Origin of the sequence: Rhodoferax lacus (assembly GCF_003415675.1) — a bacterium.
Lineage (GTDB): Bacteria > Pseudomonadota > Gammaproteobacteria > Burkholderiales > Burkholderiaceae_C > Allorhodoferax > Allorhodoferax lacus.
On record NZ_QFZK01000017.1, the window covers coordinates 1 to 57,074 of the forward strand.

Sequence of the window (57,074 nt, forward strand, 5' to 3'; positions counted from 1 at the left end):
CTGGAACCCATCGGCTACATTCCCCCTGCCGAGGCTGAAGAAAATTACTATCGGCAATTAGCCCGTCAGGCCGCAATACCGGCCTGACTTAACCCAACGGGCCTCCATGAAACCCGGGGCGATTCAGCGTGGGCGAAGCCATCGCCCAGACCAAGCAGGCCGATGAAGTGTGGAAGACCTTTTAGGCTACAGCAATGCAAGCACCCGTTCGGGCCTGATGTCAACCAGGCAACGGGTATGGCCCAGCGGGCATTCGCGCTGGAAGCAGGGGGCGCAGTCCAGCGGCGGCTGGTAGGCTGCATCGTTCTTGAGCCAGATCACCTGTGCCTTGGCACTCAGGGGCGGCGTGTGCAGCGGGCTCGACGAGCCAAACACTGCCACCTGCGGCGTGGCAAAAGCGGCGGCCACATGCATCAGACCTGAGTCGTTGCTGACCATGGCACGCGCCGCGGCAATCAGCGCCAGCGCCTGGTCCAGGCTGGTGCGCCCGGACAGGTCGATCACCCCACGGGCACCCTGGGCCTGCGCCTGCGCGGCAATCTCGCCGCACAGGGCAGACTCCTTGGCCGAGCCCAGCAAAACCACGGGCAGCGACAGCTGAGCCGCCAGGCTGGCGAAATGTCTGGCGGGCCAGCGTTTGGCCGGGCCAAATTCGGCACCGGGTGCAAACACGTAGTAGCCCTGCGCCTGCAGGCCCTGGGCCTGCAGAGCGGCCGCGCGCACAGCGGAGTCGAGCTGCAGCTGCGGGCGGTCCTCTGCCACACCGGCCTCGCCACTCAGGGCCGAATAAAACGCCACCATGGGCGGGCGTTCGCCCGCCGGCGGATTGGGCAGGCGCTGGTTGAGGACCATCAGGCGCGCCTCACCGCGGTAGCCCACCCGCTTAGGCGTGCCAGCCCACCAGGGGATGAGCGCGCTTTTGAGGGAGTTGGGGCAGACATAGGCCACGTCAAAGCGGCCACGCAGGCGCTCGGCCATGGCGCGCCGCGCAGTCCACTGCAGGCCGCCATGGGCAAACGGAAATTCAATGACCTCGGCCACCTGCGGCATGGCCCGGTACACCGGCGCCACCCAGGGCAAGGCGCCCACCGTGAGGCGCTCACCACGGGCCTGCAGGCGCCGCAACAGCGGCTCGGTCATCACCGCGTCCCCAATCCATTGGGGCGCCACCACCAGCGAAGCGCTCATGGACAGCGAAGCCAACCCGCCGCCGGGCCGCCCCAAGGCGGGTTAGCCCCCTGGGGGGGCAGCGACCCACATGCAGTGGGGGAGCGTGGGGGCACTATCAGTGCCCAGCGAAGTGCTCACCGGCCTTCAGTGCGTAGACGGTGCCGCAATACGGGCACTTGGCCGATCCGCTGTGGCCCACATCCAGGTACACCTTGGGGTGTGTGTTCCAGGTCTGCATATGGGCCTGGGGGCTGGGGCAATACACGCCGCCTTGGGCGTTGAGGTCTTTGGCCAGCAATTCGATGGCCGGGGTCTGGGGTTTTTGCTGCATGTTCTGTTCCTGCGGTTCTTGGGTGACTACGACCAGCTTAAACCTTGCTCAGCCAGTGGGCGTACTTGGGGTTGCGGCCGTTGACGATGTCGAAAAAGGCGCTCTGGATTTTTTCGGTGATGGGGCCGCGCGAGCCGCTGCCAATCTCGATGCGGTCGATCTCGCGGATGGGCGTCACTTCGGCGGCGGTGCCGGTGAAGAAAACTTCGTCGCTGATGTACACCTCGTCGCGCGTGATGCGCTTTTGCACCAGCTCCAGACCCAGGTCCCGGCAGATGTGCAGCACAGTGTTGCGGGTGATGCCGTTCAGGGCACCGGCCGACAGATCCGGTGTGTAGATCACGCCGTCTTTCACCACAAAAATGTTTTCACCGGCGCCTTCGGACACAAAGCCGCTGGCGTCCAGCAGCACCGCTTCGTCGTAGCCGTCATCGGTGGCTTCGCGGTTGGCCAGAATGGAGTTGGTGTAGTTGCTCACCGCCTTGGCCTGCGTCATGGTGATGTTGACGTGGTGGCGGGTGTAGCTGGAGATCTTCACGCGGATGCCGCGCTTCATGCCCTCTTCGCCCAGGTAGGCTCCCCAGGGCCAGGCGGCCACCATCAGGTGGATGTCGTTGCCCTTGGTGGAGACGCCCAGCTTCTTGTCGCCCACCCAGGTGAGGGGTCGCAGGTAGCCGGATTCGAGCTTGTTGGCGCGGATCACCTCGATTTGCGCCTGGTTGACCTCGTCCTGGGTGAAGGGGATGGTCATGCGCAAAATCTTGGCGCTGTTGAAGAGGCGCTTGGTGTGCTCTTCCAGGCGGAAGATGGCGGTGCTGCCGTCATCGCCCTTGTAGGCGCGCACGCCCTCGAAGGCGCCACAGCCGTAATGCAGGGTGTGGGAGAGCACGTGGATCTTGGCGTCGCGCCATTCCACCAACTGGCCGTCCATCCAGATTTTTCCGTCGCGGTCTGACATGGAGGGAGGGAGTGCGCTCATCGGGAGTCCTTTGTGGTTGCGTTGCAAATCGGTTGGAAGCCCTGATTTTACGGGGCTGCGTGGCCCCGCGGACGCGGGTCAGGGTTTGGGCGGAACAGCCGGCCAGCGCACGGTGACCGCCAGACCACCCAGGGCGGCCGAGCGGCCAATGGCCACTTGGGCCCCAAAGACGTCCAGCAGCCGCCGGACTATCGACCAGCCCAGGCCGCTACCCGGCTGCTCGGTGCCCAGCACCCTGAAAAAACGCTCCCCCAAATGGGCAATTTCGGCTTCGCTCATGCCCCGCCCGCTGTCCTGCACCGTCAGCACAGGCCCGGCATCATCCAGGTCCACCGTGACCTCCACCTGTGCCCCGGCCGGGCTGTAGCGCAGACCGTTGTCAACCAGGTTGCGCACCAGCACGCCCAGCAACAACTCATTGGCAGCCACCGGGCATGGGCCTTCGGCATGCACCACGATGTCCTGCTGGCGGGCCAGGGCCGCTGGCGCAAGTTCTGCGGCAACGCGACGCACCACCGCACGCAGGTCCACCGCATCGGCTTGCACCGCAGGGGCTGTTTCCAGCCGCGCCAGCGTGAGCAGCTGGTCCACCAGGCGGCTGGCGCGGTCACAACCGGCCAGCGTCGTCTGCAGCGCATGGGTGCGCTCGGCCACATCGTCGCCCGCGCCCATGGCGACCTGGGCCTGGGCACGGATGGCGGCAATGGGTGTGCGCAGTTCGTGCGCGGCATCGGCGGTAAAGCGGCGTTCGATCTGCACCATGCGGTCTATGCGCGCCAGCAAGTCGTTGAGTGTTTGCACCAGGGGCTGCAGCTCGCGTGGCATGCCCACCAGCTCAACCGGCTGCGCAGCCAGCGGTGCGCGCGTCTCCAGCGTCTCGCGCAGGGTTCGCAAGGGCGCCAGGCCCCTACGGATCGACCACCACAAGCCCATGCCAAACAAGGGCAAGGCGATCAGCAAAGGCCCCACCAGGCTGCGCATCAGGGCCCACATGATGGCCCGGCGCGACTCCAGTTTCTCGCCCACCAGCACCGTCAGATTCAACTTGGCGTTGTGGATGGTGACCACGCGCCACAGAACTCCGCCACGCTGCACGTTGGAAAACCCGTTCATCTGGCCGGACAGGGGTTCGACGCCGGCATTGTTGGAATGGGTCATGAGCTGGTTGCCCAGAAACACCTGGAATGCCACCTGGGGGGCATATTTGTGCAGAACCGGGGTATCGAAAATATCGTCCAGGTCGCCGTCGGCCTGCACCATGAGCAGGCTGGCGGCTTGCGCGAGGTGGCCGTCGAGCAGTTCGTCGAGTTCCCCTTGCGCATCGATCCAGGTGAACGCCGCAGCACACAGCCAGACCGTCGTGGCAAAGCCCAGCACCAGCAGCAGCAAGCGCGTCTGCAGCGAAAACCGGCGGGGCTGCGCGGTCATGCCACGGGCGGCTCGCGCTGCACGGTGTAGCCCACGCCCCGCACGGTTTGAATCAACTCAGGCCCGAGCTTGCGGCGCAAATGGTGGATGTGCACCTCAATGGTATTGCTCTCCACCTCATGGCCCCAGCTGTACATCTGCTGTTCGAGCTGCTCGCGCGACAGCACGCGCCCGGTGTTGCGCATCAGGGCGTGCAGCAGGTCAAACTCGCGGGTGGACAGTGCCACCGTCTCGCCACGGCAGGTCACGCGGCGGGCCACGGCATCCAGCTCCACTGCGCCACTGCACATGGTTTCCTGCAGCTGCCCCAGGGCGCGGCGCACCAGCGAGCGCAGACGCGCAGCCAACTCATGCAGGTCCACCGGCTTGACCACATAGTCGTCAGCACCGGTATCCAGGCCCAGCACGCGGTCAGGGATGGCGTCACGCGCTGTGAGCACCAGAATCGGCGTGTCAATCTTGCGCTCGCGCAGCGCCTTGAGCACATCCAGACCGTCCTTGAGCGGCAGGCCCAGGTCCAGCACACCGGCCGCGTAGACACCGCTGGCGAGCTCGCGCTCTGCGGCCACACCGTCACGCACCCAGTCGACCTGGAAACCGGCCTGGCGCATGCCTGCGCGCAGGCCGTCACCCAGCATGGCGTCATCTTCAGCAAGCAGTATGCGCATCGGATTACTTTGAAGTTTGGGTGCTGGCGGACTCGATGGCCTGCGCCTCAGGCTGCGGCGCACTCTTCCACTGCATCCACCAAAAGCCCAGCACCACCAGCACGATGGCCACGGCCACACTGCGCCAAATGCTGCGTATGCCCTGCTCCGGCTGCCCGGTCTTGAAGCCGGTGACCATGGAGCGCACCAGGTTCTCGCGGTGCTGCAGGCTGGCCGTGACTACGCCTACCAGATGCCCGGCAATCACCAGCAGCATGGCGTTGGCGGCCAGTTCATGCACCTCCACCAACCAGCCCGGCCCCAGCTCGTTGTAGGTGACGTAGCCGGTGGCCGCAATCAGCAGGCCCAAGGCCATCAACAGCACAATAGCCACGGCACCGGCCGGGTTGTGGCCCAGGTGGTGTTCGGGCCGGCCGCCCCTGAGCGACTGCAGGTAGCGCACCACCGCAGCGGGGCCGCGCACAAAATTGCCAAAGCGCGCATAGCGCGTACCCACCACACCCCAGACCAGGCGGAACACCAGCAGGCCGCCCAGGGTGTAGCCCAGGGTGACATGCACCAGGCGCCAGACTTCGCTCTCGGATGTGAGGTAGGCGCCCGCAAAACTCAGCACCAGCAGCCAGTGGAAAACCCGCACCGGGGCATCCCAGATGCGGATCTTTTGCTCGGTGGCTTCACTCATTTGGGTATGCGGACCTGGTGTTCATTGAAGTTGCCCCGGGCGGCTTCGGCATGGCAGGCCGAGCAGTTGGCGGGGCTGCCAATGCTCGCACGCTTCCAGGTGTTGGCAGACACTTCGTCGTGCTGGCGCACAAACCAGCCTGCCCGGCTGATGCGGTCCTGTTGCGGCTCTTGTGCCAGGCGCCCTTCCCTGGCCGCATGGGCCTGCAGCCAGGCGCCGATATCGGCTGTCGTAGCGGCGTCCAACGAGGCATCGGTACCGAAGTGCTTGTTCAGGTGGCCCACGATTCGCTCCCAGCTGGCCGCGGGCAGCAGGCCGGGCGGGTAGGCCACGTGGCACGAGGAGCACTCCTGCTGGTGCTTTGCATGCGGGGCCACAGCAAAGCTGCGCTCGGCATGGGCCACACCCACGCAGGACAGGGCCACAGCCAAAGCGATCAGGATTTTTTTCATTCTTGTACTTTCAGAGGACGTTCAGGCGCAGGGTCAGCGCAGGCATCAGGACTTGAGCGACAGCAGCCAGGTCAGCACATCGGCCTTCTCGGCCGCAGTGCACTCGCGCCCGACCACGTCGTTGCAATTGCGGCGGAACCATTTTTCGGTTTTGGCGGCATCGGTGAAGCGTTGCGGGTGGAAGGCCGGGGCCATGGGCGCAATGACCTTGCCCGTGGTGGCGTGCTTGCCGTCTACCGTGGGCTTGGCGGTGTGGCAGGTGGAGCAGCTCCACTCTTTGCCGTGCTTGCTGGTAAAAAATTCCTGGCCGCGGGCGGCCTGTGCGGGCTGCCCGGACTGCGCCACAAAGCCGGCGATCTGTTCGGCCGGTGTGGTCTGTGCGTATGCGTTGTTGAAAAGCAGCGCCAGGGTGAGGGGCACTGCAAGGGTAAGGGACTTCAGTTGAAACATGGGACCTCCATATGCTGCCCATGGTAGGGAGGGCAGATTAAAGCCGGCTTAAGATTCAGAGGACTCCACACCGCTGCGCGGCTTGTCGCTGTGGGAGAGTTCCATGGCATCGGCCACGTAGCCGGGACCCTTCATCAGCATGACCACCACGCAACCAATGGCCACCGTGAACACGGCCGTCCAGTGAAACACCACCACGCCCGCCACCACATAGTCCATGGTCTGCAGCCAGCGCGCATCCACCGCATTGGTCTGGTCGGTGAAGCCATGCAGGGCCAGCGCGGCGGCCAAAGGCAACGCAGTACCCACAACCAGGATCAGCGGCAACTTGCGCCACAGTTTCCACTCCAGGCCGCTGGCGCTGCGGATGGTGTTGGGGATTTTTTTCAGCCAGTCCATGCGGGCCAGTTTACGCCAGCGAGCGCACCACTTCCATGGCTTCTTCCACCCGCTCTACGGCGTGTATGGTTAATCCCTCAATTGGTTTTTTGGGTGCGTTGGCCCGGGGCACCACGGCCACGCTGAAGCCCAACTTGGCAGCCTCCTTCAGGCGCTCCTGCCCGCGCGGCGCGGGGCGCACCTCACCGGCCAGGCCGACTTCGCCAAAGGCCAAAAAGCCCTTGGGCAGGGCGCGTCCGCGCAAGGACGAGGTGATGGACAAGAGCACTGCCAAATCGGCAGCCGGCTCGCTGATGCGCACGCCGCCCACGGCATTCACAAACACGTCCTGGTCCATGCAGGCCACACCCGCGTGGCGGTGGAGGACTGCCAGCAGCATGGCCAGACGGTCCTTGTCCAGACCCACCGAGAGGCGCCGCGGCGAAGGCCCGCCACTGTCCACCAGCGCCTGGATTTCCACCAGCATGGGGCGCGTGCCTTCCAGTGTGACCATGACACAGCTGCCGGGCACCGGCTCGGCGTGCTGGCTCAGGAAGATGGCGCTGGGGTTGGAGACGCCTTTGAGGCCCTTTTCGGTCATGGCGAAGACGCCGATCTCGTTGACCGCGCCAAAGCGGTTTTTGATCGCACGCACCAGGCGGAACTGGCTGTGCGTGTCGCCCTCAAAGTACAGCACCGTGTCCACCATGTGCTCGAGCACGCGGGGCCCGGCGAGTGTGCCGTCCTTGGTGACGTGGCCCACCAGCACGATGGCGGTGCCGCTGGCCTTGGCCGCGCGCGTGAGGTGGGCGGCACATTCGCGCACCTGGGCCACCGAGCCGGGGGCGCTGGTGAGCTGTTCGGAGTACACCGTCTGGATGGAGTCGATCACCGCCACATCGGGGCGATGGGCGTCGAGCGTGGCGAGAATTTTTTCCAGCTGGATCTCGGCCAGCACTTTCACTTGGGAATGGTCCAGGCCCAGCCTGCGCGAGCGCAGCGCCACCTGCGCCCCACTCTCCTCACCGGTGACGTAGAGGGTGCTTTTGCCCTGGCGCTGCAGCGAGTCCAGCGCCTGCAGCAGCAGGGTCGACTTGCCGATGCCGGGGTCACCGCCGATCAGCACCACACCGCCTTCGACCATGCCGCCCCCCAGCACCCGGTCGAGTTCCTCGTGGCCGGTGGGTGTGCGGTCCACGTCGCTGGCTTCGATGTCAGAGAGCACCGCCACCTCGGCGGTCTTGGCCAGCGACGCAAAGCGGTTCTTGGCCGGTGCATCGCTGCTGGCCACCGATTCGATCAGGGTGTTCCAGGCCTGGCAGTGCGGACATTTGCCCAGCCATTTGGGGCTGGTGCCGCCGCAGGCGTTGCAGGTGAATACGGTTTTGTCTTTGGCCATGCCTCAGCTCTTGGGGATGCGCTCGCGCGCCTTGTTCACCTTCTCGGCGTTGACCACCACCTTGATGGTTTCGAAATTCACTGCCGCTGCAATCGCGTGGCGCGGCTCGGCCGTGTTCTTGCATTGGTACAGGGACAGCGGCATGGCGTCATTGCCGACGATGCTGATCACCCACGGGGTGTTGGCGCGCTCGCCACGCTGCACGGCCACGGCGACTTCACCGTTGACCAGCTTGACGTAGCTGCCCGGCGGATAAAAGCCTACCGCCTGCGCCATGGCCGAGCCCATGCCCAGATCGGCACTGCCGCCAAACACCATGCTCTTGACCGCAGTTACCGGCGACTGGGCCGAGCGCGTGCGGCGCGCGGCCGTACGGGCCACAAAAATATCGGCCAGGTGCAGCAGTGCGCGGCTGGTCTGGTTGGCGGGCAGGGCCTGTGGCGCATCCGGCAGGTGGTGCCAGCGCACCAGGTCGAGCTGGTGCGGGTCATCGACGCCGAAGCTGCGCAGCATCTCTTCACTGCGGGCCGCATGCTGGGCCACCAGGGTACGCTGCCAGTCGTTGATGGGCACGTCCTGGCGCGCCATGACATCCTGCTCACGCGCCATGCCCAGGTTCATGGTGAGGGCAGCGGCAATCAGGGGCTTGCGCTGCGGCCCGGGCAGGCCCAGCTTGGTGGCGGTCAGCTCACAGACCACGGCGCACAACAGCGCATGCGTGGCGCAATATCCCAGGCTGCTGTCGGCCAGTGCCTGGAACAGGGCAAACAGGCTGGCCTCCGTATCCTTTTGAAGCAAGCTCAGGACGCGTTCTTCGATGCCCTTGAGGCGCTCCATCGGGTTGAGCCCCAAACCGCCCTGGTACAGAATGCCGCGCAAGGCCTGCTGCAGGTCCAGCCAGCCGCCCCCATGGGGCTCGGTGGCCACGTAGTCGGATTCGAGAATTTCGGAGGGCATGGAGGCACGGGCCACATCGCGCAGGTCGGCGCCACTGAGCAGCATCGCATGCACCATGCGCTCGTAGGCATGCTGCCAGGCCCGGCCGTCGCCGAGGCTGGTGCAGGCCTTGAAGGCATACAGCTTGTCGCGGTGCTGCTCGGACACGATGGGCTGCCCCTTGCGCAGCAGCAGTTGCCCGGAGTCGCTGAGCACATCCACGGGCAGCGGCTTGCCCACTTCCAGCAGGGCAATGGGTATCGGCAGGTACTTCATGGCTCCACCACCACCGGCACGCGCTGGGCCAAGGCACACATCAACTCGTAGGCCAGGGTGCCCGCCTGGGCGGCCACTTCGTCAATGGGCTGCACCGCGCCGTTCGCGGCACGCCCCCACAGGGTCACCGTGCTGCCCTGCCCTGCCTCGGGCAAGGCGCTCAGGTCCACGCTGAGCATGTCCATGCTGACGCGGCCCAGGGTGCGGCTTTTGGCGCCGTCCACCAGCACCGGCGTGCCAGTGGGGCAGATGCGCGGATAGCCATCGGCATAACCGCAAGCCACCACGCCAATGCGCATGGAGCCGTCAGCGCGGTAACTGGAGCCATAGCCCACGGTGTCACCGGCCTGCAGGGTTTGCACGGCAATCACCTTGGCCTGCAGCGTCATGGTGGGCTGCAGACCCCAGTGCGCGGCCGTATTGGCAGGATGGTCGGGGGCACTGCCGTACACCGCAATGCCCGGGCGCACCCAGTCGCTGGAGAGGCTGTGGCGCAGGACGGCCGCACTGTTGCTCACCGTGCGCTCGCCCGGCAGGTCGGCCGTGTGGGCATCGAACACGGCCATCTGGCGCGCCACACCGGCCGGGCCATCGGCGTCGCTGAAGTGCGTCATGTGCGAAATTTCATCCACCTGGGGCAAGGCATTCAGGCGGGTCCAGGCCGAACGGTACTGGCCGGGCGCAAAGCCCAGGCGGTTCATGCCGGTGTTCATCTTGAGGAACACGCGCTGCGGCACGTTGGTCTTGTGGGTGGCGAGCATGTCGATCTGCTGATCGCAGTGCACCGTGTGCCACAGGTCCAGGCGCGAGCACAGCTCCAGATCACGCTGCTCGAACACGCCTTCGAGCAGCAGAATGGGCCCGCGCCAGCCCAGATCGCGCACACGCTGGGCCTCGGCCAGGTCCAGCAGGGCAAAGCCGTCGGCACCGCGAAGTCCGGCAAAGGCGCGCTCGATGCCGTGGCCGTAGGCGTTGGCCTTGACCACGGCCCAGACGCGTGCATCGGGTGCATGGTGACGCGCCTGGTTCAGGTTATGGGCGAGGGCCTGGGTGTGGATGGTGGCTTGTATGGGGCGTGGCATGGGGCGGGTGGCAGGGCTGGGTTGCCCCGATTCTGACATTGCGCGCCGTGCTATAACCCCAGCACGCTTGGAGCACCATAACTACAGACAGTGTCGGCATGACCGATGCAGCATTCCCGGACCCATGAAACGCGGCTTTTTCACCATCATGTCGGCGCAGTTCTTCAGCTCGCTGGCCGACAACGCCCTGTTTGTGGCCGCGGTGCAGTTGTTGCGCGGCCAGGGCGCACCCACTTGGCAACAGGCCGCGCTGGTGCCCATGTTTGCCCTGTTCTATGTGGTGCTGGCCCCCTTTGTAGGCGCCTTTGCCGACGCCCGGCCCAAGGGGCAGGTCATGCTGCTGAGCAATTCCATCAAGGTCGTGGGTTGCCTGCTCATGCTGTTTGGCACCCACCCGCTCATGGCCTATGCGGTAGTCGGCCTGGGCGCTGCGGCGTATTCGCCAGCCAAGTACGGCATCCTCACCGAACTGCTGCCAGCCTCGCAACTGGTCAAGGCCAATGGCTGGATTGAGGGACTGACCATCTCGTCCATCATCCTGGGCGTGCTGCTGGGCGGGCAACTGGTGGGGCCGCAGATATCCAGCCAGCTGCTGGGTTTTGACTTTCCCCTGATTGACACGGGCATCAACACGCCACCGGCAGCCGCCATCTGCGTGCTGATTTTTGTTTACCTGCTGGCGGCCTGGTTCAACACCCGCATCCCGCTCACCGATTTTCCGCTGCGGCCCATGCCCAAACAACTGCTCTCGCTGCTGCCCGACTTCTGGCATTGCAATGTGCGGCTGTGGCGCGACCGCCTGGGCCAGATCTCGCTGGCCACCACCACCCTGTTCTGGGGTGTGAGCGGCAACCTGCGCTACATCGTGCTGGCCTGGGCTGCGGCGGCCCTGGGCTATACCGTCACACAAGCCTCCGCGCTGGTGGGCGTGGTGGCCATTGGCACGGCGGTGGGTGCGGTGGCAGCGTCTTTGCGCATGCGGCTGGAGCACGCCACGCTGGTTCTGCCCCTGGGCATTGCCATGGGCATTCTGGTGATCCTGCTGAACTTCATCAGCAACGTCTGGGTGGCCGCTCCCTTCCTGGTGCTGCTGGGCGGGTTGGGCGGGTTTCTGGTGGTGCCCATGAATGCGCTGCTGCAGCACCGCGGCCACAACCTGATGGGCTCGGGGCGCTCCATTGCCGTGCAGAACTTCAACGAACAAGCCTGCATCCTGGGGCTGGGTGGCTTCTACAGCCTGTCCACCGGCATGGGCCTGTCCGCCTTTGGCGCCATCACCGTGTTTGGCGTGGTGGTGGCCGGCTTCATGTGGGTGATCAAGCGCTGGCACAGCCACAACTGTGTGGCGCATGCGGCCGATGTGGAATACCTCCTGGACATCGCGCGCAACGACAACATGCACGGCTAAGGACGTGGCCCCCACGTTCGCTCGCTGCGCGTAGCTCTCTGCCCCCCGAGGGGGTGCGTTCCGCCTTGGGGCGGCCCGGCGGCGGAACCCGGCCCCCACGCTCCCGGCGGGCAAACTAAAACGCTTCGGTATCCACCTCGGACGTGGCTTGCGCGTCGTAGCGCTCGCCAATGACCGTGTGCTGGTTGATCAGCGCCTCCAGCGCGTCCATCACATCGACCCCCAGCACCACGCTATCGGCCCCGGCGTTGTCCAGGATGTGCGCCACGCTCTGGCTGCCGGGTATCGGGATGATGTGGGGCGCCTTGTGCAACAGCCAGGCCAGCGCCAGTTGGGCCGGGGTGCAGTCGGCCTGTTCGGCCAATTTCCGGTAGGGCGCCAGCAGGGCCAGGTTGCGGGCATAGGTGCCGGGCTCAAAACGCGGCATGGTGCGGCGAATGTCTTTGGCGTCCAGCGTGCCCACATCACGCAACACGTCGCACAAAAAGCCGCGCGCCACGGGGCTGAAGGCCACAAAGGCAACGCCCAATTCCTGGCAGGCCTGCAGCACGGCGATTTCGGGGTTGCGGCTCCACAGCGAGTATTCGGTTTGCAGGGCCGTGATGGGGTGCACGGCGTGCGCACGGCGCAAAGTGGCGGCGGACACTTCGCTCAGGCCAATGGCGCGGATCTGGCCTTTTTCTACCAGGCGGCTCAGGGCGCCCACGCTGTCTTCAATGGGCACCGTCTTGTCCCAGCGGTGCAGGTAGTACAGGTCGATCACATCGGTATTCAGGCGGCGCAGACTGTCTTCGCACTGGCGCATCAGGGTGGCGGGACGCCCGTCAATCACACGCAGCGGCTTGCCCTCGACCCGGGTGATTTCCATGCCGCATTTGCTGGACAGCACGATGTCTTTGCGCCGGTGCTGCAGCACGCGGCCCACGCGCGCTTCGTTCTGGCCACCACCGTACAGTGTGGCTGTGTCCATCAGGGTGTAGCCTGCATCCAGGGCAGCCAGCAGTGCGCGTTCGCCGTCGGCCTCGTTCACCGCCGGGCCATAGCCGTGGTCCAGGTTCATGCACCCCAGTCCGATGCTTCCCACCCTCCATTCACCCAATGCGCGCTGTTGCATAGTTGCCTTTGTGTCAAAGGCCACAACGATACCGCATGCCTTGGCCTGGTCAGGAAGCGGCGGGCTTGTGCACCGGGGTACGAGAGCGGCTCGACACCCAGCGCATGCCACTGGCAATGGCCAGCAGGACCGCGATGTACACCAGCACCTGCATGCCCGCAGGCTGGGTGTCATAGCCGATCAGGCCGTGCAGGATGGTGCCCAGCGCGGTGGTCTGGGCCAGCACGCCCGAGGTGTCCCACAGCGGCGCGCCCAGGCTGGGCAGCACGTCTGCCTGCACCAGCAGGCGCGCAGCCTGCGAGGCCATGCTGGCGGCCAGCAGCAGCACCAGCACGCCGGTCACTGCAAAGAAGCGGCTCACCGGAATGCGCAGCAGGCCCCAGTACATCAGGCCGGCAATCACAGCCGCAGAGCCCAGCCCCAGGGAGCCGCCGGCCAGGGTGTCGCGCAAGCCGTTTTCGCTGCCCGTGGCCACGCCATACAGGAACAAAACAGTCTCGGAGCCTTCGCGTAGCACGGCCAACGCGATCACCACCAGAATCACTGAGCGCTCACTGCCGCCTTCGGCCACGGAGCGTGCCGTGCTTTTCATTTGCAGGGCGAGTTCGCGGCCATGCGCGGCCATCCAGATGTTGTGCCAGGCCAGCATGCACACAGCCACCAGCAGGATGCCCACGTTGAACAACTCCTGCCCCATGCCATCGGCCAGGCTGGAAATGCGCTCCATGCCCATGGCCACCGCTGCCGACCCGAGCAGGCCGATCAGCACACCGCCGGCAATCCAGTTGCCGCGCTGGCTGATGCCACGCGTGGCGGCCACCATGATGCTGATGATGAGAAAGGCTTCCAGCGATTCGCGAAAGACAATGAGGGCTGCGGAGAACATGCTGCGGGGCTCCTGTGCTTATTCGACGACGATGGTGCCCTGGGCGCCGGCTTCGGTCTCGTGGTACTCCTCGACGAACGCATAGCGGCCGGGCTGGAGCGGACCCACATTGATGATGCCGGTGGATTTGCCGGGTATGACCTTTTCGCGGCTCAGGGGTTTGCTCTCAAACTCGGCCGGTGTGGCGTCCTGGTTGACCACCAGCACCTTGACCTTTTTGCCTGCGGGCAGCTTGAGTTCCTTGGGCTCGAAGGTGTGGTTCTTGATGGTCAGCGTGAACTCGTCGGCAGCGGCAAAGGCGTGCACGGCCGCCAGGGACAAGAGTGCGGCAACAATCCGGGCTTTCATGGGAGCTCCATTAATCAATTGAGAATGATTCTCATTGTAGCAGCAGCGCAACCCGGTCGCAACAAGGGGCTGCGGCCTTTGCGGGGGCGTTGGTACTGCGCTGACAGCTTGTGCGAACGGGGCCTAGGCGGTGCCGAATTTGGTTTCGAATTGGATGCCGATTTTTTGCAGCAGGGGCGTAGGCAACAGGCCACCGGCGCACACGATGACGACGTCGTTCTTGTAGCTCTGCTGTTGGCCGTCGGCCTCGATGACAACATCCTTGTCCCTGATTTCCTTCACCGCGGAATTCAGCATGACCTGGATCCTGCCGGCCTTCTGGCCCTGCTCGAGCAGCGTGCGGTTCTTTTGCTTGACGCGCGAAAACGCAGCGCTGCGGTAAGACAGGATGACGCTGCTGCCTGGTTGTTCGGAAATCGCAATGGCGGCCTCCAGGGCACTGTCGCCACCGCCCACCACCAGCACCGCCTGCCCCTTGTACTGCTCGGGGTCTATCAGGCGGTACACCACCTTGTGGGTTTCTTCGCCAGGCACGTCGAGCTTGCGCGGAGTGCCCCGGCGGCCCATGGTGAGCAGCACGCTCTTGGTGACATAGCCACCCTTGTTGGTCTTGACCACAAAACCGTCGTCGGTCTTCTCGATGGACTCCATGCGTTCGCGAAAGCCGATTTCCAGGCCGGTCTTTTGCACCACCCCGTTCCAAAATTCCAGCAGCTTTTCTTTCTGCACCTCGCCAAACTTGACCGTGCCCACGATGTCCAGCACCACCGGTGCCGTCATGGCAATCTTCTGACGGGGGTAGTGGTACACCGCACCGCCCAGCGAGTCTTCCTGTTCGATCAGCTTGTACTTGAGCTTGTGGTGTATGGATGACAGCCCGGCCGACAACCCGGCGGGGCCACAGCCCACAATCACCACGTCGTATTCGGCCGCGCCACTGCCACGCTTGCGCACGGCGTTGATGGCCTGACGCCCCTGCTCAGCGGCCTTGCGGATCAGCCCCATGCCACCGAGCTCACCAGCAATGAAGACACCCGGCACATTGGTCTCGAACTCATGGCTGATGTGCGGAATGTCGACACCCCGCTTTTCCGTGCCAAAGACCAGCTTGATGGCATCAAACGGGCAAGCCGCCAGACAGGCGCCGTGGCCAATGCAGTGCGCCGCGTTGATGAGCACGCCCTTGCCGTTGACGATACCGATGGCACCTTCCGGACAGACATTGGCGCAGGAGCCTGATCCGATGCAGCGCACCGGATCAAAGATCGGATGCAGCGAGGGCGGCTCTGCCAGTCCGCTTTGGATCGACTCCTTGAGCTGCGTGTTGTCGATGGCCTCCTTCTTCACGTGCCGACGCGAATACAGCACGATGACGACGAGAATGATCGCAGCGTAAAGGTAGAGATAGTTCATCGCGTTGGCAGGCCTTCCTCAGGGATCAGCTCAGGGCTTGACCGCTTCCTTGATTTCAATCTGCAGGGCCGTAGTGCCCACAGCCACCGGGGCCGACTGCCCGCTCAGGTCGCCTGGCTGCGGCATGGCGTTGCCGCTTTTGCTGACACGCGCGCCCACGATGATCTTGCCGCTGGCTGCCGACAAGGCGCTGGCCGGGGACATGGCCATGCTGTCGTTCAGGCTGAAGCTCAGGGGCAGGTCCTTGACCTGTTTGCGCAGAATGGCCAGCGGCATGCGTGAGCCTTCGGCGGCGCGCGCAAACACAAACAGCGTGTCCTCCGGTTGGGCGTTCTTGGCCATGGCCGCAGAGATGGTGACCGTGCCGCTCACGGTGCCGGTGCCGCTGGCGGCGCCGGTCTTGCCGGAGGCATCGGCCTTGGGAGCCGCATCCAGCGGCTTGGCTGCAGCCGGCAGACCCGCAAGGTTGCGGGCCTCGGCAATGGCGGGCTCCACTTCGCGCACGAAGACGTTGCCGGGTGGGCCCACTTCGGCCAGCTTCTCCCAGGTCTTCACGGCGTTGGCATAGTCCTTCTTGTTGAAGGCATGGGTGCCAGACAGGTACAGCGCCTTGAGGTTCTTGGGGTCGAGCTTGAGGGCGCGGTCCACCAGCTTCATGGGCTCGCCTTCGAGGCTGTTGTTGCTGTTGACAGCCAGCGAGTCGGCATAGTCGGCCAGCAGGGTGGGGTCATCCTTGCGCAGGTTGGAGGCCTTCTCATAGGCCTTGAGCGCCTCGGCATGGCGGCCCAGCACGCTGTAGGAGCGCGCCAGCATGGACCAGCCCTCCACATCGTCCGGCTTGTCCTTCAGGCGCTCGGCCAGCTTCTCGGTCATGGCGGCGATCTGGTCGGAGTTGGTGGCATGCGGTGCGGGCTGGCCATCGGCCGACACGGCCTGCGCCCCTTCGGCACCGCCCGACATAGTGGATGGCATGCCCTTCCACAAATAGCCACCTGCGGCCACAGCCACGACGGCCACCACCAGACCCACCAGCAACAGACCGGAGGGCTTGGCGACGGGCTCTGCCGGGGTCTGCTTGGGGGCGGCCGCAGCAGCCGCAGCAGCCAGAGGTGCTGTGGCAGTGGCAGCGGCAGTTCCAGCAGCAGGCGCGGCAGCGGAAACGGGGGGGCCCGCGAGCACCAGATCCAGGATGCGGCGCTCCAGCGTGGCCTTGCCTTCTACAAATTCGGCCTCGGGCAGCACCCCACTGGCATGCAGCTCCTTGAGTTGGGCCAGCTGCTGCTTGATGCCTTCAATCGTGTCGTTCATGGTCTCGTTCTCAAGTCAGTTCAGGAAACAGGGGGTTCGTCCGCATCGAAGCGGTCTTCCGGCATGCGGCTGCGTTTGCGCAGCACCAGCACCAGCACCAGCAAGCCGCCCACCAGCATGACACCGGGGCCGGCCCACAGCAACACCGTGGTGGCCTTGAAGGGGGGGCGGTACAGCACAAAGTCGCCATAGCGGTCGGTCATGTAGGCGGTGATCTGCTGGTCTGTCATGCCTTTTTGCAGCAGCTCACGCACCTGCTGGCGCAAGTCGATGGCCAGGTCGGCATGGGAGTCGGCAATGGTCTGGTTCTGGCACACCAGGCAACGCAGCTCGGCGGCGATCTTGAGCATGCGCGCTTCAAGCACCGGGTCGGCGGCGGCGGGTACCGCCTCGGCAGCCGATGCGGCGGACATGCACAGGGATACACACAGGAGAAGGACAACTTCCCGCAGGGCCGCCCCAAGGGAAGTTAGCCCCCCCGGGGGGCAGCGACCCGCGAAGCGGCGGAGCATGGGGGCCAGAACCTCCCGCAGGGCCGCCCCAAGGGAAGTTAGCCCCCGTGGGGGGCAGCGACCCGCGAAGCGGCGGAGCGTGGGGGCCAACAGATCAGCCATTTCCAGCCTCCTTTTGGAGTTGCTTCACCAGCGGAATCAGCTTGGTCTCAATCGCCTCGGGCGTGAAGGGGCCGATCTGCTTGTAGCGGATCACGCCCTTGGCGTCGATCAGAAACGATTCAGGCACGCCGTACACGCCGAAGTCAATGCCGACGCGTCCGTCACGGTCATACAGCGAGGCTTCATACGGATTGCCAAAGGTGGACAGCCATTTCATGCCGGCCATGCGCTCGTCCTTGTAGTTGAGGCCGTAAATCGGCAGCAGTTTCATGCGCGAAAACTCCACCAGCAGCGGGTGCTCCTCGCGGCAGGCCACACACCAGGAGGCAAACACATTGAGCAGCCAGACCTTGCCCAGCATGTCATCGCGCTTGATGACGGCACCCGGCTTGTCCAACTGGTCCAGCGCAAAGGCCGGCGCCGGTTTGTTGATCAGTGGCGAAGGCACCTCACGCGGGTCCAGGCTCAGGCCCTTCATCAGAAAGCCCACCAGGCCCAGAAAGATGGCCAGCGGCAGCAGAAACTTCAGGTATTTCATGCTGGCTCTCCGCAGTTGGCGAACTTGGGGGACTCAACCCGGCGTCGGGCCGCCCCAAGCCGGGTTAGCCCCCTTGGGGGGCAGAGAGCCACACGCAGTGGGCGAACGTGGGGGCTCATGCTGTCCCTCCCGCCTTGCGGCGGTAGCGCCGGTCGCTCACGGCCAGCAGCCCGCCAAAGGCCATCAACAGGCAGCCACCCCAGATCCAGTCGATAAAGGGCTTCACGTAGACGCGGATGATCCAGGCGCCGCCCTCCACTTCCTCACCCAGGGACACATAGAGGTCCCCGGTCAAACCAGGGTAGATGGCGGCCTCGGTCATGGGATTTTGCTGCACGCGGTACACGCGCTTTTCAGGGCTGAGTTCGGTGATCCTGCTGCCGTTGCGCGAGATTTCCATGGTCGCACGGGTGGCATCGTAATTGGGGCCCGCCACGTCCCTCACCCCCTTGAAGGTGAAGGCGTAGCCGCGCAAGGTGGTGGTGTCACCCACACTCATCTTGACGTCACTCTCCACCTCGTAGGTCCTGACCATGGTGACGCCAATGCAGAAGGCCGCCACACCCAGGTGGGCCACCATCATGCCGGCCAGGGCGCGGGGAATCTGGCCGGTCTTGCGGCGAATTTCTGCGAAGCCTTTTCCCTCAGGACGCACGCGCTCCCAGAAATCGGTGGCGACCGAGCTGATGATCCAGAAGGCCATGAGCAGGCCCAGGCTGGCCAGCAAATGGATGGAGCCCGCCAGCCAGCCAGAGACCAATGCGGCCACCACAGCCACGCCCGCGGCCCACTTCAGGCGGCTGGCCAGATCGGGCACCGAGGTTTCTTTCCAGCGCGCCATCGGGCCCACACCCATCAGGAAGATGGTGGGCACCATCAGCGGCAGGAACACCGAGTCGAAATACGGTGGCCCGACGGAAATCTTGCCCATGCCCAGGGCGTCCAGGATCAGCGGGTACAGGGTGCCCAGCAGCACCGCGCCCGCAGCCACCATGAACAGCACGTTGTTGGCCAGCAGCGCCGTTTCCTTGGAGAACAGCGCAAAGCGCGCGCCCAGGCCCACCGTGGGTGCGCGCCAGGCAAAGAGGGTGAAAGAAGAGCCGATCACCACCGTCAGGAAGGCCAGGATAAACAGGCCGCGGCGCGGGTCGGTGGCAAAGGCATGCACCGAGGACAGCACGCCGGAGCGGACCAGGAACGTGCCCAGGAGCGAAAACGAAAACGCCAGAATCGCCAGCATCACGGTCCAGTTCTTGAAGCTGCCGCGCTTCTCGGTCACCGCCAGTGAGTGAATCAGCGCCGTGCCCAGCAGCCAGGGCATGAGCGAGGCGTTTTCCACCGGATCCCAGAACCACCAGCCGCCCCAGCCCAGTTCGTAATAGGCCCAGGAGCTGCCCATGGCAATGCCCACGGTGAGAAACATCCAGGCTACCGTGGTCCAGGGACGGGTCCAGCGCGCCCAGGTGGCATCCAGGTTGCCGCCAATCAGCGCGGCAATGGCAAAGGCAAACGCCACGCAAAAGCCCACATAGCCCATGTACAGCGTGGGCGGGTGGAACACCATGCCCGGATCCTGCAGCAGCGGGTTCAGGTCGCGTCCGTCGGCAGGCACCGGGAACAGGCGGTCAAACGGGTTGGAGGTGAGCAGCATGAAGAGCAAGAAGCCCACCGTGACCAGGCCCATGACGGACAGAATGCGCGAGAGCACGGGACGCGGCAGGTGGCGGCTGAACAGGGCCACGGCCATCATCCATACCACCAGCATCTGCACCCACAGCAGCAAGGAGCCTTCATGGCCGCCCCAGAAACCGGCGATCTGGTAGGGCAGCGGCAGCTGGGTGTTGGAGTTGGATGCCACGTACAGCACCGAGAAGTCGCTGCGCACAAACGACACCATCAGGCAGACCGAGGCCAGGCTGACCAGCACGAACAGCGCATAGGCCGAGGGGCGCGCCAGCGCCATCCAGTCTTCGCGTCCGCGCCCCGCCCCCCACATCGGGACCACGCCAAGTACCAGCGCTGCGCCCAATGCCAGCCAGAGAAGAAAGTGACCGATTTCAGGAATCATGTTTATTTGCTCACAACCAGGGATGCTGAGGTTTTCTCGTTGCTCTTTGCAGCGTTCTTCAGAGCTTCGGCCGCCTCGGGCGGCATGTAGTTTTCATCGTGCTTGGCCAGGACTTCCTTGGCCACGAAGACGCCGTCCTGCAGCTTGCCCTGCGCCACCACGCCTTTGCCTTCCTTGAACAGGTCGGGCAGGATGCCCTCGAAGTGCACCGGCACGCTTTGCGCCGTGTCGGTCACCTGGAAGTCCACCGCCACGCCGGTGCGCTTGACGCTGCCGGCCACCACCAGGCCGCCCAGGCGGAAGGTGCGGTTCACGGGGGCTTCCTTGGTGGTGATTTGCGTGGGTGAAAAGAAGAACACCAGGTTGCTCTGGAATGCATTGAGGATCAGCGTGGCCGCAGCCGCAATCACCAGAACCACACCGGCCGCAATGGCCAGACGTTTATGCCGTGTTTTCATACCTGTTCACCTTCTTCGTTCAGTTCAGCAGCAGCCCGCAGCGCGGCCCGGTGCCGTTGGGCCGCCAGCGCGGGCTCCAGCAGCATCCAGGCGGCCGTCACCGCATACGAGCCCCATACATACAAGCCATAGCCTCCCATGGCAAAAAAATCTGATGCACTATTCCAGATCATGTCTTTACCCTTGTTTCTTTAAGGCCAAGGCCTGCACCCAGTCGGTTCCGGCTTCGCGCTCGAGCACGATGGCCCGCGCCCTGACAAACACCACCGCAAAGGCATAGGCCCAGAAGGCAAAGGTCATCAGCAGCATGGAAGTCAGCATGGTGCTGGCCATCTTGGGCGCGGCCGTCATGCTGATAGTCGCCCCCTGGTGCAGGGTGTTCCACCAGCGCACCGAGAAGTAAATGATGGGCACATTCACCGCACCGATGATGGCCAGCAGGGCACCGGCATGGTCGGCACGGCGCACATCGTCAATGGCCTCGACCAGGGCCATGAAGCCCAGGTACAGAAACAGCAGGATGAGCTCGGAGGTCAGGCGCGCATCCCACACCCACCAGGCGCCCCAGGTGGGCTTGCCCCAGAAGGCACCGGTCCACAGGGCCAGAAAGGTGAAGGCCGCACCGGTGGGCGCAATCGCCCGGGCCATCATGGAGGCCAGGCGCGCATTGGCAGCCCAGCCAAACGCGGCCCATCCTGCCATGGCCAGGTACAGCACCATGGACATCCAGGCGGCGGGCACATGGATGAAGATGATGCGGTAGGCGTCGCCCTGGGTGGCGTCGGTGGGCGCCACAAAGAAGCCCACGTACAGACTCCACACGGCCAGCACGGCGGCGGTGGCGTACAGCCAGGGCACGCACCAGCCGGCCAGTGCGTAAAAGCGCTTGGGAGCGGCAAAGGTAAAAAGTCTTGGCAGTTTGTTCATACGGATATTCGCAAGGCGGCCGCCGTGGCCACAGGGGCTCCCAGAGAGGTCAACAACAGCATGGCCCCCAGCAGGTAGAAGTGGGCATGGGGTGCCAGACCGGCTTCGGCTGCGGACACCGCACCGGCACCAAAAATCAGCACGGGTATGCACAGGGGCAGCACGATCAGCAGGATCAGCACCGCCGAATTGCGCAGCCCCAGGGTCAGGGCCGCACCCATGCCGCCCATGAGGCTGAGAATGGGCGTTCCCAGCAAAAGCCCCAGCGCCATCAGGCCAATCGCCTCCCAGGACAGACCAAACAGCAAGCCCAGCAGGGGAGACACTAACAGAAGCGGAACACCCGTCATCAGCCAGTGGGCAATGCACTTGGCCGCGGCCAGTTCGATGGCCGAGAGCTGCGAAATCAGCATCTGCTCCAGCGAACCGTCGGCATGGTCACTGGTGTACATGGTGCCCAGCGACAGCATGGTGGACAACAGGGCACAGACCCAGACGATGCCGGGCGCAATCTGCCTGAGCGTGGCCGCCTCCGGCCCCACGCCCAGCGGAAACAGGCTGGCCGCCACCACAAAGAAGACCACGGGCAGCAAGGCCTCGGCCGGGCGCCGGCTGGCCAGCTTCAGGTCGCGCGCCAGGATGGCCATCATGGGGCTCACTTGCGCGTGCCCTCCAGGCGCAGTTCCTGCAAAGCAACCCCATCGGGGCGGACCGGAATGTGGCTGGTAAACAGCACCGTGCCGCCGCGCTGCACGTTCTCCACAAACAGCTGCTGCACCAGGGCCAGGCCGGCGTCATCCAGTGCGTCAAAGGGTTCATCGAGCACCCAGAAGCCGGGGCGCTCTTCCAGCGCCAGACGGGCCAGGGCCACGCGCCTGCGCTGGCCTTGCGAGAGCATGCGCACCGGCAGCTTGCGGCGGTGGTGCACACCCATGCGGCGCAGGGCCGCTTCCATGCGTTCGGCGGAGCAGCTGCGGCCATGCACGGTGGTCATGAAATGCAGGGCTTCGAGAGCCGTGAGGTCGTCCTTGAGGGCGTTGGCGTGGCCCATGTAGACCAGGCGCGCCTTGTAGTCTTCAGACTGTGCCAGGGGCTGCCCGCCCCAGCTGAGCTGGCCGCCGTCGGGGCGTGAGAGCCCGGCAATCACCCGCAGCAGGCTGGTCTTGCCGCTGCCGTTGGAGCCGCGCAGCCATACCAGTTGCCCGGCCTGCAGCTCGAAATTCAAGGCCTTGAAGAGAACCTCGTTGCCCCGGCGAACGGTCAGGTCCTGGGCCCGCACGCCCGCGCCCTGTTCGTTGTGAAGAGTCAAATCTGTTGCCAAGGTAAATGTGGATCAAGCCAGCGGGGCCAAACGCTGCCCAAGCGCTGCGCGCTGCAGACGGCCCGGGTGCCAAGTCATTATCGCCTACGCCCACTGCCAGACCATGACGCAAGTCAAGCTAGTTCGCCCGGCTTGTAAGCACCGGTAAAGCGCCCTGCATCATCTGGAAGATTCGTTAGGGTTTTCTTAAAGTGGGGCTGCGGTCCAGGCGTACCAGGGAGCAACGATGGGGCCTGTGATGTCCCAAATCGACATATAGACTTTTTTGCCATAGAAGAAGGGCATGCCCCAGGCAAAGGTGGTGGTGTCCGGCGCACCTGATGTCATGGGCACATAACCCGCAGCATTGCCAAAGGCGGTGTTGCGGGTCGAACTCAGCGCCTCAAAATTGCCAATTTGAAAGGGCACGGCCACCGTATCGGCCAGCGGGGGCGGCACCGGGCCGTCACCATCCGAGAGCAGCGCTTCGACGTTCATCTTGCCCGGTGGACAGTACCAGGTCGAACCCCTGCAGGTGGCAATGGACGGGTCGTAGAAAAACAGGGCATTGGTGCCGGTATCGAGGTAACTGTTGGCGAAGGTCATCCCGTTGAACTGGGTGGTGATGCTGAGATACGAGTCCGGGTTGAGCGCCATACCCACGCCCAGCTTGACCTTGCGGACACCTGTGGGCACCGTGTTGTTGGCCCGCGTGTCCACACCCAGGATCAACTCGCCGCTGGCAGTGGCAGCGCCCGGTTGACCGTCCGGAATGGCAGGCATGACCAGCGCGACCCCGCCACTGAAAGCCGTAGCCAGTGCCGACACCGGATTGGAAACCTGAAAGGGTACGTCCATGGGGGCCAGGCTGCAGGCTGTGGGGTCACTCGTGCCCTGCGGGCACATGTAATAGAGCACCGAAGACCCCGTGAAAATGTTGTTCGGGCGGTCCTGGTATTGGCCGAACTTGCAGTCCGAGCCGCAATCCAGGTTGGTACTGCCTATGCCCAGAATGCCGTTGGCCCCCAGGCTGCCAGCCGAGCTCAGGATGTTGGAGTTTTGCGCCGTGGAGTTGGTCACATCGAGGCAGTTGGCCGTGGGCGCAAGTGCTCCCTGGTCATCGATGAGCTGGATGGCAACCGGCGGGAAGGTGGTCTTCTGCGTGCCCAGGATGATGTCGGCTTTTACGTTGGCGCCCCACAGACCGCCGATCACAAACGGAAAACATTGCCAGGCGTTTTGCACTGGGGCCAGGTTCGCGGACAGCTGGATGGGCGGCAGCACCGCGTGGACAACCTTGCTGGCCAGCACGCGCAGGCCCACCGAGCCGGTGTCCACGATCACATGGTCGATGGTGTCACACTGCGTGGCATCGCCCGGCGTGCAAACCTTGACCGTGGCGTAAAGCAAATTGGTGTTGATGCCGAAGGACTGTGGACCTTCCTCCACCTTGATTTGCAGGTTGTTCTCGGTCTGCACAAAGTTGGTGGCCACGGCCGGGCTCAAACCCAGGCTGTTGAGCCCGCTTCCGCTGATCGTGGTGGTGGTGGAACTGCCGCCTCCGCACCCTGCCAGAAAGGCGGGCACAGCAAGGGCCAAGGCAAGCCAGGAGATCCGTTTCACGCGGCGGTCAACCTTGTCCGAGGGTCTGGAAACGCATGCCGGCAGGCAGCATGGAGGGCCTGTAGGCAAAGCCCCGGTACACATTCAGGTGGGCCGAAGACTGCACCACCAGGTCCGCGCCATCGTGGCGAAACTGCCGCTGGATGCCGCCCCGCTGCGCAGCCGCCTGCACGGCGTCGTTGTACTTGCCGTACGAGCTGCCCAAGAGGCTGAAGAGGTCGGGCTTGTACAGGGTGGTCCAGTTCACCGCAAACACCTGCCCGTTGCCCGCGACGAACTGGCGCACACGCGAACCATCGGCCATCTTGAGTTCATGCACGGTGTACTGCGCAGCGCGCACCTGGGAATGCTGTGCGCGCATGCGCACCCGTGCGCTGTCGATGGAGCTCTCTGCCTCACCCAGGCCGGCCCAGGCCGGTGATGCAGCCAGCAGGCCCAGCAGCAGCCAGCGCGCCGGGCTACTGGAAGTCATAGCGGTAGCCCAGGTAGAAGAACACGGATTCGCCGGTTTCGTGGTTGGTCAGGCCGTCGGTCTGCGAGGTCTCGTAAATGCCCTCGGCCATCAGGTTGGCACGCTCCGAGAGTTTGTAGGAAACCCGCAGGCCAGGGGAGATGCGGCTGATCTTGGTCTGCGCGTTGTCGGTCTGGGTGTAGTAGCGGATGGACGGCTCCAGGCTGATCTTGTTGTCCATGAAGCCGGTCAGGTTGTTGTAGGCCAGCTGGGTGCCGTTCATGGTGCTGCTGGTGATGAAGCTCACGTTGAAGCCGTTGATGTCCCGGCTGGAATACAGGTTGGAGCCTGTGAGCTGGAACGACACGTTGTACTGGGCGCCCGTGGCCGGTTGCGCCTGGAAGTTGCCCACCGCCGGCAGCGCACCCACCTCGCTGTACCGCAGGTCCATGGAGCCCTGCCATTTGCTGGACAGCGCGCGCGACAGGCTCACCATGGCCTGCCTGGCTTCGGCTGCGGTGGCCAGGGCAAAGCCCTGCACGGCAGCCATGCTGTTGGCTTGCAGCAGGCTGGACAGCGACGCGCCGCCCTGGCTGATCAGCGCGTCGCTGAGTTGCAGGCTGGGCGCCTTGCGGTCATCGAGCAGCATGGTCACGGTGGTGTCGTAAGGCCCCTGGAACGAGCCCTGCACCGTGAAGGCATTGATGGCATTGAAATTGATGTCGTAGTCCAGCTGCGCGTACATGGAGAGCGATTCGCCAAAGTAACGCAGCTCGGTGCCTATGGCGCGGCGGTCGGAGATGCCCTCGGTGGTCTGCTCCACCAGCGACACATTGCCGCCCCAGTGCTCGAACAGGTTGTCGGCCTCCAGCATCACACCGGCCAGCGCCTGCTGGGGTGCCGACACCAGGGTATTGGCAGGCACGCCCAGCATGGCGTCGACCTTGTAGTTTTCAGCCACCGGCAGGGCCATGGACACCCCGTCAAACAGGCCGAACAGCGAGCCGCCAATGGCCGACTGGCGGCCCACGCGCACATCCAGGCGGCTGGGCAAATGGCGGTAGTCCACGTAGGCCGCACTGACCAGGCCCTGGGTGGTGGAGCTGATCGCGCTTTCGCTGGCCAGGTTGTCCGAGCGCGAGCCCCGCATCACCAGCTTGGTGACGGAGTCATCGGTTTCGTAGCGGCCGGTGGCATCCCAGCTCGACACCAGCACCGACTGGTTGGTGCGGGTCAGGGTGCTTTGGTCAATGCCGGTGGCGATGTTGACCAGCGAGTCGGTCTTGGTCTGGCCGCCGTAGTAATACTGCGACACGCTGCCGGTGGCGCTGAGCCGCTTCTTGTCGGCCTTCAGGCCCGCACCGTCGGCCTTGGCTGTGGCGGCGGTGGCCACACCCAGACTGGCCAGGCGCTGCGTGATGCGGCCGGTGGCTTCCCCCTGCGGGTAGAGCTTCAGGTACAGCTGGTATTCGGCCCGCGCCTTGTCGGGCTGGCTCATGGCCTCCCAGGTCTGGCCAATGAGTTCCTGTGCGGCGGGGCTGGACGGATTGGGCGGCAGCATCAGGGCCTGGTTGGTGGCATCAATGGCGTCCTGGAAACGCCGCTCGGCAAAGGCGCTGCGGCCCTTGGCCAACAGCGCTTCACCCTGGCCGTCCACATCGCTCACGGCGGTTTCGATCTGCGGCTGAACGCTTGGGGCTGCGGCCACGCTGGCAGCAGCGACTGGCGCTGCGGCAGCCGGAGCAGCTTTTGCCGCAGCCTCCGCCAGACTCAGCACGGCGGCCTGCGGAAAGCGCTCCAGCGCGCGCTGGCGCACGGCCTGCGCGTCCTGCTGGGTCTTGAAGAAGCCCAGCACCAGGTCCACACGCTTCACGCCCGCACGCTCGCTGGGCTGGGTGTAGACATCGTAGTTCTGGAACTCGGCGGGAATGCGCGGCATTTGCGCGCCCTGGTCGGCCAGTGTGGACTGCAGCACCACGGCAAAGCGGCGGTCCTGCGGGGCTTCGGCGGGTTCGGGCAGGGCGCCTTCGGCAGACAGGTCACCGGCCATGCGGCTCTTGAACACCAGGTCAATCGTGCGGGCACCCGGGCCCTGGCGCACCTGCAGCAAAACCTTTTCACTAAAGCGCAGGGTCAGCAGCTTGGTGGCCACCTTGGGCACCGGCACGTAGACCAGATCGATGCGCGGCCGGCCTGCTGCGGCACCCAGGCGCTTGCCTTCTTCCACGGTCTGGCCCGTCACCTGCTCGTCGGCGGCCACAATCTGGAAGCTCAGCTGCGCCAGGTCGGTGGCCGTAGCCGGGCTGGGTGCCTGGCGCAGAAAGCGCACGCTGGCGGAAAAGGTCAGGCGCGCCACGCTGGTGCCAGAGGCCTCCACCCAGTCCAGGCTCTCAATGGTTTGTGCGGCAGCCGCCTGCGCCAGCAGCGCCAAGGCTGCGCCTACGATCCAGACAATGCGTTTTGACATCTTTATTTACGGCGCTACCGGTATGGGCTTGGTGCGGGTGAGTCCGCGCATCTGGCGCGGAATCATTTCACCATTGGTCACGTGACAGCTGACACAGGTAAGCATATCCGGACTGGGCTTGTAGTTGGGTGAGAGATGCTGGTAGTTCACCGGCTTCCAGCCCATGTTCATGGTCTTGTGGCAGCTGTCGCAGGAGCGTGCACTCATGAAGTGACCGGCCGGCTTGCCCGATGCGCCCATGCCGTTGTGGCAGGCCTGGCAGGTGTTGGGTGACACGCCGCTGTGGTTGAACTGGGCCGGGGTCCAGGTGGTGGTGCGGTGACAGGTGTCGCAGGAACTGCTCACCATCAGGTGGCGCGCAGGCATGCCGGAGGCGGACTTGCCGTCGTGGCAGGTCTTGCACTGGCCCACGGCCACACCCTTGTGGTCAAAGCTGTTGCCCAGGGACCCGCGGCTGGGCCTGCTGGTCAAGATACCGGGGCGCAGACGGTCGGCTCCGGGGCTGACCAGGGCTTCGCGCATGACCGGGCGCTGCAGGGCGCGGAAGCCGCCCAGGTCATGGCAGTTGCTGCAGTCATTGGGTGCTTTGCGGTTGGCTGTCGTGTGCTTGCTGGCGACGCGCACCTTCAGGTCGAGCACACCGAACCAGGACATGCCCAACTCGTGGCATTGCTGGCATTGCACGCCGCCCAGCTTGACGTTGTTGTGAGGCGTGGTGCTGCCCGGCTTCATGAGCATGCCGGAGAAGGACGTGAAGTTGGCGTGGCAGCCATTGCAGTCGGTATTGCCAATCGGCACGTGGGGGCCCTTGGCGTCCTTGAGCATGGGCTGGTAGGCGTTCTGCGGTGGCGGCGTGGCACAGGTGGCCTGTGTGGCGCAACCGGTAAACGGCGCCGTGCCGCTGATGCCACCGGTACCCACGGTGTGGCAGGTCACGCAGGTCTTGGTGCCGATGGTGGCGGCCGTGAAGGTCTGCAGGCCCGGCGTGATGCCGGTATGGATGCCGGTTTTGATCAGCGTGGCCACCGAGTAATCGGCACCGTGGCAGGTGGAGCAGGCCGAACCCTTGGTGGGCATGTGGCCTGCGGGCAGGCCGGCGGCCGTGAAGGCGGTGGTGCCGCTGTGGCACTGCGAGCAGTCACCCGTGGCCAGGCCGCCCACGGCGTGCGCCGCATCGGCCACGCTGTACTGGGTGGCCGCGGCAATCGGGCGGGTCTGGAAGCCGGTGTACGAGGCGCCGGTGGTAACCACCGTGGGGCTGATGGGGTACAGGTCCACACCCATCCAGCGGTAGTTGGCTTCATGGCAGGCCTTGCAGGCAAAGCCGGTGCTGTTGGCGTGGATCATCACGCCGGTGGGCTTGGGCAGCCTGAAGCCGCTGCCCGGCACGGGCTTGCTGCCGGTCACGGTGGACAGGCCGCTTGGCGTGGAGCCCATGTGGCAGGTCTCGCAGGCTGCGGTGTAGGGGATATGCGAAGTCAGGCCCTGCGGTGCGGTCTTGGGCGCCACCACGATGGAGCTCACACCGGTGAAGCTGGTCGATGTGATGCTGGGGCCGTGGCAGGTGGCGCAACCGGTGGTCACGCCGCTGTGGCTGTAGAGCGAGCCCGAGAACTTGTTGCCATCCACCACGGTGGTACTGGTCATGCTGCTGCCGCTGCCAATGTGGCAGGTCTCGCAGGCCGTGGTGCCAAACGGGATGTGCTTGGCATCGGGCGCCTTGATGGAAAAACCATTGGCCGGGATGGCGTACTTGGCCGCGTTGGTCACGCTGTGGCAGGTGGCGCAGGTGCTGCCCGACAAGGCGTTGGCGTGGACATTCGTCACCGTGACGGGGGCCCCGAAGTTCAGCGGATTGGTGGCGGTGTGGCAGGCCGTGCAGGCCACGGGGTTCACCGGAATGTGGTTGGCCGGTTTGGCGTCCACCCGGAAGTTGACCGTGCTGCCGTGGCATTGCGAGCAGTCTGCCGTGCCCGTGGGGTGCGAGGCGTCATTGATCGAGTAGCCGGTGCCACCGCCGAAGGGACGCGCCTGGAAGCCGGTGTAGGTGCCGCCCGTGGTGAAGACGCTGGTGCGCGGGTACAGGGCCACGCCCAGCCAGGAGTAGCCCTTCTCGTGGCAGCTGTTGCAATTGGCATTGACGCCGGTGTGCACCATGTCGCCGCTCGGGATGGGGGTCTTGAACAGGGTGGACCCCAGCGCCGGCACCGTGGTCACGCCCACCAGGGTGGTGGGTGTGCTGCCCAGGTGGCAGGCCTCGCACTGGGCATTGACCGGGGACGGAATGTGCGCGTTGGTGCCAGGCGGTGTGGTGGCGGGCAGGACCACCAGGGCCTTGACACCATAGAAGCTGCTGGCCGAGACGCCTGCGCCGTGGCAGGTGTCACAACCGCTGGTGATGCCGCTGTGGCTGAACCTGCCGCCCACAAAGGTGTTGGGAGCCACGCCGCCGCTCAGCGCAATCAGGCCGCTGGGCACGCTGGTGTGGCAGACCTCGCAGGCCAGGCTGGTGGGAATGTGCGCCGGCGCCAGGCCCGACATGGCCTTGGGTGTCACGCCGTCAAAAGGAATGGCAGCGGTGCTGCCGTGGCAGTTGGCACAACCCGCCGTGACGCCGGTATGGCTGTAGGCCGAGTTGCTGAACTTGGCACTGTTGCCCACCGGCAGGCTCATGCTGGAGGTCACGCCACCGGTGGTGATGTGGCAGGACTCGCAGCCCAGGCCGGCCATGTCCACGTGGGTGCCCGACACCGTCTTGATGGGCGGGTTCATGCTGGCCATGGTGTTGTAGTAGGCGGCGTTGGTGGCGCTGTGGCACTGGGCGCAGTTGGTGCTGCTCGACGGTGCATACAAGTGGATGTTGGCAATCGTGGGCATGACCGCGAAGTCCACATTGGTGTGGCAGGACGTGCAGGTGGCCCCGGTCTTGATGGGGATGTGGTTGCCCGGCACGGCGCTGGCCGTGAAGTCGGCCATGCTGGCGTGGCAGTTGGAGCAGTTGCCGGTGGCCGGGTGCGTGGTGTCCTTGACGAAGAAGGTGCCTGCGGAGGCTTGTGGCCGGGTCTGGAAGCCCTTGAACGGTGCCACGGTGGTGATGGGGTACTGGCCCATGCTCATCCACACCATATTGGTTTCGTGGCAGGTCAGGCAGTTACCGGTGGTGCCGGCGTGGATCATGCTGGCCGTGGGTGTGGGCGCCAGGAAGCCGCTGCCGGGTGCTGCCTTGACCGCAACGCCGGGCACCAGGGTGGAGGGCGTGCTGCCCAGGTGGCAGTTTTCGCACACCGTGGTGGTGGGCAGGTGCGAGCCGGCGCCGGGCGTCGAGGACGGCGGCATCACCACGATCTTGGAGATGCCGTAGAAGGTGCTGGATGTCACGCCCTGCCCGTGGCAGGCCGCGCAACCGGTGGTGATGCCGCTGTGGCTGAACTGCGCACCGGCAAAGGTGGTCATGCCGCCGCTGGCACCGGCCAGGGGTATCAGCATGGAAGGGATGTTGTTGGTGTGGCAGACCTCGCAGGCCATGCTGCTTTTCACTGGCACGTGGGCCGGTGTCAGGCTGGAAATGGTCTTGGGAGTGACGCCATAGAAGGTGGTGCTGTTGACCGTGCTGCCGTGGCAGGTGGCGCAGCCACTGGTGACACCGGCATGGCTGTAGGCCGAGTTGCTGAACTTGGCGCCGTTCTTCACCGGCAGGGTCAGGCTGGAGTTGCTGCCCACGTGGCAGGTTTCGCAGGCTTGGCCCGCCATGTCAATGTGCTTCTGGGGCACGCCCACCAGCGCCGGGCTCATGCTCGGCATGGCGTAGGTCACAGCTGCGGCTGCGCTGTGGCATTGGTCACAGCCGCTGTTGGTGCTGGGTGCGTTGGCGTGGATGTCTGCCAGCGTGGGCATGACCGAGAAGTCCGGGTTGGTGTGGCAGCTCGCGCAGCCCGACGTGGGGGCCGTGGGTATGTGGTTGTTCGGCTTGGACGGCGAGGTGAAGGCGCTGCCGGTGTTGCCGTGGCAGTTGGAGCAGTCGCCCGTGGCGGGGTGCAGCGGATCCTTGACGAAATAGGTGCCGAAGCTGGTTTTTTGCGGGCGGGTCTGGAAGCCCGAATACGGCGCCACCTGGCTGGCAGGGTAGACATCCATGCTCATCCAGACATTGGGCGTCTCATGGCAGGTGGAGCAGTTGCTGGTGATGCCGTTGTGGATCATGGCGGAGGTGGGCGCTGGCTGTTTGAAGCCACTGCCCGGCAGGCTCGCAGTCGCCACACCGGGCACCAGGCCCGCGGGCGTGCTGCCCAGGTGGCAGCTTTCGCAGGTGGTGGAAGACGGTATGTGCGAGTTGGCGCCCGGCACGCTGGAGGGCGGCATCACGATGATCTTGCTGACTCCAAAGAAGCTGGAGCCGGTGATGGTGGGGCCGTGGCAGGTGGCGCAATCGCTGGTGATACCGGCGTGGCTGAACTGGGCGCCGGCAAAGGTCTTCATGCCGGCGGCTGGCACCAGGCCGGTGGGCACGCTGTTGGTGTGGCAGACATCGCAGCCGGTGGAGTTGGCCACGGGCAGGTGGGCCGGACTCAGGCTGCCCATGCTCTTGGGCGTGACGCCAAAGAAGGTGCCTGCGCCGACCAGCATGCCGTGGCAGGTGGAGCAGGTTGCGGTGGCGCCCAGGTGGTTGAACAGGGAGCCGGAGAACTTGGCGCCGTTGGGCACGGGTGTGGCCGCAATGCTGGAGCCTGCACCCACGTGGCAGCCTTCGCAGCCCAGGCTGCCCATGTCAATGTGGTCACCGGGCGGGGACACGATTTTGGGCACCATGCTGGCCATGGTGTTGTAGAAGGCGGCGTTGGCGTCGCTGTGGCAGGTGTCGCAACCCGTGGCCGTGCTCACCGTGTTGGCATGGATGTCGGCCATGGACGGCATGACCGAATAGTCCCCCGTGGGGCTGGTGTGGCAGGCCGCGCAGGCGGCGTTGGTCGGGATGTGGTTGGCCGGCTTGGTGGGTGCCGCAAACGCCGTGAAATTGCTGTGGCAGTTGGAGCAGTCGCCCGTGGGGGGATGCGATCCGTAAACCACATTGAAGCCCGAATTGACCAGGCTGGGCCGGGTCTGGAAACCGGTGTAGCTGGCGCCTGGCGTCGCAACGGACGAGTTGATGGGGTACTGGCCCATGCTCATCCAGACCATGCCGGTGTCGTGGCAGGTGTTGCAGCTGCCACTCACACCCGCATGGATCTGGCTGGCCAATGGCACGGGCGTCATGAACTTGCTGTTCGGCGGGGCATTCGGCGCCGTGGCCGGTATCAGGCCCGCCACCGGGCTGGTGCTGTGGCAACTCTCGCAGTTGGTGGAGGTGGGCAGGTGCGAGGAGGCGCCAGGCGGGCTGGTGGGCGGCATCACGATCTGGCTCACGCCATAGAAGGCGCTGGTGGACACGCCGGGGCCGTGGCAGGTGTCGCAACCCGCGTTGATGCCGTTGTGGCTGAACTGGCCACCCGCAAAGGTGGTCATGCCCGGGGCGGGCACCAGCATGGCCGGCACGCTGCCCACGTGGCAGGTTTCGCAGGCCGAACCGGCCTGCACCGGCACGTGGCTGGGCGACAGGCTGGAGATGGTTTTGGGCAGGATGTTGTAGAAGGTGGTGGCGTTGACGTTGGCGCCATGGCAGGCATCGCAGCCGGTGCTGATGCCGCTGTGGCTGAACAGCGAGCCGGAGAATTTGGCGCCGTCCTGCACCGGCAGTGCCGTGATGCTGGAGCCCACACCCACGTGGCAGCTCTCGCAGCTGTTGGCCAGCGTGCCCATGCCAATGTGCTTGGCCGGTGGCGACACGATGGCCGGCTTCATGGAGGCCATCAGGTTGTATTGGGCGGCTTTGGCCTGGCTGTGGCAACCCGCACACGCGGTAGCGGTTGGTGCAGCGTGGATATCCGTGACGCTGGGCATCTGCGAATAGTCCACACTCTTGTGGCAGGCGGCACAGGCCGCAGAACCTACGGGTATGTGGTTGAGCGGCACCACGCTGACGTTGAAATCAATCTGGCTGCCGTGGCAGTTGGAGCACTCACCGGTGACCGGGTGCGGCGTGTCGTCCCGGACAAAGTAGGTACCCCCCGCGCCCGGCTGCGGCCGCGTCTGGAAACCGGTGTAGGGCGCCACCGTGCTGATGGGGTACTTGTCCATGCCCACCCACACATAGTTGGTGTCATGGCAGGAGGCGCAGCCGCCCTTGGCACCGGCGTGGATCTGCGCCGCTGTGGGGGTGTAGAGGGTGTAGAAACCGGTGCTGCCGGGCGCCGTGCTGGGGGCCACTGCCGGCACCAGGCCTGGCGGCACGGCGTTGTGGCAGCTCTCGCAGGTGGTGACGGTGGGCAGGTGCGAATTGGGACCCGGTGCGCCCGAGGGCGGCATCACCACGATGCGGCTGACGCCATAGAAACTGCTGCCGGTGACGTTGGGGCCGTGGCAGCTGGCACAGCCTGAACTGATGCCGCTGTGGCTGAAGGCCGAGTTGGCAAACTTGGCGCCGTTCTGCACTGGCAGGGTCAGGCTGGAGTTGGCGCCCACGTGGCAGCCTTCGCAGCCCACGTTGGCCACGTCGGCAATGTGGCCGTTGGGTGGCGAGACGATGGTCATGGTGGCCATGGCGTACTGGGCCGCCTTGCCCTTGCTGTGGCAATCCGCGCAGAGGCTGCCGGCTGGCGTATTGGCGTGGATGTCGACCAGTGCGGGCACCGTGGAGAAGTTGCCCGCCTTGTGGCAGTTCGAGCAGGCCGCTCCGGTGGCCACCGGAATGTGGTTGCCAGGCATGGCAGACGCCAGGAAGGCCGAGCCCACGCTGTGGCAGTTGGAGCAGTCGCCTGACAGGGGGTGCGTTGCGTCGGGTATGGAGTAGATGCCGCCACCGATCATGGGACGGGTCTGGAAGCCCGTATAGGGTGCGCTGGTGGTGCGGGCGTACTCGCCCATGCCCAGCCAGGCGTAGGGGGACTCGTGGCAGCTGGCGCAGTTGCCGCTGACGCCGGCGTGGATCATGGCCGGTGTGGGCGCTGGCGACCTGAAGCCGCTGCCCGGAATGGCGTGTACGGCGTTGACCGACAACTGACCGGTGGGCGTGTTGGCGCTGTGGCAGGTTTCGCAGGTGGTGAAACCGGGTATGTGGCCGGTGCCCGCACCGCTGGCGGGCATCAGCACGATGCTGCCTATGCCAAAGAAGTTGCCCGCACCGAGGTTGACGTCGGGCCCGTGGCAGGCGGCGCAGCCGCTGCTGATGCCGGTGTGGCTGAACATGGAGCCGCTGAAATGGTTGCCGTCCTGCACGGGCAACTGCAGGCTGCTGCCCGCACCGACGTGGCAGACCTCGCAGCTTTGTCCGTTCATGGCGATGTGGTTGCCCGGTGCCCGCACGATCGTCATGTTGGGCCTGGAGTAATAGGCGGCGGCTTCGGTGCTATGGCAGAGCTGGCAATTGGCGTTGGCCGAGGGCGCAAAGGCGTGAATGGCCCGCATGCTGGGAACCACCGCGTAATCGGTGCTGGTGTGGCAGGCCGAACACGACACCTTGGCCGTGGGGATGTGGTTGGTGGGGATCTTGGGGCCGGTGAACTGCAGTGTGGTGTGGCACTGGTCGCACGACGTGTTCTGGTTCAGGATGGCCAGGTGGGTGGCAATCCTTCGGGTTGGTTTTGACGTTCGGGTGCGGATGGTTGGAGGCGTGGCAGCTCTGGCAGCTCAGCGACTGCACCAGGGTATGGCTGAAGGTGTTGGTGGCGTCCACGAACTGCGACAGGCTGGCCATGTGGCAGGTCTCACAGCTGATGTTGGCCGTCGGGATGTGGTTGGTCGGCATGACCGTGGCAGCGCGCGGGTTGTTCCAACCGTGGCAAGAGGCACAGTCCTTGGGCGTGCCCTTGAATACACCCTTGACGTGACAGGTCTCGCAACGGGCGCTCTGGTGCAGGCCGTTGAGCACAAAGCCGGTGCTGGCATGGTCAAAGTCAGAGCTCTGGGTCTGGGCCTGGGCCAGGGGGGCAGAGCCCAGTTGAAAAAGCACGAAAGCCAGCAACGCCATCAGGCCACGCAGGCCCTGCAGCCCCAGGAGCCTGTGCATGGGCGCTAACAAGTTCTTCAGGTTGCCCATGGGGTACTCCCTCTTTCGTCACTGTATTTTGTTGTCATTTGTCGGCTCCCTGCCCCACGCGGCTCTTCACTTTTTTCCAGCTCTCCACCTGGTGGCACTGGTCGCAGCGCGGGCCGAAGCCGCCGCTGTGCACATCGTCCGATCGGTGACAGGCCACACACGAGGTGCCCAACGGCGCGGCATCCTTGCCCGCAGGCGCTGCCTGCTTGTGGCAGGCGGCGCAGGCCACCTTGGCATGCGAGCTCTCCAGCCGGTACTTGGTGCGGGTGTCATGGTCGAACGTCCAGGTCGTCCAGGCACGCGTGCTGTGGCACGACTCGCAGTTCACACCAAAAACCAGTTTGTGTTTATCTTCCTTTTTATGGCACGAATAACAATCCCGCGCCGCATCTTTGTAACGAAGTGTCAGGTGGCAGGTCTTGCATTCGGCCACGATGTGGCGCCCGGTGAGCGGGAAGCGGGATTTGCCGTGGTTGAAGCTGGTGCCCTTCCAGGCCTTGTCGTTGTGGCAGGTCTCGCACTTGTCGCCCAGCTGGGTTTCGTGCTTGTCATCCTTCTTGTGGCAGGCCAGGCAGGGCAAGGGCGTGTTGCGGAAGCTGGTCAGGTCCTTGTGGCAGGCGCTGCATTTCACACTGGGTGCGGCATGGGCGTTGCGCAGCTGGAACTTGGTGCGGTCGTGCTTGAAGCGGCCTTCGGTGTTCTTCCAGTCCTGGGCGTTATGGCAGTCGCCGCACTCCTTGCCCAGGTTGGCCTTGTGCTTGTCGTCCTTCAGGTGGCAGCCTATGCATTCCTTGGGCGCTTCCTTGTACATGACGCTCTTGTGGCATTCCTTGCATTCCACCTTGGCGTGCTTGCCGGCCAGGGGGAACTGGGTTTTTTCGTGGTCAAACTTGGCCACTTCTTTCCAGTTTTTCTCGGTGTGGCAGGCCGCGCAATTGGTGCCCAGGGACTCCTTGTGCTTGTCGTCCTTCTTGTGACAGGCGTAGCACTCCTGCTTGGGCTTTTCCTTGTACAGGTTGCCGCTGTGGCAGTCCTTGCAGGCAGTGGTGCGGTGCTTGCCGCGCAGGTCAAACTTGGTGTCGTTGTCGTGGTTGAAGCTCGACGGCTTCCAGGCCTTGGTGCCGTGGCAGGTTTCGCACTTCTCGCCGTACAGGCCCTTGTGGCCCTTCTGGTCATCGATCTTGCGGTGGCAGGCGTAGCAGTTCTTGGGCGTGTCCTTGTAGACGTTGTCCTTGTGGCAGTCGGTGCACTTGGCATCCACGTGCTTGCCGGTCAGGGGAAACTTGGTGGTCTCGTGGTCAAACTTGGCCTCTTTCCAGTCGCTCTCGGTGTGGCACTCGGCGCACTTGGGGCCCAGGGCGCCCTTGTGCTTGTCGTCTTTCTTGTGGCAGCTGTTGCAGTCCTGGGCCGCTTCACGGTATTTCTTGCCCGCCACATGGCATTTGTCGCAGGCCGCTTTTTCATGCTTGCCCTTCAGGGCGTAGTCGGTCTTGCTGTGGTCGAATTTCTTCTGGTCGAACTCGGCAGACTTCAAGTCGCGTCCCTTGTGCTCGGTGTGGCAGCTTTTGCAGGTCAGGGGCTGCTCCAGATGGCCGTGAAAGCCGGTCTTGCCGCGCATGTCGGCGCCCACCGGCTTGTGGCAGTCCATGCACAGGCCGTCCTGGGCCTTGCGGTCCAGCTTGACATGGCACTGCTTGCAGTCGTCTTCGTATTTGGCATGGCTTTGCGACAGCTTGCCCGGTGCCATGATGGACTCGATGCCTTGCGCCTGTGCGCCCGTTGCCAGCGCCAGGCCCAGCCACAGGAGCAGGCACAGCCCGCACCGCATCACCTGTTGGAGCAAAGTGGGGCGCGCCATGGTAGCCATTGCCTGCCTAGTACACGTGAACCGCGTAGACGTGGACCAGTGCGGTCAGGATCAGCACGTACACAAACGGGATATGCGCCACATGCCAGAGTGACAGCAGGAAGGAATACGACGAGAACTGGGCCACGCGCACAACAGACTCCAGATACCTTCCGACCATTTTCCTGGCCCCCTTGCGTCTGCGCCTGAGGTCTTCCGGCGTCCACTTCTGGCTCACCGCCATTCTGGCCAGCAAGGTTTCCAGCTCCTTGACGCACTGGCGGTAGGTGCTGAGTTGCAGCAGCGGAAGCCACACCACCGCACGGACCAGATGCAACAGGCCCGCGTGGGGTGCGAGTTCCCTTTGCTCAAAGTCCTTGAGGCGCTGTTCGACGGCAGGCGCAAAGGCCAGGCGCGACCTGGCATCTTCCCGGTCCAGGCCAGCCCGGCTCAGGAGGTCCTGCAGACTGCTCTGCTCCCCGTGCAAGCCGCGGTTCACGCGCTGGAAAATAAATCGTCCGGCAACCCCGCTTCCCGCCACCAGCAGCATGCTGTAGAGCGCCACGGCCGCGTTCAGGGAGTTGGTCTGGAAGTTGGAATGCAGCAGGATGGCCAGCGGACCCAGAATGCCCAGCACAATGTGCATCCAGAACCAGCCGCGGATGTTGCCCCATCCATACGCAAACCGGATATGTTTGCGCAGCGGGTAGGCCAGCACCACCAGCATCATCACGGAGCCGGCAACGCCTATCCAGTAGCCCGTGTCGTCCCCCGGCTCGAAGAGGCCCAGCAAGCTGATGCGCCAGGTACCCCAGATCAGAAGGGCCAACACCAGATAAACAAGCGTGTCAGCCGTCAGCATCTCAAGGGATGATTTTTGTTCGGCTTGGCTGACCGGCGTTGTTTTATCTGCAGCTGTATTCATCGTCTGTTCCGGGCAAAAATTGCCATGCATCCACTCCCTGACTCCTCAGGATAGCAAATGCCAAGTGCGACGATACGAAAAAGCTGTTACAAAGTTCTTAAGAGAACACACACCACACGCATATGTGTGATTCAAGCTACATGTCCAGGCGTTTATTTTCTGCTGGCGCCTGAACGACAGGCCTGCAAACGCCGATCCCTGATGCCCTAGGCCTTGGCCAGCGCCGCATCCAGCACTTCCACCCAGTGGCGCACCGGGTTGGCCGTGCCGCTTTGCAGGTGGGTAATGCAGCCAATGTTGGCGCTGATGATGGTCTCTTTTTCCGCCGGCTGCAGGTTCTGCAGCTTGCGGTCACGCAGCTGGTAAGACAGTTCCGGGTTCAGCACCGAGTAGGTTCCTGCCGAGCCGCAGCACAGATGCGCCTCGTTGCCGGCCAGGCGCACCGCAAAGCCCAGCTCGGCCATGTGCTGCTCCACTCCACCGCGCAGCTTCTGACCGTGCTGCAATGTGCATGGCGGGTGAAACACCAGGCCGGGCTTGGGGCCATCCCGGAGCTTGTCCTTGAGTGCGGGCACGAGCTCGGGCAGCAGTTCGCTCAGGTCGCGCGTGAGCTCGCTTAAACGGGCGGCCTTGGCTGCATAGGCCGTGTCGTCCCGCAGGATATGTCCGTACTCCTTGACCGTGACGCCGCAGCCCGAAGCATTCATGACCAGGGCTTCCACGCCGCTGCCGGAGCCGGGCGCTATCAGCGGCCACCAGGCGTCAATGTTGGCGCGCATTTGGGCGCGGCCGCCGTCCTGGTCGTTCAGATGGAATTTGACGGCGCCGCAGCAGCCCGACTTGGGCGCCACCACGCTCTGGATGCCCGCAGCATCGAGCACGCGGGCGGTGGCGGTATCGATGTTGGGGGCCATGCTGGGCTGGGCACAACCGGCCAGCAACAGCACCTTGCGTGCATGGCTGCGGGTGGGCCATTGGCCCGCGTTCTGTTTGGCCGGCACCTTGTTTTGCAGGCTGGCGGGCAGCAGGGGGCGCAGCAGCTGGCCGATTTGCATGGCCGGGGCAAACAGGGGCGAGGGCAGGCCTTCCTTCAGGGCCCAGCGCACCGCCTTTTCGGCCGCGGGGCGGGGCACCTTGGCATCCACCAGCTTGCGGCCAATGTCCACCAAGTGGCCATAGTCCACGCCGCTGGGGCAGGTGGTTTCGCAGTTGCGGCAGGTCAGGCAGCGGTCCAGGTGCAGCTGCGTGGCGCGTGTGGGGGTCTGCCCCTCCAGCACCTGCTTCATCAGATAGATGCGGCCGCGCGGTCCGTCGAGCTCGTCGCCCAGCAGCTGGTAGGTGGGGCAGGTGGCCGTGCAAAAGCCGCAGTGCACGCATTTGCGCAGAATGGCCTCGGCGGCCAGCCCGTCTGGCGTGCCCTGGTATTCAGGCGCGAGATTGGTTTGCATCGGGTGAGAGTCCGGGGTTGAAGAGGCCCTTTGGGTCAAAACTGGCCTTGAGGCGCTGGCTGACCCGTGCCAGGGCCGCGTCGGCGGGCGTCAAGGCATGTGCCTGAGCGGCCACGGGTTCTGTGCCCGGCACAAAGATGGCGGCACTTCCGCCGGCCTCCCGTGCGGCGGTCTGCACTTCTTGCGCCGCACCCGGCAAAGCCCAGAGCCAGCGCAAGCCGCCATGCCACTCGACAAAGGGCGCTGAGGGCAGGCGCACAACCGGTGCGGTTTGCGGCAGGCTCAGTCGCCAGAGCTGCGCGTCCGGCGCGGGAGGGCGGGTGAAGAAGGGCAATTGCTGGTTGCGGCAGAGCTCCCAGTCGGCGCTGGCTTGCGCCGGGTCCAGGCGCTGGCCCGGCACTTCTGCCAGCATCTTCTGGCAGGCGGCCTCCACGGCAGCCACGGCGCCGCGCAGGCGCACAAACAAGCAGGGCTTGGCGTCAACACCAGCCACCGAATCATCCAGCACCCAGCAACTGGCATTGAGCGGCAGGGGCTGGCCGCCCCAGCGGTGCAGGTGCTCCAGGGCCTGGGCCTGCTCCAGCACAAAGCACAGCGTGGCTTCGGCCGGCGCGCGCGGCAGCACCTTGAGCGAGACCTCGGTGAGCAAACCCAGCGTGCCCCGGGCGCCCACCATCAGGCGCGACACGTCATAGCCGGCCACGTTTTTCATGACCTGACCGCCAAAACTGAGGTGCTGGCCCAGGCCGTTGACCAGCTTGAGGCCCAGCACATAGTCGCGCACGCCGCCCACGCTGGCGCGCGCTGGCCCTGCCAGGCCCGCAGCCAGCATGCCGCCCACGGTGGCTGTCGACGCCTGCTCGGTGCTGGGCAGGGACCAGCGCAAGTGCGGCGGCTCAAAGGGCAGGCACTGGCCTTGCTCGGCCAACACGGCTTCGAGTTCAGCCAGCGGTGTGCCGCAGCCAACGGTGACCACCAGTTCGGTGGGCTCGTAGCTGAGGATGCCGCACAGGGTACGCGTGTCCAGCAGCGCTCCGTGGGAGCGGCCCAAAAAATCCTTGCTTCCACCGCCGCGCAGGCACAGGGCCTGGCCGTCGGCCCGGGCCGACTGCACCTGGTCGATTGCGGTTTGCAGTGCGTGATCCATGTTTGCCATGGCGCCGATGGTACGGGGTGCCTACAGCCTGGGTCGTGAATTATTTGAACGCCGGGGGTTCAAAAAATTAGTCTGCAAAGTAGTTCACGGGTAATCCCGGGGTCTGCACACGGGTAAAGAACACGGCGCCAGAGTCGGGAAAACACGCCAGTTCAGCCGGGCTGCGCCCATGGCGGGCGCTTGTGATGTACAGGGTTTTGAGGTCTGCGCCGCCAAAGCAAGGCATGGTGGGGCATTGGGCCGGGGTTTCGAGCTGCTGCAGCAAGCGGCCGTCGGGCGCGAACTGGCAGACGCGCCGGCCCTCGAACATGGCGACCCAGTAGTTGCCCAGCGCATCCACCGCAGCACCATCGGGGCGGCCTTGGTAGCTGCGGTCTTCAAAGGTCCATCCTGCAGGTTTGGGCGGGAACTGCAGGTGCAGGCGGTGCCTGCTCAGGGTGTTGGCTTGCAGCTCATAGTCCCAGGCGTGCACCACGTGGGCCGGGGTATCGGCCCAGTACAGGGTACGGGTATCCGGGCTCCAGGCCAGGCCGTTGGCAGTGAGCGCATCACCGGCCTGGCGTTGCACTTGCGCACTGCCCGTGCGTGCGTCAATGGAGAACAGTTCGGCGGCGTGGCGGGCCTTGGGCTCGTCAATGGTGCCCACCCAGAAGCGGCCCAGGGTATCGCACTTGCCGTCGTTGGCACGCACGGTTGAGGTGTCGTAGGGCAGCGTGGCGATCGGTTGCAGTGCCCCACCCCAGACAGGTGCACGGAATATTCCCTGGCGCAACGCAATCACCAGCCCGCCTTGGGTGGCCGGGGCGATGCAACCGGGCTCACTGGGCATGTCCCAAGACTCGACCTGGCCATGGGATGGGTGGGCGCGCAGGATTTTTTTGCCGGGGATGTCCACCCAGTACAGCATCTGCTCAACAGGCTGCCAGAAGGGAGATTCACCCAGTTCGTAATGGTTGGTGCCCAGCACCTGCCAGTCTGTGGGTGTGTATGGGAGGGTGCTCATGCCACTTTCTCCATCTGGATGCGCATGGTGGCTGAAAAGGTCTCCCCGGCTTGCAGCACGCGCAGGCCCAGCGACTGCGGGCTCTGCCCGGCCTGCTGCGCCAGGGCCAATGCGTTGTTGACGTGGCTGACCGGCTCGATGGCAATGCTGTCGCGCCCGGGTGTGGTGAACACCACCAGGCAGTCGAGGTCGGAGCTGACCTGCAGGCGCAGCCCGCCTTCGGTGAGTTGCAGGGCGCCGCTCCAGCCGTCAAAGCAATGGTCCACGTCCAGGCGGGTGCAGTCGGTGTCCAGTCCGGGGCTGGGTTGGCGCTGGGTGGGGAGCTTGTCGGCACCCATGTCCCAGCGGCCGGTGGCAGCGAACTGGATGCGGGTTTGTGCCGACTTGGCAAAGTAGGGATGCCAGCCCAGGCCCGCCGGGGCGGCCTCGGCTGCGCGGTTGGTGATGGACAGGCGCATCTCCAGGGCGTTATGGCCAAGGCGGATGGTCTGGCGGCCCTCAAAGGCAAAGGGCCAGGATGCATCGGCCTGGTGCTGGTAGGCCAGCACCGCATGGCTGGCGCTGGCTTCTTCGACCCGCCAGGCGCGCTCCCACGCCACGCCGTGGATGGTGTGGGGCTCAGGCGCGAAGTTCTGCGGCAGCACGTAGTCCTGGCCTGCCCAATGCAGCTTGCGATAGCCGATGCGGTTGGAAAAGGGCAGCAATGGGTAACTGCCGGACACACGCACCGACGCGAGTTCGGCTGCGGGCGTTGACTGCAGCACCGGTTGCTGTCCGCGCCACAGCCCCGCAATGCAGCCGCCCAGGTCGGGACGGAGTTCGCAGCGCAAGGCGCCGTTTTCAAGCAGGAGGGAGGTCATGGCGGAATTGTGCATTGCCAAGCCCCCATAAAAGAAGCCCGGCGCAACTTCGGGGTTACCAAAGTTGCGCCGGGCTGTGTCGCCAGAGTCAGCTGGCGGGGGCGGGAGCCTGGGGCTTAGCGGCCGTAGGCAGACTCGCCGTGGGAGGTGATGTCCAGGCCTTCGCGCTCGTCTTCTTCGCTGACGCGCAGACCGATGGTCTTGTCAACAATGAAGTAGGCAACGAAGGACACCACACCAGACCAGACCACTGTGGTCAGCACGGCCTTGGTCTGGATCCAGACCTGGGCGCTGATGGAGTAGTCGGCAGACGTCACCATGGTGGCTGTAACCCAGTCGGCTACATAACCAGGTCCGCCCAGGGCTGGCGAGTTGAACACGCCAGTCAGGATGGCACCCAGGATGCCGCAGACGCCGTGCACGCCGAACACGTCGAGCGAGTCATCAGCGCCGAGCAGCTTCTTCAGACCGGTCACGCCCCACAGGCCGGCAAAGCCGGACAGCAGACCGATGATCAGCGCGCCGCCGATGCCGACGTTGCCGCAGGCCGGGGTGATGGCCACCAGGCCAGCCACAGCACCGGAAGCAGCGCCCAGCATGGAGGCCTTGCCCTTGTGCATGGCTTCACCGATACACCAGGTCAGCACGGCAGCAGCGGTGGCACCGAAGGTGTTGATGAAGGCCAGGGCTGCAAAGCCGTTGGCTTCCAGAGCGGGGCCGGCGTTGAAGCCGAACCAGCCCACCCACAAGAGCGATGCGCCGACCATGGTGAGTGTCAGGCTGTGAGGCGCCATGGCTTCCTTGCCGTATCCGACGCGTTTGCCGATGAAGTAAGCACCGATCAGGCCGGCCACGGCAGCGTTGATGTGCACCACGGTACCGCCGGCGAAGTCCAGCGCACCGGTTTGCCAGACCATGCCGGCCTTGGCGTTCATGGCATCAACCACATCCTTGGCGGAGTAGGCATCAGGTCCCATCCAGAACCACACCATGTGGGCAATAGGAGCGTAGGAGAAGGTGAACCACAGGACCATGAAGGCCAGGGCGGCGGAGAACTTGATGCGCTCGGCAAAGGAGCCGACGATCAGGCAGCAGGTGATACCGGCAAACGTGGCCTGGAAGGCGGCAAACACGATTTCAGGAATGTAGACACCCTTGCTGAAGGTCGCGGCGTTGGCAAAAGTGCCGGCGGCGTTGTCCCAGATGCCCTTCATGAAGAGGCGATCCATTCCACCCACATAGGCATTGCCTTCGGTGAATGCCAGGCTGTAGCCGTATATGAACCAGAGCACGACGATCAGCGAGAACGTCACCAGCACCTGCATCAGCACGGACAGCATGTTCTTGCTACGCACCAGGCCGCCGTAGAACAGGGCCAGTCCGGGAACCGTCATCAGGATCACCAGCAGGGTGGAGACCATCATCCAGGCGGTGTCGCCCTTGTTGGGCACGGGCGCCGGAGCGGCGGCAGGTGCGGAGGCATCAGCGGCCGGCGCTGCAGCAGCAGCGGGAGCCGCTTCGGGTGCGGCGGCGGCAGGGGCAGCAGCCGCGGCCTCAGATGCGACAGCTGCCGGGGCGGCGGTCTGTGCTGGCGCAAACGTGGCGGCAGTCAACAGGCTGAGCCCCAAGGCGAGGGAGACAAGCAGTTTTTTCATGGTTCTTTCCTTTATGTGTGGGTCAGAAGGGCTTAGAGCGCTTCTTTGCCTGTCTCGCCAGTGCGGATGCGCACGACTTGTTCCACGTCGTAAACGAAGATCTTGCCGTCACCGATTTTTCCGGTGCGTGCAGCGCCTTCGATGGCTTCAATGACTTGCTCCACCAGCGCGTCATCAATGGCCGCCTCGATCTTGACCTTGGGCAGAAAATCCACCACGTATTCGGCACCGCGATAGAGTTCTGTGTGGCCTTTTTGGCGACCGAAGCCTTTGACTTCGGTAACGGTAATGCCTTGCACACCAATGCCCGACAAGGCTTCTCGCACCTCATCGAGCTTGAACGGTTTAATGATGGCCGTTACGAGTTTCATGTATTCACCTCAGCTAGGTAACAGGGGTTGCAGACACCGGGCATAAACAGCCGGTTTCTCCAAAAATCAGGAGATAGTCTCTCTAAGCAGAGTCCGTGCCAACCTGTCCTCGCAAGTCTTTGTGTGATCGTGTGCACCAAATCATGCGTCATGCGTTGCTAGAGCTGTATGAAAAAACAGCAAGCACACTGTTGGTGCAATGGCGTAAAGCGCACTCGAAGCATGCGCACTCTTTTGGGAATTCTGCATATGAGCCTGTCTTTGGTGCAAAGTCGTGCCCTGTTGGGTCTGGAAGCGACCAAGGTGATCGTAGAAGTGCATTTGGCCAATGGCCTGCCCAGCTTCACCTTGGTGGGCCTGGCCGACGTGGAGGTGAAGGAAGCCCGCGAACGCGTGCGCTGCGCCATCCAGAACTCGGGGCTGGAGTTTCCAACCAACAAGCGCATCACGGTCAACCTGGCGCCAGCAGACCTGCCCAAAGACTCTGGTCGGCTGGACTTGCCAATCGCCTTGGGCATATTGGCCGCCAGTGGGCAACTCGATGCGCAGAAACTGCTGGGCCACGAATTTGCGGGCGAGCTGTCATTGTCGGGCGAACTGCGACCGGTGCGCGGCGCCTTGGCGATGGCACTGACGTTGATCGATGCGGCACCGCCCGTGCGCCTGGTATTGCCCCCCGGCAGCGCCGAGGAAGCAGCGCTGGTGCCCGGCATTACGGTTTACCGCGCGCGGCATTTGCTGGATGTGGTGCGTCAGTTCCTGGCCAGTGGCATCACCTTGGCAGAACCCCAGGATGCAGCCGACGCCGAAGCCTGGTGCCGCCTGGAACCCGCTGCACCAAGGGCACGCGCCGCCATAGCCGACATGGCCGATGTCAAGGGGCAGACCGGCGCCAAACGCGCGCTGGAGATTGCAGCAGCGGGGGGACACAGCCTGCTGTTGGTCGGGCCGCCAGGTTCGGGCAAGTCCATGCTGGCGCAGCGGTTCGCGGGGCTGCTGCCAGACATGAGCGCAGAAGAAGCGCTGCAGAGTGCAGCCATCATTTCCCTGAGTGGACGCTTCAGCCCGGAGCGCTGGGGCCAGCGGCCAACCTGTTCGCCCCACCACTCGGCCAGTGCCGTGGCCCTGGTGGGCGGGGGCTCGCCACCACGACCCGGTGAAATTTCACTGGCGCACCACGGCGTGCTGTTTCTTGACGAGTTTCCCGAATTCAACCGCAGCGCGCTGGAGGCGCTGCGCGAGCCTCTGGAGACGGGCAACATCACCATTGCACGAGCCGCCCGGCGGGCGGAGTTTCCGGCCCGATTTCAGCTCATTGGCGCCATGAACCCCTGCCCCTGCGGCTACCTGGGCAGTGCGGCCCACCGCTGCCGCTGCACGCCGGACCAGATCAGCCGCTACCAGGGGCGCTTGAGCGGCCCCCTGATGGACCGAATCGATCTGCATATTGAAGTGCCTGCCTTGTCCACCGATGACTTGCTGATGGCCCCGGCGGGGGAGTCCAGCGCCCTGATGCGGGCCCGCTGTGTGGCTGCGCGGGAAAGGGCCATGCGGCGCCAAGGCAAGACCAACCAGACCTTGGCCGGACAGGAGATTGACCTGCATGCGAAGCTGGATGCGGCCACCGCCCAGTTTCTGCGCACGGCGGCCCTGCGCCTGGGCTGGTCCGCGCGCGGTCTGCACCGTACACTCAAAGTAGCCCGCACCATTGCCGACCTGGACGACAGTGCCGCCATTGAAATGATCCACGCCGCCGAGGCGCTGCAGTACCGGCACGCCAGCCCACTTGACGGATGAGGCACCGATTGCGGCAGCCAGGTATTGAAAGCTGATTATTTCGCACATAGTGTTTCACCCTGCGCTACGATGAACATCCAGCGTGGCAACACGCATACTGCACCTGCATATGAATTCAAAGCTTCAACACATTGACCAGATCCCTGTTGCCCACGGCATTTCCGGCTCCGATCTGGCAGCCAGGCTGCTGTCCGCACCAGAGGCCTTGACGGGCCTCACCATGGAGGAGGCCCTGGTTGTGGTGCGCTACATGACCCCGCGTTTTTTTCCAGCCAACACCCGCTTTATCCGCGAGGGCGATGCAGGTGACAGCGGCTTCATGGCGCTGCTGATCGATGGCGATGTGGTTGTGGAGCGTGTCACCGTGAGCCGGACCGAACCCGTCACCATCCGGGTCCTGGGGCCGGGCAGCCTCATTGGTGAAATAGGCCTGGTGGACAAGGAACCCCGCTCGGCGTCCTGCACCGCCGGTACCGACGTGTGGTGCGCCATCCTGACGCGTGAAGCCATTGAAGCCATGATCAAGCGCGACCCGGTGGTGGCCGCCCGGCTGTTGTTGGGCGTGTCGGCCAATATTGCCGAGCGCCTGCGTGACACCAACCGGCAACTCAAACTGTATGCACGCCTGGCCACCGCCATGCGGGAAGAACTGGCCAGTACCAGCACGCCAAGTTCGGCCACGAGTTCCGTGCGCCCCAGGGAATAGCCCAACTTGCAATAGCGGGACAATGGGCCTGTTGGTGGGTCGCGCAGCCGCTCAAGGCTTGCACCCATTTGTCCCCAGTCGCGCCCCCTTTTCAGAATACCTCCCTTGTCTCCCCTGCAAATTCTTAGTGAAGTCTTCGGCTACGACCAGTTTCGCGGGCCCCAACAGGCCATCGTCGACCACATGGTGGCGGGCCACGATGCCCTGGTCCTTATGCCCACAGGGGGCGGCAAGAGCCTGTGTTACCAGATTCCGGCCATTGCACGCCAGCAGGCTGGCCATGGCGTGACCGTTGTTGTCTCCCCGCTGATTGCGCTCATGCACGACCAGGTGGGAGCCCTGCACGAGGCGGGAGTTGCCGCCGCATTCCTTAACTCGACTTTGAGTGGCGATGAGGCCTACCAGGTGGAGCAGCGCATGTTGCGGGGAGAGATCACCATGCTCTACGCCGCACCCGAGCGGCTGACCACACCCCGCTTCCTGGCTCAACTGGAGTCGTTGTTTGCACGCGGACAGCTCAGCATGTTTGCGATTGACGAAGCGCATTGCGTAAGCCAATGGGGCCACGATTTCCGCCCCGAATACCGGGCACTCTCGGTGCTGCACGAGCGCTTTCCTGGTGTTCCGCGCATGGCACTTACCGCCACCGCTGATGCCCTCACGCGCGATGACATTCTGGAGCGGCTGCAGCTGGAAGACGCACGCGCCTTTGTCAGCAGCTTTGACCGCCCCAACATCCGCTACACGATTGAAGAAAAACGTGACAGCACGCTGCAACTGCTGCGCTTCATTGAGCGCGAGCACGAAGGTGATGCCGGCATCGTCTATTGCCAGTCGCGCCGCAAGGTGGAGGACATGGCCCAGACCCTGGTGGATGCAGGCATCAACGCCCTGCCCTATCACGCCGGGCTGGACAACAAAGTGCGGCAAAAGCACCAGGACCGCTTTTTGCGCGAAGACGGCATTGTGATGGTGGCCACCATTGCCTTTGGCATGGGAATCGACAAGCCTGACGTTCGCTTTGTGGCGCATCTGGACATGCCCAAGAACATTGAAGGCTATTACCAGGAAACCGGGCGTGCCGGGCGCGACGGCCTGCCCGCGCAGGCATGGATGGGTTATGGGCTGCAGGACGTGGTGAACCAGCGCCGCATGATCGACGAAAGCCCGGCTGGCGAAGAGTTCAAACAGATCATGCGCGGCAAGCTCGATGCCCTGCTGGGTCTTGCCGAAGCCACCGACTGCCGCCGTGTGCGGCTTCTGGCCTACTTTGGTGAAGACAGCGCGCCCTGCGGCAACTGCGACAACTGCCTGCATCCGCCTGCCATTTGGGATGGGACCGACGCAGCCCGCAAGCTGCTCAGCACCATTTACCGCATCCAGCAACAAAGCGGCATGGGCTTTGGGGCGGGGCATCTGATGGACATCGTGCGCGGCAAGACCACGGAAAAGGTAACACAGCATGGGCACGCCGCCTTGAGCACCTTTGGCCTGGGCGCTGCTTTTAGCGAGCTGCAACTGCGCGGCGTACTGCGCCAGTTGATTGCCATGGGTGCAGTGCGGGTGGATGCACAAGCCTTCAACACGCTGCAGCTGACAGAACAGTCGCGCGCCGTACTACGGGGCGAGGTGCAGGTGCAGTTGCGCGAGTCGGCGGCGGACGCCGGGCGCAAGCCCAAACGCAGTGCCCGCCTGGGAGCCGTCGTCAAAGCCCCCATCACACTGGACAGCGATGCCTTGCTGCGTTACTCCGCCTTGAAGGCCTGGCGTGCGGAAGTGGCACGCGCCCACAATTTGCCCGCTTATGTGATTTTCCATGACGCCACCTTGGCCGCCATCGCCCAGCGTGCACCGCACTCGCTTGCCGATCTGCAAGGCATCAGCGGAATTGGGGCCAAGAAGCTCGAAGCCTATGCCGAGGAAGTTTTGCGCGTCGTCAACCTGGGCTGAAAACGCGGCGGGGCTGACCTGCTGCCAGATCAGCCCCGCGCCATACGGACCCCAGGTTACTGGTGGAAGCCGCTTTCAAAGGACATGGCGGCACCGGTCATGGTGTTCTGCAGGCGGGCGATGGCGCGGTGATGGCGCTCGCAGGCAACAGTCTTGCTGGCTTGTTGGCGGTGGTGCTGGATGAGAACCTGCAACTTGCTGCGGCAGGCATCCAGGGCGCCCGCGAAATTCAGTGCGATATAGGCCGAGTGGTCATTGTGGGTCTGGCGGAATTCGTCAGACCAATAGTTGAACAACTGCCATTTGTAGGTGCCCTTTTCAGGGACCTGGATCGTATTTCTGTGCATATTAAAAGTGATGACTTTGAACACGGATGCATGTCGCATGTTTCAGCATCCCCCTGCAAATATTGACGCGCCAGCCAGGCGAACGGTTGACACAAGGGTGTAAGTACTTGTTAGCCACAAGCGCTCTGGGCGGGCGATCTCCATAAAAGCTAGAATCCCGCCATCTCATTTCGCAAAGGCTTTTCATGTCCGCTCCCCATACCGAAGCGCAACCACACGATGCAGTGGAAGCCGTCGTACCAATGATCCCGTTCGTGTTGCCCATCGCTGGCGCAGTTCTGATTTTCTTGTTGGCCTTTATCGCGGTATCCATGGCCTGATGCCAGTTTGCAGCGGCCTTTGCCGCTGCAAATAGCCTGCTGGTTCCTGGCAGGACTTGCAGCTGTGTTTTTTTGACAAGCAACTGCTACCTATACCCCTCCCTGTTTTGTTTTCCCTGCGCGCGGCTTGTGGTCACGCTTGAGCCGCCGCATGGCAAAGCCATAACCAAGCCAACCCATGGCAACTTCATTCCACACATAAAGTGATGCATGTTTTGCATAACTTTTCTATGTAATCTATTGGTAACTTGGGTACCGGTTCATAGAATTGGCGACCATCCCAAATACGCGCTGCTTTTGGTACGCGTTTTGGAGTCGCCTTCTCAAAGATATCCCGGGTCTTCTTTGAAAAGACGATTTTCAAACTCAGGAGCTCTTTCATGAATTCACCGGTAATGCAGGGACTGACCGTAGACGCACCCAGCTACGTCAAAAATGCGCGACTCATCGCCTGGGTCGCTGAAATGGCGGCATTGTGCAAACCCCAGTCCATCTACTGGTGTGACGGCTCCGAAGAAGAGTACCAACGCCTGTGCCAGCAACTGGTTGACGCCGGCACCTTCAAGCGTCTCAACGCAGCCAAACGCCCCAACAGCTTCCTGGCATGCTCCGACCCCAGCGATGTGGCCCGGGTGGAAGACCGCACCTTCATCTGCAGCGCCAAAAAGGAAAACGCCGGCCCCACCAACAACTGGATGGAGCCCTCCGAGATGCGCGCCCTGTTGCAGACAGGCAAGGACGGCCAAAAGGCCTTGTTTGACGGCTGCATGCGTGGCCGCACCATGTATGTGGTGCCCTTCTCAATGGGCCCGCTGGGTTCGCACATCGCCCATATCGGCATTGAGCTGAGTGACAGCGCCTATGTGGCAGTGAACCAGCGCATCATGACCCGCATGGGCAAAGCCGTATACGACGTGCTGGGTGTGGATGGCGCATTTGTGCCCTGCGTGCATACCGTAGGCGCCCCACTGGAAGCCGGGGCGACAGACGTGAAGTGGCCCTGCAGCCCCACCAAGTACATCGTGCATTACCCCGAGACCCGCGAAATCTGGTCCCACGGCTCAGGCTACGGCGGCAATGCCCTCTTGGGCAAAAAGTGCTTTGCCTTGCGCATCGCCTCCAACATGGGAAGAGACCAAGGCTGGCTGGCCGAGCACATGCTGATTCTGGGCGTCACCAACCCCCAGGGTAAAAAGTACCACGTCGCCGCCGCCTTCCCCAGCGCCTGTGGCAAAACCAACTTCTCCATGCTGGTGCCGCCCGAAGGCTTTGACGGCTGGAAGGTCACCACCATTGGTGACGACATCGCCTGGATCAAGCCGCACACCGACGGAAAGCTCTACGCCATCAACCCGGAAGCCGGCTACTTTGGCGTGGCCCCGGGCACCAACTTCCACACCAACCCCAACTGCATGGCCAGCCTGGACAAGAACGTTATCTTCACTAACGTTGCGCTGACTGACGACGGCGATGTGTGGTGGGAAGGCATGGAGAAAGACACCGGCTCGCTGCCCACGCACCTGATCGACTGGCAGGGCAAGGATTGGACCCCGGCCATCGCCAAGGAAACCGGCGCCAAGGCCGCACATCCCAATGCACGCTTTACCGTGACCGCCACCAACAACCCTGCGCTGGATTCAGCCTGGGATGACGCCAACGGAGTGGCCATTGACGCCTTCATCTTCGGTGGTCGTCGCTCCACCACCGTGCCACTGGTGACCGAAGCCCGCAACTGGGTGGAAGGTGTTTACATGGCAGCCACCATGGGCTCCGAGACCACCGCCGCCGCTGTGGGCCAAATGGGCGTTGTGCGCCGTGACCCCTTTGCCATGTTGCCCTTCACCGGCTACAACATGAGTGACTACTTCCAGCACTGGCTGACCATGGGAGACACACTGGCCCAGTCGGGTGCCAAGTTGCCCAAGATCTTTACGACCAACTGGTTCCGCAAGGGCGAGGATGGCAAGTTCGTCTGGCCCGGCTATGGCGAAAACATGCGCGTACTCAAGTGGATGATTGACCGCCTGGAAGGCACAGCCCCGGGCGTGGAAACCGGCTTCGGCGTGGCGCCTGCTTATTCCGAAATCACCTGGAAAGGCCTGGACTTCACACAGGCGCAGTTCGAATCAGTCACCAGCCTGAACAAGGAAGACTGGAAACAGGAAATCGCCCTGCACACCGAGCTGTTCACCCAGCTCGCCTACCACCTGCCCAAGGAACTCGAAGAAACCAAAACCCAACTGGAAAAGCGCCTGGCAGTCTGATTCGAAGACATACGGTGCGTCCGGACTGGGCGCACCAACAAAAAGGCCACCGCATGCGGTGGCCTTTTTGTTGGCTTGAAGCAGGAGGTTCAGTCCGCCTGGCGCGCGATAGCCGCGCGGATTTCATCCATCACGCGGGGATCATGGCTGGCCATTTCCCACATACGCGCTTCGTCCCGGGCCTGACGCGCAGATACGAGACTGCGGACGAAACCGCCAGAGACATAAGCGGCCAACTGGCGCATAGACGAGGTCAAAAGGGCCAAGACCGCGAAGACTACGGTCCACAGCGCCACCCAACCGGCCAGCAAATGGCCATCGGTCCAGGTGTCTATGACCTGATCGGCCACCACCAGCAAGGCCGCCATGGCGGCTGCCAGCAGCATGCCGGCCAGTGTGCGTGATCCATCCAGCGAGGCGCCGGTGCTACCAATCAGCAGGGGGCTGCTATTGGTGCAGGCACGGGGAGCGCTGGCCAACTCAGGCTCGGCAAAGCGGGCCATGGCAAATTCGCGGGAGAGGTTCACAGAGGACGTGTTGTAAGTAGACATAAGCTGGATCATAGGGTTTTCACTAATGACGGTCTACTTTCCATTAGTGATCTTACCTATTCATATAATGAATACATGAAACCATCAAACAGCGCGGCACCAGGCTTCAATCTGCGCACCTTCGACCTCAACCTGCTCAAGGTGTTTGATGTGGTCATGACGGAGCGCAGCCTGACCAAGGCAGCCAAGCATCTGTCCCTGACCCAACCTGCCGTCAGCAATGCGCTGCGCCGCCTGCGCGAATCCTTGGGGGACGAGTTGCTGGTGCGCAAGGGCCGCGCACTGCAGCCCAGCGCCCGGGCACTGGTGTTGTGGCCCAGCGTTCAGGAAGCGCTGCGCAGCCTGCAGGCGTCCCTGGCACCCAGCCTGTTTGACCCGGCCACGGCAGATACGGCGTTTGTTCTTGCCATGGCGGATGCGACAGCGGCCGAACTGATGCCCGGCCTGGTAGCGGTGCTCGGTGACGAGGCCCCCGGTGTGAGCCTGCGGGTGCTGCCGCTCACCACGCGCGACCCGCGCAAATTGCTGGACGATGGCCAGGCAGACCTGGCTATTGGCCACTTTCCAGCCGCATTGGCCGATCTGACCGCACGGGCCCAGCTTGGTGAGACCGTTTCCTTCATGCACCACCGTCTGTTCCAGGGAGAATACGTCTGCGTCATGCGCCAAGGACACCCGTTTGCCAAAGGGCCTCTGACCTTGCACCGCTTCTGCAATGCCCGCCACATGCTTGTCAGCTTCTCCGGGCGCGCCTTCGGTTTCGTGGATGAAGCCCTGGCCCTGAAGGGCCGCACGCGCCGGGTGGTGCTGACAGTGAACCAGTTCTTTACAGCCGGTAAAGTGGTCGCCAATTCAGACCTTCTCACTGTGCTTCCTCGCCACTTCATCAATGTGACGGGTTTTGCCGACCAATTGGTGCAGCGCGAACTGCCATTTGACGTACCCACGGTTCAGGTGGATGCCCTGTGGCACCATCGACAGGATGCATCCAGCGCCCACGCCTGGCTGCGTGCCAAGGTGCTGGCCTTGGCAGACAAAGCCTTCCCCGCATGAAAATTCAACTCCTGAGCGACCTGCACCTGGAAACCCACCCGCACTGGAAAGCAACACCAGCGCCCGGAGCGGACCTGCTGGTACTGGCGGGTGACATTGGCTCCTACCAAAACGGGCATCAGATGGCAGACCAAGACTTTGGCCTGCGCCAGTTCTCGCCCCTGGAAGGTTGGCCTACACCCGTGGTCTTTGTGCCGGGCAACCATGAATACGACACCTTTGACTTTGACCTGGCCCACGTGCGCTTGCGCGAAACCTGTGAACGCTTGGGATTGATCTGGCTTGAACGCGAAACCTGGATTGCGCCATGGACGGACCGCGATGGCCAGGCCGTGCGCCTGGTGGGAACAACCCTGTGGACCGACTTTGAGGCGCTGGGTGCACCCGAGAAGGCCTACCGTGCGGCCAACTATTACCTGAAGAAAACCGGCACCACCCGGCGCGGTGAGCCCTTTCTGGCGGAGCAGCTCAGGGAGCAGGCGCTGCTATGTCAAGCCTGGCTCAAGCCGGAGTTGGAGAAGGCCTTTGACGGCACGACCTTGGTCATCACCCACTTTGCACCCAGCCTGCTCAGTGCGGACCCGCGCTATGGCATGACGCCCGGAACGGCGGGTTTTTGCAATCCGCTGGATGCCCTGCTGCCCCACGCCAAGCTCTGGCTGCACGGGCATTTGCATGCGCCGTCGGACTATGTGGCGGCCGGTTGCCGGGTGGTAGCCAACCCGTTGGGCTATGCACGCAAGAACGAGCAACTGTGCTTCCGGGCGGCGCACTGCATCGAGCTTTAATGCCCCAGCTCAGGCCGGGCGCGCATTCAAGCCGTCAAAGCAGGTGGCCATCACCAACTCAATGATTTGCGCGTCGCTGTGCTGACCGCCCATTTTCAGGAACTCCAGCACCGGGTCGCAGGCCCGCGCATACACGGTGTACAAAATGGCAATGGCCGGGATGCGTGCATTGAGGGTGCCCTGGGCTTGGGCCGCCTCAATCCAGCCGCCCAGCACATCGCTGACCTCCATCAGGCCATCCATGTAGTCGCGGTTACCCATCAACACGGAGCGCAGTTTGGAGTTCTGGCTGGGCAGGGACGGCATTTCACCGGCCAGCTTGACCTGCATGGTCCAGCGAACCACGGCGCGCAGATTGTCCAGCGGGGCGGCGTCGGCCGGCAGGGTGGCAATAAAGTCCTGGGCCCGTCGCATCACGCTGACCATGGCGGCAGCGGCCAGGTCTTCCTTGCTGGGAAAGTGCTTGTACAGACTGGCCTTGGCAATCCCCACGGCGGCGGCCACCTCGTCCACCGTCATGGCCTCAAAGCCTTTCTCGGCCAGGAGCAGGTTGACGACACGGATGATGGCTTCCTCGCGTGCCTGCAGCATCTGCTCTTTGAAGGAAACTTTGACGACGGTACTGGAGTTCATGGCTGCAGTTTAGCCGTTGACGTCATTTTCTGGAGCGTGGGGTTATTTTGTGACTGTCGGGTTTTTGGGTCTGGCGCAAGGCTTGTGTCGCGCCCTCGGCCAAGGCTTGGGTCAGGCGGTCGATCACGTCGGAATCCAGGTTCCAGCAATGCCAGTACAGGCTCACCGGCAGGCTGGTCTGTGGCGCCAGGTTGACGAGTTCCCCGCTGTCAATCTGGCTTTGCACCAGCAACTGCGGCAGTACGCTGGCACCCCATCCGGCCTGCACCGCGTGCACCTGCCCTTCGGAACTGGGCACAAAGCGCTGGCTCAAGGACACGCGGCGCAGCCCCAGCGCGCGACCCACAAAATCGCTCTGCAAATCGTCCTTGCGGTTGAAGGCAACGAACGGGATCTGACGGAAGTTGTGGGACGTCAGCCCCTTGGGACACTGCGCAGCGGCAAAGGCTTTGGACGCCACTGCCACGTAGTGCATGTCCCCCAGTGGCAGCACCTTGCAGCCACGCAGCGCCAGCCTGAGGGTGGTGACACAACCCAGCACCTGGCCCTCGCGCAACCAGTCGTGGGTGAAGTCCTGGTCGTCAGTGATGATTTCCAGAGGCAATCCGGCCGCCACCAGCGGACTGAGCGCGGGCAGAGCCCAGGTGGCAATGCTGTCGGCGTTGATGGCAATCGAGATGCGGTCTTCCTCGCGCTGGGCACTGGCGCCGGGCGTGAGATCCTGCAGGTCGTTTTCCAGGTCCGAGCGCAGCAGGCGCAGTTGCACCGCGTGCTTGATCAGCAAGCGCCCGGCGGTAGTGGGGCGGATCGGGCGACTGCGCACCAGAAGGACGGTTCCCACCTGGGCTTCCAGCGAGCGCAGGCGCTGCGACACCGCCGACTGGGTCACAGACAGGCGAACGGCGGCGCGCTCAAAGCCGCCCTCCTCCACGATGGCAGCCAGACATTCCAGGGCATCGGCATCAAAGGTACGCATAGCCTCTATTATTAACGCGGCTAATGGTTTTGCTTTTCTCTCAGGTTTTGCTTTCTTGATTTGCGGCAATTGGGCGACACTGCCCGCATGAAAATTACTGTTTTGGGCGCGGGCATCATTGGCATCAGCACCGCGTGGCACCTGGTGGAACGCGGGCACGAGGTCACCGTGGTGGACCGGCAGGCCGACGCCGCACTGGAAGCCAGTTTTGCCAACGCGGCACAGATCTCGGTGAGCTATTGCGAGCCCTGGGCCAACAAGGACGCGCCCTGGAAAGCCCTGAAATGGATGTTCAGCAAGGAAGCCCCCCTGTTGTTCCGGCCGCAAATGCCACTGGGCCAAGGCTGGCACCAGTACCGATGGGGCCTGGAGTTTCTGGCCAACTGCAATGACACCGCCTTCGAGCGCAACGTGCAGCAGCTCGTGGCCCTGGGCTCCTACAGCCACCAGGCGCTCAAGGACGTGGTGGCCGCCACTGGCATTGAATACAACCGCCTGGAAAAAGGAATCGCCCACTTTTACCTGGACCAGAAGTCCTTTGACTCAGCCGCCGGGGCCGCCGCCCTGATGGGCAAATACGGCGTCAAGCGCCGCGTGGTCAGCCGCGACGAGTTGCTCCTGATCGAGCCCGCCTTCCAGCAGTACCGCGACCATATCGTGGGTGGCACATTCACCGCCAGCGACGAAAGCGGCGATGCGCGTGAATTCACCCAACAACTGGCCCGGCGCTGCGCCGAGCGCGGCGTTCAATTTCTGTGGGACCACGATGTGCTGGCGCTCAACGCCCAAGGCCGCTCCCTGGACTCGGTCAGTGTGCGCGATCGTGCAAGCGGCAAGGTCTCGGCCCTGCGCAGCGACCACTTCGTGCTGTCCATGGGTTCATACACGGCTCCACTGCTGCGCACCGTGGGCGTGAACCTGCCGATCTACCCGGGCAAGGGTTACAGCGCCACCTTCAAGATTCTCAAGCCCGAGTTGGCGCCCCAGGTCAGCTTTATTGACGACTCGGTGAAGTGCGCCATGAGCCGCTTGGGCGACACCCTGCGCATTGCCGGCACCATCGAAGTGGGCGGCTATGACACCGGCCTGGACAGCGCCCTGTCGCGCGCACGCTGCCACATGCTGGCGCGCAGGGTGGAAACC

50 protein-coding genes (1 of these 50 running past the window's edge) are annotated in these 57,074 nt (G+C 64.0%); 8 read left to right on the forward strand and 42 right to left on the reverse strand.

The genetic code is table 11. The annotated features are described in order from the left end of the window. Window positions 1-186: 186 nt before the first annotated feature. The 12 genes from waaF to alr form a co-directional block, all read right to left on the reverse strand. A complete protein-coding gene (gene waaF, locus DIC66_RS18505) occupies window positions 187-1,188 on the reverse strand; it encodes a lipopolysaccharide heptosyltransferase II (RefSeq protein WP_117179650.1) in 1,002 nt (333 codons plus the stop codon). A gap of 97 nt (window positions 1,189-1,285) precedes the next feature. Continuing rightward, window positions 1,286-1,501: a zinc-finger domain-containing protein gene (locus tag DIC66_RS18515; protein ID WP_117179652.1), complete on the reverse strand. Its 216-nt coding sequence runs from the start codon at window positions 1,499-1,501 to the stop codon at window positions 1,286-1,288. A gap of 37 nt (window positions 1,502-1,538) precedes the next feature. Beyond that, on the reverse strand, window positions 1,539-2,480 hold the full coding sequence (locus DIC66_RS18520; RefSeq protein WP_117179654.1) for a branched-chain amino acid transaminase: 942 nt from the start codon (window positions 2,478-2,480) through the stop codon (window positions 1,539-1,541). Between the two features lie 78 nt (window positions 2,481-2,558). Beyond that, window positions 2,559-3,908 carry an ATP-binding protein gene (locus tag DIC66_RS18525; RefSeq protein WP_117179655.1) on the reverse strand — a complete coding sequence of 450 codons (1,350 nt, stop codon included), beginning with the start codon at window positions 3,906-3,908 and terminating at the stop codon, window positions 2,559-2,561. Next, window positions 3,905-4,576 carry a winged helix-turn-helix domain-containing protein gene (locus tag DIC66_RS18530; RefSeq protein ID WP_117179657.1) on the reverse strand — a complete coding sequence of 224 codons (672 nt, stop codon included), beginning with the start codon at window positions 4,574-4,576 and terminating at the stop codon, window positions 3,905-3,907. Before DIC66_RS18530 ends, DIC66_RS18525 begins: the two co-directional genes overlap by 4 nt. Window positions 4,577-4,580: 4 nt before the next feature. Continuing rightward, window positions 4,581-5,258, reverse strand: coding sequence for a cytochrome b/b6 domain-containing protein (locus DIC66_RS18535; RefSeq protein ID WP_117179659.1), 678 nt, complete (start codon window positions 5,256-5,258; stop codon window positions 4,581-4,583). Further along, window positions 5,255-5,710, reverse strand: coding sequence for a diheme cytochrome c (locus DIC66_RS18540; protein WP_117179661.1), 456 nt, complete (start codon window positions 5,708-5,710; stop codon window positions 5,255-5,257). Before DIC66_RS18540 ends, DIC66_RS18535 begins: the two co-directional genes overlap by 4 nt. Before the next feature lie 45 nt (window positions 5,711-5,755). Further along, window positions 5,756-6,160 carry a DUF1924 domain-containing protein gene (locus tag DIC66_RS18545; protein ID WP_117179663.1) on the reverse strand — a complete coding sequence of 135 codons (405 nt, stop codon included), beginning with the start codon at window positions 6,158-6,160 and terminating at the stop codon, window positions 5,756-5,758. A 48-nt stretch (window positions 6,161-6,208) separates the two neighbouring features. Then, the gene (locus DIC66_RS18550) at window positions 6,209-6,559 is read right to left on the reverse strand and encodes a hypothetical protein (RefSeq protein ID WP_117179665.1); all 351 of its coding nucleotides are present in this window, start codon (window positions 6,557-6,559) and stop codon (window positions 6,209-6,211) included. A gap of 10 nt (window positions 6,560-6,569) precedes the next feature. Further along, the gene (gene radA / locus DIC66_RS18555; RefSeq protein WP_117179667.1) at window positions 6,570-7,937 is read right to left on the reverse strand and encodes a DNA repair protein RadA; all 1,368 of its coding nucleotides are present in this window, start codon (window positions 7,935-7,937) and stop codon (window positions 6,570-6,572) included. A gap of 3 nt (window positions 7,938-7,940) precedes the next feature. Continuing rightward, window positions 7,941-9,149 (reverse strand): HD-GYP domain-containing protein, encoded by a 1,209-nt coding sequence (locus DIC66_RS18560; RefSeq protein ID WP_117179669.1) that lies wholly within the window; start codon window positions 9,147-9,149, stop codon window positions 7,941-7,943. Continuing rightward, on the reverse strand, window positions 9,146-10,231 hold the full coding sequence (gene alr / locus DIC66_RS18565) for an alanine racemase (RefSeq protein WP_117179671.1): 1,086 nt from the start codon (window positions 10,229-10,231) through the stop codon (window positions 9,146-9,148). Before alr ends, DIC66_RS18560 begins: the two co-directional genes overlap by 4 nt. Window positions 10,232-10,355: 124 nt before the next feature. Between alr and lplT the strand changes: the two genes are divergently transcribed. After that, complete coding sequence (lplT, locus tag DIC66_RS18570; protein ID WP_117179673.1) at window positions 10,356-11,639, forward strand: lysophospholipid transporter LplT; 1,284 nt, start codon at window positions 10,356-10,358, stop codon at window positions 11,637-11,639. A gap of 115 nt (window positions 11,640-11,754) precedes the next feature. Here lplT and DIC66_RS18575 read toward each other — a convergent pair whose 3' ends face one another. The 26 genes from DIC66_RS18575 to DIC66_RS18700 all read right to left on the reverse strand — a co-directional run bounded on the left by DIC66_RS18575 (window position 11,755) and on the right by DIC66_RS18700 (window position 44,546). Next, a complete protein-coding gene (locus tag DIC66_RS18575) occupies window positions 11,755-12,753 on the reverse strand; it encodes an aldo/keto reductase (protein ID WP_117179675.1) in 999 nt (332 codons plus the stop codon). A 49-nt stretch (window positions 12,754-12,802) separates the two neighbouring features. Next, a complete protein-coding gene (locus DIC66_RS18580) occupies window positions 12,803-13,639 on the reverse strand; it encodes an FTR1 family iron permease (protein ID WP_117179677.1) in 837 nt (278 codons plus the stop codon). Between the two features lie 18 nt (window positions 13,640-13,657). After that, entirely contained in the window at window positions 13,658-13,987 is a 330-nt protein-coding gene (locus DIC66_RS18585; RefSeq protein WP_117179679.1) for a cupredoxin domain-containing protein, read from the reverse strand. Window positions 13,988-14,110: 123 nt separating this feature from the next. Next, window positions 14,111-15,400, reverse strand: coding sequence for an NAD(P)-binding domain-containing protein (locus DIC66_RS18590; RefSeq protein ID WP_117179680.1), 1,290 nt, complete (start codon window positions 15,398-15,400; stop codon window positions 14,111-14,113). 30 nt (window positions 15,401-15,430) lie between these two features. Further along, window positions 15,431-16,708 (reverse strand): tetratricopeptide repeat protein, encoded by a 1,278-nt coding sequence (locus tag DIC66_RS18595; RefSeq protein ID WP_117179681.1) that lies wholly within the window; start codon window positions 16,706-16,708, stop codon window positions 15,431-15,433. Between the two features lie 20 nt (window positions 16,709-16,728). After that, window positions 16,729-17,220: a cytochrome c-type biogenesis protein gene (locus tag DIC66_RS18600; RefSeq protein WP_275405258.1), complete on the reverse strand. Its 492-nt coding sequence runs from the start codon at window positions 17,218-17,220 to the stop codon at window positions 16,729-16,731. A 94-nt stretch (window positions 17,221-17,314) separates the two neighbouring features. Then, entirely contained in the window at window positions 17,315-17,860 is a 546-nt protein-coding gene (locus DIC66_RS18605) for a DsbE family thiol:disulfide interchange protein (protein WP_117179683.1), read from the reverse strand. 115 nt (window positions 17,861-17,975) lie between these two features. Then, window positions 17,976-19,928, reverse strand: coding sequence for a heme lyase CcmF/NrfE family subunit (locus tag DIC66_RS18610; RefSeq protein WP_117179684.1), 1,953 nt, complete (start codon window positions 19,926-19,928; stop codon window positions 17,976-17,978). 2 nt (window positions 19,929-19,930) lie between these two features. After that, complete coding sequence (ccmE, locus tag DIC66_RS18615) at window positions 19,931-20,386, reverse strand: cytochrome c maturation protein CcmE (RefSeq protein WP_117179685.1); 456 nt, start codon at window positions 20,384-20,386, stop codon at window positions 19,931-19,933. Next, the gene (gene ccmD, locus DIC66_RS18620) at window positions 20,383-20,559 is read right to left on the reverse strand and encodes a heme exporter protein CcmD (RefSeq protein WP_117179686.1); all 177 of its coding nucleotides are present in this window, start codon (window positions 20,557-20,559) and stop codon (window positions 20,383-20,385) included. The genes ccmE and ccmD overlap by 4 nt, the downstream gene beginning before the upstream one ends. 4 nt (window positions 20,560-20,563) lie before the next feature. Continuing rightward, on the reverse strand, window positions 20,564-21,313 hold the full coding sequence (gene ccmC, locus DIC66_RS18625; RefSeq protein WP_117179687.1) for a heme ABC transporter permease CcmC: 750 nt from the start codon (window positions 21,311-21,313) through the stop codon (window positions 20,564-20,566). Continuing rightward, complete coding sequence (ccmB, locus tag DIC66_RS18630) at window positions 21,310-21,963, reverse strand: heme exporter protein CcmB (protein ID WP_117179723.1); 654 nt, start codon at window positions 21,961-21,963, stop codon at window positions 21,310-21,312. The genes ccmC and ccmB overlap by 4 nt, the downstream gene beginning before the upstream one ends. Before the next feature lie 5 nt (window positions 21,964-21,968). Continuing rightward, complete coding sequence (ccmA, locus tag DIC66_RS18635; protein ID WP_158558946.1) at window positions 21,969-22,622, reverse strand: cytochrome c biogenesis heme-transporting ATPase CcmA; 654 nt, start codon at window positions 22,620-22,622, stop codon at window positions 21,969-21,971. 198 nt (window positions 22,623-22,820) lie between these two features. Further along, a complete protein-coding gene (locus DIC66_RS18640) occupies window positions 22,821-24,236 on the reverse strand; it encodes a DUF3443 family protein (protein ID WP_158558947.1) in 1,416 nt (471 codons plus the stop codon). Between the two features lie 7 nt (window positions 24,237-24,243). Continuing rightward, entirely contained in the window at window positions 24,244-24,708 is a 465-nt protein-coding gene (locus DIC66_RS18645; RefSeq protein WP_117179690.1) for a DUF2844 domain-containing protein, read from the reverse strand. After that, window positions 24,695-27,154 carry a tetratricopeptide repeat protein gene (locus DIC66_RS18650; RefSeq protein ID WP_147321350.1) on the reverse strand — a complete coding sequence of 820 codons (2,460 nt, stop codon included), beginning with the start codon at window positions 27,152-27,154 and terminating at the stop codon, window positions 24,695-24,697. Before DIC66_RS18650 ends, DIC66_RS18645 begins: the two co-directional genes overlap by 14 nt. A gap of 6 nt (window positions 27,155-27,160) precedes the next feature. After that, window positions 27,161-34,651, reverse strand: a complete 7,491-nt coding sequence (locus tag DIC66_RS18655) for a hypothetical protein (protein ID WP_117179692.1) — start codon at window positions 34,649-34,651, stop codon at window positions 27,161-27,163. Beyond that, a complete protein-coding gene (locus DIC66_RS18660) occupies window positions 34,593-35,282 on the reverse strand; it encodes a hypothetical protein (RefSeq protein WP_117179693.1) in 690 nt (229 codons plus the stop codon). Before DIC66_RS18660 ends, DIC66_RS18655 begins: the two co-directional genes overlap by 59 nt. A 34-nt stretch (window positions 35,283-35,316) precedes the next feature. Beyond that, window positions 35,317-37,140: a cytochrome C gene (locus DIC66_RS18665; protein WP_117179694.1), complete on the reverse strand. Its 1,824-nt coding sequence runs from the start codon at window positions 37,138-37,140 to the stop codon at window positions 35,317-35,319. 16 nt (window positions 37,141-37,156) lie between these two features. Continuing rightward, window positions 37,157-38,053: a thioredoxin domain-containing protein gene (locus tag DIC66_RS18670; protein ID WP_147321352.1), complete on the reverse strand. Its 897-nt coding sequence runs from the start codon at window positions 38,051-38,053 to the stop codon at window positions 37,157-37,159. A gap of 206 nt (window positions 38,054-38,259) precedes the next feature. Continuing rightward, entirely contained in the window at window positions 38,260-39,501 is a 1,242-nt protein-coding gene (glcF, locus tag DIC66_RS18675; protein ID WP_117179696.1) for a glycolate oxidase subunit GlcF, read from the reverse strand. Then, window positions 39,479-40,657, reverse strand: a complete 1,179-nt coding sequence (gene glcE, locus DIC66_RS18680) for a glycolate oxidase subunit GlcE (RefSeq protein WP_338052517.1) — start codon at window positions 40,655-40,657, stop codon at window positions 39,479-39,481. Before glcE ends, glcF begins: the two co-directional genes overlap by 23 nt. Window positions 40,658-40,724: 67 nt before the next feature. After that, window positions 40,725-41,660, reverse strand: coding sequence for an SMP-30/gluconolactonase/LRE family protein (locus DIC66_RS18685; protein ID WP_117179698.1), 936 nt, complete (start codon window positions 41,658-41,660; stop codon window positions 40,725-40,727). Next, complete coding sequence (locus DIC66_RS18690) at window positions 41,657-42,520, reverse strand: aldose 1-epimerase (RefSeq protein WP_158558948.1); 864 nt, start codon at window positions 42,518-42,520, stop codon at window positions 41,657-41,659. Before DIC66_RS18690 ends, DIC66_RS18685 begins: the two co-directional genes overlap by 4 nt. A gap of 116 nt (window positions 42,521-42,636) precedes the next feature. Next, window positions 42,637-44,175 (reverse strand): ammonium transporter, encoded by a 1,539-nt coding sequence (locus DIC66_RS18695; RefSeq protein WP_117179700.1) that lies wholly within the window; start codon window positions 44,173-44,175, stop codon window positions 42,637-42,639. 32 nt (window positions 44,176-44,207) lie between these two features. Continuing rightward, entirely contained in the window at window positions 44,208-44,546 is a 339-nt protein-coding gene (locus tag DIC66_RS18700) for a P-II family nitrogen regulator (protein WP_117179701.1), read from the reverse strand. A 249-nt stretch (window positions 44,547-44,795) separates the two neighbouring features. Between DIC66_RS18700 and DIC66_RS18705 the strand changes: the two genes are divergently transcribed. The 3 genes from DIC66_RS18705 to recQ all read left to right on the forward strand — a co-directional run bounded on the left by DIC66_RS18705 (window position 44,796) and on the right by recQ (window position 48,999). Continuing rightward, on the forward strand, window positions 44,796-46,343 hold the full coding sequence (locus DIC66_RS18705) for a YifB family Mg chelatase-like AAA ATPase (protein WP_117179702.1): 1,548 nt from the start codon (window positions 44,796-44,798) through the stop codon (window positions 46,341-46,343). A 109-nt stretch (window positions 46,344-46,452) separates the two neighbouring features. Then, on the forward strand, window positions 46,453-47,049 hold the full coding sequence (locus DIC66_RS18710) for a Crp/Fnr family transcriptional regulator (protein ID WP_117179703.1): 597 nt from the start codon (window positions 46,453-46,455) through the stop codon (window positions 47,047-47,049). A gap of 66 nt (window positions 47,050-47,115) precedes the next feature. Further along, window positions 47,116-48,999, forward strand: coding sequence for a DNA helicase RecQ (recQ, locus tag DIC66_RS18715; protein WP_420820508.1), 1,884 nt, complete (start codon window positions 47,116-47,118; stop codon window positions 48,997-48,999). A gap of 56 nt (window positions 49,000-49,055) precedes the next feature. On the opposite strand, the gene DIC66_RS18720 is transcribed toward recQ, so the two are convergent. Then, window positions 49,056-49,346, reverse strand: coding sequence for a hypothetical protein (locus DIC66_RS18720; protein WP_117179705.1), 291 nt, complete (start codon window positions 49,344-49,346; stop codon window positions 49,056-49,058). 700 nt (window positions 49,347-50,046) lie between these two features. Between DIC66_RS18720 and DIC66_RS18725 the strand changes: the two genes are divergently transcribed. After that, window positions 50,047-51,930 (forward strand): phosphoenolpyruvate carboxykinase (GTP), encoded by a 1,884-nt coding sequence (locus DIC66_RS18725; protein ID WP_117179706.1) that lies wholly within the window; start codon window positions 50,047-50,049, stop codon window positions 51,928-51,930. Window positions 51,931-52,019: 89 nt separating this feature from the next. Here the strand turns inward: DIC66_RS18725 and DIC66_RS18730 are convergent, their stop codons facing one another. Continuing rightward, window positions 52,020-52,481 carry a hypothetical protein gene (locus tag DIC66_RS18730; RefSeq protein ID WP_147321353.1) on the reverse strand — a complete coding sequence of 154 codons (462 nt, stop codon included), beginning with the start codon at window positions 52,479-52,481 and terminating at the stop codon, window positions 52,020-52,022. Between the two features lie 75 nt (window positions 52,482-52,556). Between DIC66_RS18730 and DIC66_RS18735 the strand changes: the two genes are divergently transcribed. Together DIC66_RS18735 and DIC66_RS18740 are read left to right on the forward strand one after the other, a co-directional pair. Continuing rightward, a complete protein-coding gene (locus DIC66_RS18735) occupies window positions 52,557-53,534 on the forward strand; it encodes a LysR family transcriptional regulator (RefSeq protein WP_117179708.1) in 978 nt (325 codons plus the stop codon). Further along, entirely contained in the window at window positions 53,531-54,322 is a 792-nt protein-coding gene (locus tag DIC66_RS18740; RefSeq protein ID WP_117179709.1) for a metallophosphoesterase, read from the forward strand. The genes DIC66_RS18735 and DIC66_RS18740 overlap by 4 nt, the downstream gene beginning before the upstream one ends. A gap of 9 nt (window positions 54,323-54,331) precedes the next feature. Here the strand turns inward: DIC66_RS18740 and DIC66_RS18745 are convergent, their stop codons facing one another. After that, window positions 54,332-54,955 carry a TetR/AcrR family transcriptional regulator gene (locus DIC66_RS18745; RefSeq protein ID WP_233505999.1) on the reverse strand — a complete coding sequence of 208 codons (624 nt, stop codon included), beginning with the start codon at window positions 54,953-54,955 and terminating at the stop codon, window positions 54,332-54,334. A 22-nt stretch (window positions 54,956-54,977) separates the two neighbouring features. Continuing rightward, window positions 54,978-55,931 (reverse strand): LysR family transcriptional regulator ArgP, encoded by a 954-nt coding sequence (locus DIC66_RS18750; protein WP_117179710.1) that lies wholly within the window; start codon window positions 55,929-55,931, stop codon window positions 54,978-54,980. A gap of 87 nt (window positions 55,932-56,018) precedes the next feature. Here DIC66_RS18750 and DIC66_RS18755 point away from each other — a divergent pair, with 87 nt between their 5' ends. Beyond that, a protein-coding gene (locus DIC66_RS18755; RefSeq protein ID WP_117179725.1) for a D-amino acid dehydrogenase crosses the window boundary here: on the forward strand, window positions 56,019-57,074 show its 5' portion. 246 nt of this gene lie beyond the right edge of the window; 1,056 of the gene's 1,302 nt are visible here — the first part of the coding sequence; it begins with the start codon at window positions 56,019-56,021; its stop codon lies beyond the right edge, outside the window.

Bases quoted from the DNA above. Each gene is read 5' to 3' on its own strand.
- waaF (WP_117179650.1), bottom strand. From the start codon at position 1,188: ATGAGCGCTTCGCTGGTGGTGGCGCCCCAATGGATTGGGGACGCGGTG.
- DIC66_RS18515 (WP_117179652.1), bottom strand. From the start codon at position 1,501: ATGCAGCAAAAACCCCAGACCCCGGCCATCGAATTGCTGGCCAAAGAC.
- DIC66_RS18520 (WP_117179654.1), bottom strand. From the start codon at position 2,480: ATGAGCGCACTCCCTCCCTCCATGTCAGACCGCGACGGAAAAATCTGG.
- DIC66_RS18525 (WP_117179655.1), bottom strand. From the start codon at position 3,908: ATGACCGCGCAGCCCCGCCGGTTTTCGCTGCAGACGCGCTTGCTGCTG.
- DIC66_RS18530 (WP_117179657.1), bottom strand. From the start codon at position 4,576: ATGCGCATACTGCTTGCTGAAGATGACGCCATGCTGGGTGACGGCCTG.
- DIC66_RS18535 (WP_117179659.1), bottom strand. From the start codon at position 5,258: ATGAGTGAAGCCACCGAGCAAAAGATCCGCATCTGGGATGCCCCGGTG.
- DIC66_RS18540 (WP_117179661.1), bottom strand. From the start codon at position 5,710: ATGAAAAAAATCCTGATCGCTTTGGCTGTGGCCCTGTCCTGCGTGGGT.
- DIC66_RS18545 (WP_117179663.1), bottom strand. From the start codon at position 6,160: ATGTTTCAACTGAAGTCCCTTACCCTTGCAGTGCCCCTCACCCTGGCG.
- DIC66_RS18550 (WP_117179665.1), bottom strand. From the start codon at position 6,559: ATGGACTGGCTGAAAAAAATCCCCAACACCATCCGCAGCGCCAGCGGC.
- radA (WP_117179667.1), bottom strand. From the start codon at position 7,937: ATGGCCAAAGACAAAACCGTATTCACCTGCAACGCCTGCGGCGGCACC.
- DIC66_RS18560 (WP_117179669.1), bottom strand. From the start codon at position 9,149: ATGAAGTACCTGCCGATACCCATTGCCCTGCTGGAAGTGGGCAAGCCG.
- alr (WP_117179671.1), bottom strand. From the start codon at position 10,231: ATGCCACGCCCCATACAAGCCACCATCCACACCCAGGCCCTCGCCCAT.
- lplT (WP_117179673.1), top strand. From the start codon at position 10,356: ATGAAACGCGGCTTTTTCACCATCATGTCGGCGCAGTTCTTCAGCTCG.
- DIC66_RS18575 (WP_117179675.1), bottom strand. From the start codon at position 12,753: ATGCAACAGCGCGCATTGGGTGAATGGAGGGTGGGAAGCATCGGACTG.
- DIC66_RS18580 (WP_117179677.1), bottom strand. From the start codon at position 13,639: ATGTTCTCCGCAGCCCTCATTGTCTTTCGCGAATCGCTGGAAGCCTTT.
- DIC66_RS18585 (WP_117179679.1), bottom strand. From the start codon at position 13,987: ATGAAAGCCCGGATTGTTGCCGCACTCTTGTCCCTGGCGGCCGTGCAC.
- DIC66_RS18590 (WP_117179680.1), bottom strand. From the start codon at position 15,400: ATGAACTATCTCTACCTTTACGCTGCGATCATTCTCGTCGTCATCGTG.
- DIC66_RS18595 (WP_117179681.1), bottom strand. From the start codon at position 16,708: ATGAACGACACGATTGAAGGCATCAAGCAGCAGCTGGCCCAACTCAAG.
- DIC66_RS18600 (WP_275405258.1), bottom strand. From the start codon at position 17,220: ATGCTCCGCCGCTTCGCGGGTCGCTGCCCCCCGGGGGGGCTAACTTCC.
- DIC66_RS18605 (WP_117179683.1), bottom strand. From the start codon at position 17,860: ATGAAATACCTGAAGTTTCTGCTGCCGCTGGCCATCTTTCTGGGCCTG.
- DIC66_RS18610 (WP_117179684.1), bottom strand. From the start codon at position 19,928: ATGATTCCTGAAATCGGTCACTTTCTTCTCTGGCTGGCATTGGGCGCA.
- ccmE (WP_117179685.1), bottom strand. From the start codon at position 20,386: ATGAAAACACGGCATAAACGTCTGGCCATTGCGGCCGGTGTGGTTCTG.
- ccmD (WP_117179686.1), bottom strand. From the start codon at position 20,559: ATGATCTGGAATAGTGCATCAGATTTTTTTGCCATGGGAGGCTATGGC.
- ccmC (WP_117179687.1), bottom strand. From the start codon at position 21,313: ATGAACAAACTGCCAAGACTTTTTACCTTTGCCGCTCCCAAGCGCTTT.
- ccmB (WP_117179723.1), bottom strand. From the start codon at position 21,963: ATGATGGCCATCCTGGCGCGCGACCTGAAGCTGGCCAGCCGGCGCCCG.
- DIC66_RS18645 (WP_117179690.1), bottom strand. From the start codon at position 24,708: ATGACTTCCAGTAGCCCGGCGCGCTGGCTGCTGCTGGGCCTGCTGGCT.
- DIC66_RS18650 (WP_147321350.1), bottom strand. From the start codon at position 27,154: ATGTCAAAACGCATTGTCTGGATCGTAGGCGCAGCCTTGGCGCTGCTG.
- DIC66_RS18655 (WP_117179692.1), bottom strand. From the start codon at position 34,651: ATGCGGGCCATTCACGCCTTTGCGCCCTCGGCCAACGCCAATTGCCAG.
- DIC66_RS18660 (WP_117179693.1), bottom strand. From the start codon at position 35,282: ATGGGCAACCTGAAGAACTTGTTAGCGCCCATGCACAGGCTCCTGGGG.
- DIC66_RS18665 (WP_117179694.1), bottom strand. From the start codon at position 37,140: ATGGCGCGCCCCACTTTGCTCCAACAGGTGATGCGGTGCGGGCTGTGC.
- DIC66_RS18670 (WP_147321352.1), bottom strand. From the start codon at position 38,053: ATGAATACAGCTGCAGATAAAACAACGCCGGTCAGCCAAGCCGAACAA.
- glcF (WP_117179696.1), bottom strand. From the start codon at position 39,501: ATGCAAACCAATCTCGCGCCTGAATACCAGGGCACGCCAGACGGGCTG.
- glcE (WP_338052517.1), bottom strand. From the start codon at position 40,657: ATGGCAAACATGGATCACGCACTGCAAACCGCAATCGACCAGGTGCAG.
- DIC66_RS18685 (WP_117179698.1), bottom strand. From the start codon at position 41,660: ATGAGCACCCTCCCATACACACCCACAGACTGGCAGGTGCTGGGCACC.
- DIC66_RS18690 (WP_158558948.1), bottom strand. From the start codon at position 42,520: ATGACCTCCCTCCTGCTTGAAAACGGCGCCTTGCGCTGCGAACTCCGT.
- DIC66_RS18695 (WP_117179700.1), bottom strand. From the start codon at position 44,175: ATGAAAAAACTGCTTGTCTCCCTCGCCTTGGGGCTCAGCCTGTTGACT.
- DIC66_RS18700 (WP_117179701.1), bottom strand. From the start codon at position 44,546: ATGAAACTCGTAACGGCCATCATTAAACCGTTCAAGCTCGATGAGGTG.
- DIC66_RS18705 (WP_117179702.1), top strand. From the start codon at position 44,796: ATGAGCCTGTCTTTGGTGCAAAGTCGTGCCCTGTTGGGTCTGGAAGCG.
- DIC66_RS18710 (WP_117179703.1), top strand. From the start codon at position 46,453: ATGAATTCAAAGCTTCAACACATTGACCAGATCCCTGTTGCCCACGGC.
- DIC66_RS18720 (WP_117179705.1), bottom strand. From the start codon at position 49,346: ATGCACAGAAATACGATCCAGGTCCCTGAAAAGGGCACCTACAAATGG.
- DIC66_RS18725 (WP_117179706.1), top strand. From the start codon at position 50,047: ATGAATTCACCGGTAATGCAGGGACTGACCGTAGACGCACCCAGCTAC.
- DIC66_RS18730 (WP_147321353.1), bottom strand. From the start codon at position 52,481: ATGTCTACTTACAACACGTCCTCTGTGAACCTCTCCCGCGAATTTGCC.
- DIC66_RS18735 (WP_117179708.1), top strand. From the start codon at position 52,557: ATGAAACCATCAAACAGCGCGGCACCAGGCTTCAATCTGCGCACCTTC.
- DIC66_RS18740 (WP_117179709.1), top strand. From the start codon at position 53,531: ATGAAAATTCAACTCCTGAGCGACCTGCACCTGGAAACCCACCCGCAC.
- DIC66_RS18745 (WP_233505999.1), bottom strand. From the start codon at position 54,955: ATGAACTCCAGTACCGTCGTCAAAGTTTCCTTCAAAGAGCAGATGCTG.
- DIC66_RS18750 (WP_117179710.1), bottom strand. From the start codon at position 55,931: ATGCGTACCTTTGATGCCGATGCCCTGGAATGTCTGGCTGCCATCGTG.